At 40.3% G+C, this 52,347-nt stretch carries 42 protein-coding genes; 15 read left to right on the top strand and 27 right to left on the bottom strand.

Going from position 1 to position 52,347, the window contains the following annotated elements; genetic code table 11:
• Positions 1-307: 307 nt before the first annotated feature.
• Positions 308-3,364 (top strand): CheR family methyltransferase, encoded by a 3,057-nt coding sequence (locus tag ADIARSV_RS12365; RefSeq protein WP_316929510.1) that lies wholly within the window; start codon positions 308-310, stop codon positions 3,362-3,364.
• Positions 3,365-3,825: 461 nt separating this feature from the next.
• Here ADIARSV_RS12365 and ADIARSV_RS12360 read toward each other — a convergent pair whose 3' ends face one another.
• The 4 genes from ADIARSV_RS12360 to ADIARSV_RS20670 form a co-directional block, all read right to left on the bottom strand.
• Complete coding sequence (locus ADIARSV_RS12360; protein ID WP_160166663.1) at positions 3,826-5,070, bottom strand: transposase; 1,245 nt, start codon at positions 5,068-5,070, stop codon at positions 3,826-3,828.
• Positions 5,003-5,359 carry a transposase gene (locus ADIARSV_RS21525; protein ID WP_016195873.1) on the bottom strand — a complete coding sequence of 119 codons (357 nt, stop codon included), beginning with the start codon at positions 5,357-5,359 and terminating at the stop codon, positions 5,003-5,005. Before ADIARSV_RS21525 ends, ADIARSV_RS12360 begins: the two co-directional genes overlap by 68 nt.
• 228 nt (positions 5,360-5,587) lie before the next feature.
• A complete protein-coding gene (locus ADIARSV_RS12355) occupies positions 5,588-6,172 on the bottom strand; it encodes a DUF6266 family protein (protein WP_040299961.1) in 585 nt (194 codons plus the stop codon).
• A gap of 47 nt (positions 6,173-6,219) precedes the next feature.
• Positions 6,220-6,861, bottom strand: a complete 642-nt coding sequence (locus tag ADIARSV_RS20670; protein WP_016195870.1) for a DUF6266 family protein — start codon at positions 6,859-6,861, stop codon at positions 6,220-6,222.
• A gap of 472 nt (positions 6,862-7,333) precedes the next feature.
• Between ADIARSV_RS20670 and ADIARSV_RS12345 the strand changes: the two genes are divergently transcribed.
• The 3 genes from ADIARSV_RS12345 to ADIARSV_RS22595 all read left to right on the top strand — a co-directional run bounded on the left by ADIARSV_RS12345 (position 7,334) and on the right by ADIARSV_RS22595 (position 8,433).
• Positions 7,334-7,906, top strand: a complete 573-nt coding sequence (locus tag ADIARSV_RS12345) for a Crp/Fnr family transcriptional regulator (protein WP_016195869.1) — start codon at positions 7,334-7,336, stop codon at positions 7,904-7,906.
• A 71-nt stretch (positions 7,907-7,977) separates the two neighbouring features.
• Positions 7,978-8,244 (top strand): carboxymuconolactone decarboxylase family protein, encoded by a 267-nt coding sequence (locus tag ADIARSV_RS22600; RefSeq protein WP_235048417.1) that lies wholly within the window; start codon positions 7,978-7,980, stop codon positions 8,242-8,244.
• Positions 8,245-8,262: 18 nt separating this feature from the next.
• Positions 8,263-8,433, top strand: coding sequence for a carboxymuconolactone decarboxylase family protein (locus ADIARSV_RS22595; protein WP_016195867.1), 171 nt, complete (start codon positions 8,263-8,265; stop codon positions 8,431-8,433).
• Between the two features lie 44 nt (positions 8,434-8,477).
• On the opposite strand, the gene ADIARSV_RS12335 is transcribed toward ADIARSV_RS22595, so the two are convergent.
• From ADIARSV_RS12335 to ADIARSV_RS12295, 9 genes are all read right to left on the bottom strand, one after another.
• Positions 8,478-9,053 (bottom strand): TetR/AcrR family transcriptional regulator, encoded by a 576-nt coding sequence (locus ADIARSV_RS12335; protein ID WP_016195866.1) that lies wholly within the window; start codon positions 9,051-9,053, stop codon positions 8,478-8,480.
• Positions 9,054-9,078: 25 nt separating this feature from the next.
• Positions 9,079-11,304: a beta-glucosidase gene (locus ADIARSV_RS12330; protein ID WP_016195865.1), complete on the bottom strand. Its 2,226-nt coding sequence runs from the start codon at positions 11,302-11,304 to the stop codon at positions 9,079-9,081.
• 14 nt (positions 11,305-11,318) lie between these two features.
• A complete protein-coding gene (locus tag ADIARSV_RS12325) occupies positions 11,319-13,844 on the bottom strand; it encodes a CehA/McbA family metallohydrolase (RefSeq protein ID WP_016195864.1) in 2,526 nt (841 codons plus the stop codon).
• 1 nt (position 13,845) lies between these two features.
• Entirely contained in the window at positions 13,846-15,327 is a 1,482-nt protein-coding gene (locus tag ADIARSV_RS12320) for an arylsulfatase (protein ID WP_200864750.1), read from the bottom strand.
• Between the two features lie 42 nt (positions 15,328-15,369).
• Positions 15,370-16,308: a glycerophosphodiester phosphodiesterase family protein gene (locus ADIARSV_RS12315; RefSeq protein WP_016195862.1), complete on the bottom strand. Its 939-nt coding sequence runs from the start codon at positions 16,306-16,308 to the stop codon at positions 15,370-15,372.
• Positions 16,309-16,331: 23 nt separating this feature from the next.
• Positions 16,332-17,975 carry a RagB/SusD family nutrient uptake outer membrane protein gene (locus ADIARSV_RS12310; protein ID WP_040299956.1) on the bottom strand — a complete coding sequence of 548 codons (1,644 nt, stop codon included), beginning with the start codon at positions 17,973-17,975 and terminating at the stop codon, positions 16,332-16,334.
• 6 nt (positions 17,976-17,981) lie between these two features.
• On the bottom strand, positions 17,982-21,359 hold the full coding sequence (locus ADIARSV_RS12305) for a SusC/RagA family TonB-linked outer membrane protein (protein WP_160166662.1): 3,378 nt from the start codon (positions 21,357-21,359) through the stop codon (positions 17,982-17,984).
• Positions 21,360-21,483: 124 nt separating this feature from the next.
• Positions 21,484-22,509 carry a FecR family protein gene (locus ADIARSV_RS12300; RefSeq protein ID WP_016195859.1) on the bottom strand — a complete coding sequence of 342 codons (1,026 nt, stop codon included), beginning with the start codon at positions 22,507-22,509 and terminating at the stop codon, positions 21,484-21,486.
• A gap of 274 nt (positions 22,510-22,783) precedes the next feature.
• The gene (locus ADIARSV_RS12295; RefSeq protein ID WP_016195858.1) at positions 22,784-23,356 is read right to left on the bottom strand and encodes an RNA polymerase sigma-70 factor; all 573 of its coding nucleotides are present in this window, start codon (positions 23,354-23,356) and stop codon (positions 22,784-22,786) included.
• A gap of 106 nt (positions 23,357-23,462) precedes the next feature.
• Between ADIARSV_RS12295 and ADIARSV_RS22170 the strand changes: the two genes are divergently transcribed.
• Complete coding sequence (locus ADIARSV_RS22170; RefSeq protein ID WP_200864749.1) at positions 23,463-23,741, top strand: hypothetical protein; 279 nt, start codon at positions 23,463-23,465, stop codon at positions 23,739-23,741.
• Between the two features lie 147 nt (positions 23,742-23,888).
• Here ADIARSV_RS22170 and ADIARSV_RS21185 read toward each other — a convergent pair whose 3' ends face one another.
• Positions 23,889-25,853, bottom strand: coding sequence for an AAA family ATPase (locus ADIARSV_RS21185; protein WP_235048416.1), 1,965 nt, complete (start codon positions 25,851-25,853; stop codon positions 23,889-23,891).
• A gap of 96 nt (positions 25,854-25,949) precedes the next feature.
• Between ADIARSV_RS21185 and ADIARSV_RS12280 the strand changes: the two genes are divergently transcribed.
• The 3 genes from ADIARSV_RS12280 to ADIARSV_RS12270 all read left to right on the top strand — a co-directional run bounded on the left by ADIARSV_RS12280 (position 25,950) and on the right by ADIARSV_RS12270 (position 28,475).
• On the top strand, positions 25,950-26,264 hold the full coding sequence (locus ADIARSV_RS12280) for a hypothetical protein (protein ID WP_040299955.1): 315 nt from the start codon (positions 25,950-25,952) through the stop codon (positions 26,262-26,264).
• A gap of 213 nt (positions 26,265-26,477) precedes the next feature.
• The gene (locus ADIARSV_RS12275) at positions 26,478-27,605 is read left to right on the top strand and encodes a DUF3800 domain-containing protein (RefSeq protein ID WP_016195854.1); all 1,128 of its coding nucleotides are present in this window, start codon (positions 26,478-26,480) and stop codon (positions 27,603-27,605) included.
• A gap of 48 nt (positions 27,606-27,653) precedes the next feature.
• Positions 27,654-28,475, top strand: a complete 822-nt coding sequence (locus tag ADIARSV_RS12270) for a hypothetical protein (RefSeq protein ID WP_016195853.1) — start codon at positions 27,654-27,656, stop codon at positions 28,473-28,475.
• 206 nt (positions 28,476-28,681) lie between these two features.
• On the opposite strand, the gene ADIARSV_RS12265 is transcribed toward ADIARSV_RS12270, so the two are convergent.
• From ADIARSV_RS12265 to ADIARSV_RS12240, 6 genes are all read right to left on the bottom strand, one after another.
• On the bottom strand, positions 28,682-29,068 hold the full coding sequence (locus ADIARSV_RS12265; RefSeq protein ID WP_016195852.1) for a helix-turn-helix domain-containing protein: 387 nt from the start codon (positions 29,066-29,068) through the stop codon (positions 28,682-28,684).
• A gap of 74 nt (positions 29,069-29,142) precedes the next feature.
• Positions 29,143-30,255, bottom strand: coding sequence for a site-specific integrase (locus ADIARSV_RS12260; RefSeq protein WP_016195851.1), 1,113 nt, complete (start codon positions 30,253-30,255; stop codon positions 29,143-29,145).
• 11 nt (positions 30,256-30,266) lie between these two features.
• Positions 30,267-30,827, bottom strand: coding sequence for a helix-turn-helix domain-containing protein (locus ADIARSV_RS21180; protein ID WP_040299954.1), 561 nt, complete (start codon positions 30,825-30,827; stop codon positions 30,267-30,269).
• Positions 30,828-31,062: 235 nt separating this feature from the next.
• Entirely contained in the window at positions 31,063-32,421 is a 1,359-nt protein-coding gene (gene mnmE / locus ADIARSV_RS12250; protein ID WP_016195849.1) for a tRNA uridine-5-carboxymethylaminomethyl(34) synthesis GTPase MnmE, read from the bottom strand.
• 11 nt (positions 32,422-32,432) lie between these two features.
• A complete protein-coding gene (locus tag ADIARSV_RS12245) occupies positions 32,433-33,341 on the bottom strand; it encodes a TIGR02757 family protein (RefSeq protein ID WP_040299965.1) in 909 nt (302 codons plus the stop codon).
• Between the two features lie 44 nt (positions 33,342-33,385).
• On the bottom strand, positions 33,386-34,528 hold the full coding sequence (locus ADIARSV_RS12240; RefSeq protein WP_016195847.1) for a cystathionine gamma-synthase: 1,143 nt from the start codon (positions 34,526-34,528) through the stop codon (positions 33,386-33,388).
• A 75-nt stretch (positions 34,529-34,603) separates the two neighbouring features.
• On the opposite strand from ADIARSV_RS12240, the gene egtB reads away from it, so the two are divergent.
• Positions 34,604-35,764, top strand: a complete 1,161-nt coding sequence (gene egtB, locus ADIARSV_RS12235; RefSeq protein WP_016195846.1) for an ergothioneine biosynthesis protein EgtB — start codon at positions 34,604-34,606, stop codon at positions 35,762-35,764.
• 8 nt (positions 35,765-35,772) lie between these two features.
• A complete protein-coding gene (locus ADIARSV_RS12230; RefSeq protein ID WP_016195845.1) occupies positions 35,773-36,753 on the top strand; it encodes an L-histidine N(alpha)-methyltransferase in 981 nt (326 codons plus the stop codon).
• 97 nt (positions 36,754-36,850) lie between these two features.
• Here the strand turns inward: ADIARSV_RS12230 and proS are convergent, their stop codons facing one another.
• Positions 36,851-38,323 (bottom strand): proline--tRNA ligase, encoded by a 1,473-nt coding sequence (proS, locus tag ADIARSV_RS12225; RefSeq protein ID WP_016195844.1) that lies wholly within the window; start codon positions 38,321-38,323, stop codon positions 36,851-36,853.
• A gap of 160 nt (positions 38,324-38,483) precedes the next feature.
• Here proS and ADIARSV_RS12220 point away from each other — a divergent pair, with 160 nt between their 5' ends.
• A complete protein-coding gene (locus ADIARSV_RS12220; RefSeq protein ID WP_016195843.1) occupies positions 38,484-39,491 on the top strand; it encodes a hypothetical protein in 1,008 nt (335 codons plus the stop codon).
• 22 nt (positions 39,492-39,513) lie between these two features.
• Positions 39,514-41,004, top strand: coding sequence for an OmpP1/FadL family transporter (locus tag ADIARSV_RS12215; protein ID WP_152439863.1), 1,491 nt, complete (start codon positions 39,514-39,516; stop codon positions 41,002-41,004).
• A 380-nt stretch (positions 41,005-41,384) separates the two neighbouring features.
• Here the strand turns inward: ADIARSV_RS12215 and ADIARSV_RS12210 are convergent, their stop codons facing one another.
• The 6 genes from ADIARSV_RS12210 to argS form a co-directional block, all read right to left on the bottom strand.
• The gene (locus tag ADIARSV_RS12210; RefSeq protein WP_016195841.1) at positions 41,385-43,223 is read right to left on the bottom strand and encodes a UbiD family decarboxylase; all 1,839 of its coding nucleotides are present in this window, start codon (positions 43,221-43,223) and stop codon (positions 41,385-41,387) included.
• A 34-nt stretch (positions 43,224-43,257) separates the two neighbouring features.
• The gene (locus tag ADIARSV_RS12205; protein ID WP_016195840.1) at positions 43,258-44,202 is read right to left on the bottom strand and encodes an aldo/keto reductase; all 945 of its coding nucleotides are present in this window, start codon (positions 44,200-44,202) and stop codon (positions 43,258-43,260) included.
• A gap of 61 nt (positions 44,203-44,263) precedes the next feature.
• Complete coding sequence (locus ADIARSV_RS12200) at positions 44,264-44,956, bottom strand: phosphatase PAP2 family protein (protein WP_016195839.1); 693 nt, start codon at positions 44,954-44,956, stop codon at positions 44,264-44,266.
• Complete coding sequence (gene bioA, locus ADIARSV_RS12195; protein WP_016195838.1) at positions 44,922-46,199, bottom strand: adenosylmethionine--8-amino-7-oxononanoate transaminase; 1,278 nt, start codon at positions 46,197-46,199, stop codon at positions 44,922-44,924. Before bioA ends, ADIARSV_RS12200 begins: the two co-directional genes overlap by 35 nt.
• On the bottom strand, positions 46,178-46,633 hold the full coding sequence (locus tag ADIARSV_RS12190; protein ID WP_016195837.1) for an NUDIX domain-containing protein: 456 nt from the start codon (positions 46,631-46,633) through the stop codon (positions 46,178-46,180). Before ADIARSV_RS12190 ends, bioA begins: the two co-directional genes overlap by 22 nt.
• 21 nt (positions 46,634-46,654) lie before the next feature.
• On the bottom strand, positions 46,655-48,421 hold the full coding sequence (gene argS / locus ADIARSV_RS12185) for an arginine--tRNA ligase (protein WP_016195836.1): 1,767 nt from the start codon (positions 48,419-48,421) through the stop codon (positions 46,655-46,657).
• 86 nt (positions 48,422-48,507) lie between these two features.
• Here argS and ADIARSV_RS12180 point away from each other — a divergent pair, with 86 nt between their 5' ends.
• From ADIARSV_RS12180 to ADIARSV_RS12170, 3 genes are all read left to right on the top strand, one after another.
• Complete coding sequence (locus ADIARSV_RS12180; RefSeq protein ID WP_016195835.1) at positions 48,508-49,947, top strand: arginine deiminase family protein; 1,440 nt, start codon at positions 48,508-48,510, stop codon at positions 49,945-49,947.
• Between the two features lie 3 nt (positions 49,948-49,950).
• Positions 49,951-50,874, top strand: coding sequence for a citrulline utilization hydrolase CtlX (ctlX, locus tag ADIARSV_RS12175; protein ID WP_040299950.1), 924 nt, complete (start codon positions 49,951-49,953; stop codon positions 50,872-50,874).
• Between the two features lie 73 nt (positions 50,875-50,947).
• Entirely contained in the window at positions 50,948-52,330 is a 1,383-nt protein-coding gene (locus ADIARSV_RS12170; protein ID WP_016195833.1) for a type III PLP-dependent enzyme domain-containing protein, read from the top strand.
• Positions 52,331-52,347: the final 17 nt, after the last annotated feature.

The following is a 52,347-nucleotide window of genomic DNA, read 5'->3' as shown; positions in this document are numbered from 1 at the left end:
CTAGTGCGAGCTTACTAACTAAGCGCATTCCTACTTACAGATTTGATACTGTTTCCAACGGCTTATCGCAAACAATTGCATTGCATTTACTTCGGATCGAACAGTAGACTTATAAGCAAAATATTGCCCTTTAATTTAGTTAACATTGCATAACCCGATAGAGTTGTTATTTATCGCCATTAATTTTTTATAATGTTCAATGTCGATCCACACCATATTATCGCTATAGGCGCCTCAGCAGGCGGCATGGAAGAGATAAACTCATTTTTTTGACCATACACCTATTGACGGGGTTTCTTATGTTATCGTGCAGCATTTGTCTCCAGATTTTAAAAGCAGAATGGTTGAATTACTGGCCAAACATAGCAAACTGAAAGTTGAACAAGCTGAAAACGGAATGACCGTTCGGAGCAATCAGGTGTATCTTATCCCAAACGATAAGTTCATGACTATCCAGGACCATAAATTATATTTAAGTGCGAAAGAAAAAATTAAAAGTCCTCATCTAACCATCAATACCTTCTTTAATTCACTTGCAAAGGATTGTGGTAAAAAAGCAATTGGTATTATCTTGTCTGGCTTAGGTTCTGATGGTTCAGAAGGAATAGAGACAATTAAGATGGCTGGAGGCATGGTGATTGCCCGGAACCCTGAAACTACAGAGTTTGGCAGCATGCCCTCCAAAGCTATCGCTACCGGGTTTGTGGATCTTGTCCTTGAGCCTATTGCCATGCCTGATGCAATAGAAAACTATGTTAATAACGCAGAAAATGCAACCATTCAACAGGCAGAGGATGAAAAGAATATCGCAACCATCATCGAACTGATCAAAGAAAGATCGCCACTTGACTTTTCAGACTACAAATTACCCACCATATTAAGAAGAACAAAAAGAAGGGCTTCACTTGGGAATCACACAACTCTTGGGAGTTATCTTGATTTTTTGAAAGTTACACCAGAAGAAGTAGACGCGCTGGCAAAAGAGTTCCTGATCAGTGTTACTTCGTTTTTTAGAGACAAGGAAGCGTTCGGTTTTATCCAGAAAAAAGTACTACCAGACATATTGGAGAAACTTTCCCCGGGCGAGGAACTTAAGGTGTGGGTAGCCGGATGTGCAACTGGCGAAGAAGCTTCTTCTATCGCAATTTTAATAGCCGAGCAGTTAACAGGCAAATTCTCAGATATAGTTGTAAAGATTTTTGCAACTGATATAGACAGCGCTGCGCTGGTACGTGCAGGCAAGGGTGTTTACAATAAAAGCATTTCAAAAAACGTACCTGCCAGACTACTTGAAAAGTATTTCTTAAAGGAAGGGGACGATTACAGGTTGAAGCCGGTCATAAGAAAGATGCTGATCTTTGCGGAGCACGACCTGGTGAAAAACCCGCCCTATTGTAATATGCATATGATCAGCTGCCGAAACCTACTTATCTATATGGCACCTGTATTGCAAAAGAAAGTTTTTGCAATGCTGTTATTTGGTCTTAAAAAAGATGGCTATTTATTTTTAGGTTCCAGCGAAAACCCTACGCCCATCATTAAAAATCTGGAGATTGCCCAAAAAAAATGGAAGATCTATAAGAACCTGGTATCAAAACGGGCCGTAAGTTTTGATGCATTTTCCATGCCTGAATTCTTAAATAGCAAACATGAACCTTCACGTTTGTCGCGGCATCAGGCGTCGGAAAATACAAACCATTCATTATCAGAGGCGATGCATGAGCGGCTGGCGGAAAACTTAGATTACTTATCAATTTGTGTTGATGAAAACAATCAGGTGATTAAATCTTATGGTGATACAACAAAGTATTTACTTCCTAAACACTTTAGTTCAAACCTTTCAGAACTATTGCCCAAACCCCTTGCGGTGGCTTTTAATATCCTAAGCAAAAAGGCTTTAAAAACAAAAGAAGATGTTAGTCTAAGCGAAATTAAGATCAAACAGGGCCAGCTTATCGTAAAGATAAGGTTGTCAATAAGCCCTTTGAAATTAAAAGGAGAAGACCATTTGTTACTGGTAACTTTCAGTGAATATAAATCTGCTAAGTCAATACAAGCAGATCCCGTATTTGATGAAAAAGTATACCTCGATCAATATGTAGTTAATCTGGAGGAGGAATTGGAGGAATTAAAAACCAAACTTCAGTTCTCCAACGAAAAGTTAGATACATCTAATGAAAATTTACAGTCATTCAATGAGGAGTTAATTTCTGCAAATGAAGAAATGCAAAGTACAAATGAGGAAATGCAGTCCGTCAATGAAGAACTTCATACAATTAATGGTGAGTACCAAGTAAAAAACAAGGAGCTGATAGAAATTAATGATGACCTCAATAACTATTTCCGGAGCAATATTAACGGGCAATTATTTATTGACAATGAAATGCGGTTGATGAAATTTTCGCCGGGTACCGTAAAGCAGATAAATTTATTAGAAACCGACATTGGCAGACCCCTTGGTAACATATCAACCAACATCAAATTTGAGACTATTGCGGATGATATTAAAAAGGTAATATCGAATGGTGGCATTATTACTAAAGAAATTGAAACCAATAATGGCAAATGGTATCAAATAATGACTATGCCATACCTACAAGAGGCAACCAACAAGAATACCGGAGCTATAATTACCTTTCATGATATAACAGAGCTAAAACAAACGCAAGTTATAATCGCTAAAAAGAATAAGACTTTGGAGAGGATCAATTCTGATTTAGACAACTTTGTTCATGCAACATCACATGATCTCTTAGCTCCGCTTGGTAACATCGAAATGAGTATTGATATGATGAATAAAGTTTCTTTGTCGGATGCAAAGTTGATGAATATGTTAAAGATCATTAATACTTCCATTAAAAAGTTCCGGGTGTTGATCACCAACATTGCCGTCATTGCAAAGGTTGAAAACGATATGATTGTAACCGAAATGGTAGATATGGAAGATATAATTAATAACGTTGAATGGAGCCTTGAAAATAAAATTTCAGAATCTAATACAAACATAATACGAAAATTAGAAGTAACGCAAATTCTGTTTTCAAAAAAGAATTTGCGAAGTATAGTGTATAACTTAATATCAAATGCAATAAAATTTCGGCGTGAGGTAGCACCTGTAATTACTATTCGGACCTGGAGCGAGGCCGAACATTTTGTTTTATCGGTAAACGACAATGGAAAAGGTATCCCCAAGGGAGATATAGAACAAATCTTTAATATATACGGGAGATTAAATCAGGATATTGAAGGACACGGTATTGGTCTTTACTTAGCAAAAAAAATAGTTGATGCGGCTGGTGGTAATATTATCGTTGAAAGTCAGCTGGGTTTGGGATCAACCTTTAAGATCTACCTTAAAATTTAATTGCGATTCCTTTTTAATTCAATCTTACTTCCTTACTACAAATTGGTCACTAAATATTAATGATATACAGGTCACTGTTTAATATCAGATATGCTGTCATAATTCACTGTCTTGTTCAAAGATGATGATAGAGTATCATAATTAAATTCTGGTTATTTTGGGACTTTTAACATAAAACCAGTTATTGAGTTAGTCTTCCAAGCCATCCTTAAGCTTTACCAGAAAACGAGGATAAATGTTATCGAAGGACTTGTTTATACGATTCCTGAATTCGTTTTGGCCAAAGTCATGAAGTCGATTTAACCGTTACACAAATGAAGATTGTTAGCAACGGTTTAGTTTCTAGCAAGGTCTTTTATCAAATACTCATCTCATCATCTATCAAAAAACGGTGGTGGCTGTTGCACAATAGTTTTTTTTCTTAAATATCGACTTAACTTATCAGAAGATTTATTTAGCCACTAAGAGAACTGGTACTGATTAACTGGGTTAGTCAGAAATGCTATTAGGTGCCGATGTAAGGCGTCTATAATGGCTTTAAAAAAGGCACAAGAAGGTTTCTTTCCTCCTCTTTTCAGGTATTTTTTAAGATTAAAGGCAATTGCCGCCATGAGCATGACTTTATGGGCACCGGCTTTGCCCAGTACACCTATTTCCCTTAATCCGTAATAATGTGTCAAACTACCAAATACTGATTCTACTGTGCTTTGCCGTAGTTTTTTCATTTGTCTGCCTCTTTTACTATGTTGTCTGCTGTAAGCCTTGAGGTATTGTTCGTCGTAAATTGTCCTGGTGATTTTTCTACAATGTACATTCGGTGCACAGGTTGGTCTCAACGGACAAGCCTTGCACTCTTTTGGCGCTGCCCAGTAGTTTCTAAATACACTGCCATCCAAGCTTGTATAAAATCCTTTGAAGGGTAAGGGCTTGTCCATTGGACACCTATATTCATCGTTTTCTTTGTTATATGGAAAGCCTTCGATCTCGGGTTTATACATGCCGAATGCGGGTATCCAGCCAGTAATTTTTCTTTGCTCCAGGAAATTGTAATTGAAGCCATTGGAGTAACCTGTATCTGCAAGCAGATCCGTCATTGAAAGTTCGTTTTTCTTTAATCGGTTTTGTACCTGCATGCTAATGCCAGGGAGGTATTGGCTATCTCTGCCATCGGCAAATTCCGCCTGGATATGAGAAATTACCCCTTCGGCTGTATCCACAGCCATACTGCAATGATAGTTTAGTTTTCTAGCCTTGCCAGGCTTTACTGATATGCGGGCATCCGGATCACGTGGATTGTAATGTGTTTTGTTGCTAAGTAATTGTGCTTTTTCGTGTGATGCCCCTGGTGCCCCAACACGATTATCAATCAGGTTTTGCTGGTGCTTTTTTACCCGCCTTAACTGGTGCTCCGGTGCAGTGATATACGCCGGCGAAGAAGCTGGATCATTCTTCTTTTTAACTTCCTGATTCTCTTCCTCGACTTTTTTGAAGTGATTGTCTATGGAATTTGCTGGCACTTTCAGCACGACACTTTCCATAGATGCATTTGCTTTGATTGGTGCTGAATCCACTGCCTGGGTATGACCAGATACCATGCCACCGTTTACGCACAGGGTAAATACTTTGTTGAACAATGTTTCAAACAGAGATGCCCGGATAAAGCTGCCTTGTTCTGCTGATTGTTGAATGCCATGGTAATTCTTCATCAATATCAAAACCAAGAAAATACAAAACATCCATCCGCATAGAGCAATGATCCACCAGTTTACGGTCAGAGGTAATGTTCTCCAGATAACCAGTTAGCAGTAGCTTAAAGAAGACTACTGGGTCAATTGATGGGTTGCCGGTCTTGCCATAAAGTTCTTTTGTGTCTTTATATAAAAAGCTCAGATCAAGCGTTTCGCGGAGTCTGCGATACAGGTTTTCCTTCGGAACCCGGCTTGATAGCTGGAAGCTGGTAAACAGCTTTTCGGTATAGTCCTTTCTGCCTTGCATACCTTTAATTTACGTATTTTTCAACTTTTATAAAAGCAAAAATTTACATTTATTATAGTTGTGCAACAGCCACGGTGGAATAATGATAATGCCTTTAAGTCTGCCCGCAGGATAAACGGCAATATACCGCTAAAGAAAAAAGGCAAAAATATAAATAAAGTTCACAAAGAGTACGAATTAGTACATTATCCTATTTCTTAATCAAATTCAATAGAGACTATACGGTTTCTATTGTACATAATTCCGATATGTAGTTGCCGAAGCATCCTTCCCGTTATGGTTTACAAAAAAGAAGAAGCCATGCAACTCATCCTTCCAAAACTTGGCAGGAAGCGCTAGTCTTAAACTTAAATCACCACGTAAAGCCTTCTGTTCAAATACCATGGTACTCTCTTTTGCGTCGTTTACCAGCACAAAATGAAGGATATCATCCGGAGAAGATGTCCGGCTAATCTGGGGACTGATCTCCCGGGTCAGCACTGCCTCATCTCCCGCCATCTCAAAAGTAAGGTTAAGTGGCCCATCCAACTTTCCTCCGCTTATTTGTACCGCACCATGATTAATCTGCAAATCAGGATATGCACCATCAATGCCCCCACGGATCATCTTGCCTAAAACGTCATCAAAGGGAAGCACACCCCGACTCGTTTGAATACACCAGGATCGATTGATCAGCGCACGGATGGGATTTAAGAATTGCATGGCTATGCTGAATTTCATTCGTGTACCCTTTTGTTTATCACTGGATGTGGCTGAAAGAACAGGTCGTTTTCGGGTACGCTGATTTCCAGCACGATCTGTATAATAAACCAAATCTCCTATTGCTCCGTAAACGCGATTTTTTTTAATATTGCCATGATCTAGTTAGTAAAGAATCCAACAAATACCGAATCTGAATTCTGATCTTCCATAGAAGTCATGAACATATAAACACAGAGGTTTTGATCAGCCCAACTCCCCGGAAGATGGATTTCTGCCATTTGATCCTGACGTAAATATTGATCGCTCAAAATCAGAGACTCTTTCAAAGATGGGGAGTACAGCACAATCGTTGCCTGATCCACTCCTCTCTCCAGGGCCGAATTACTATACATCTCCCAGGTAATCCGCATCACACCTGCTCCTGCTGACGAAAGATTACACCCGGCTGGTTTCCCAACCAACCTCCCTTTGCTTAAAATGACCTTTGCATAATCCGGCAAAGCATCAGCTTGAACGTTCTCAAAAACCTGATAATTCGCCTGAATCGCCAGGTTCAATGCTGTTGCCCTTCGGGTATCCTCATGTTTAAATCCCTGGTCAATCACTGCTCTGAGCGAACCTAAAAATTCTGATAATAAGCCAAAATTCCGCCTTGCCTGGCTCTGCTTTTCTGTTGGCTTTTTAGTTGACCGTTTTGAGAGCCCCCTGATGTAATCGACATCGCGCCAGTTGCTGCCAACTACACTTCCTACTTTTCCTGAAAATGCGCCATTTGCGCCGTTTTTAATTGTTCGCATCATGCAAAAATTAAATATGTTTCAAAAAAGATTATTTATTAATCTTTATGTTATAATAAATTTACAATAGGGAAATATCATTTACGATTATTCGGTTAAATTTTCCGAAATCTTCTCACAGAGGAACGAATTGAACACATTTTTTACAATCTAAAACCTGGGACTTACCAATGAATCCCTCCTAAATAGTAGATGAACCCTGGGAGACAAAAACGCAATTGATTAGGAAGAGCTTGAAAATTGCTTCGGTCTTTCTCCCTTGGTTATCCCTTGGTTGTCCCTTGGTTCTCCCTTGGTCCTCCCTCTCCAGGCGGACAAGCAAGGGAGAAGCAAGGGAGGAGCAGCGGACAATGGGGCTTGCTGATTGCTTAAATAATCGGATAAGGTATCCGTGAGTAGCGGGGATAGTAATTCGGTATCAATTAAGAAATACATCCACCCAAAATAGTTAAATTTCAAACTGTATTTTTGATCTATGTACACAGCGTTACTCAATCATATTAAAAGATATGTACCCTTACAACCCGAAGAAGGGCAATTTCTTTGTGAGAGGCTCAAACCTATAAAGCTCAATAAAAAAGAGTTTCTACTTGAGCCAGGAAAAATTTGTCAGGGAAATTACTTTGTCGTTCAGGGTTGTTTAAGGCAGTACTTCATCAATAAAAAGCTGAATGAACAAATTTTGCACTTCGGTATTGAAAACTGGTGGATAGCGGATCAGGATAGTCTTTTATATCAGAAACCATCATCATGTTACATTCAGGCTATTGAAGAATCAGAATTGCTATTATTAAGTGAAAGCAACCGGATTATACTATTCAATGAGGTACCTAAAATAGAGAGCTATTTCAGGATGATATTGCAAAGAGCTTTAGTAGCATCGCAACATCGGGTTGAGCTTATGTTTACGATGACTGAAGAAGAAATTTACAGACATTTTGCGGCACGATATCCCGATTTCATTCAACGTGTTCCTCAATATATGCTTGCCTCCTACCTTGGTTTTACACCACAATTTATGAGCAGGCTAAGAGCAAAAAAAATATAACATTTCTTAACCTCAGTTCATTTTTGCAGGATGGTTTATTCCTCACTTTTGTTTTAAACAAAAAACAAAACATGGAAAATTCAGTAACAGAATCAAGATTTGACTTAAATAGTGTATTACCCGCAGCTTACAATTCATTGCTTGAAGTGGAGAAGTTTGTTCACAGCGCAGGTATCAATAAAATTCAACTTGAACTACTAAAGATTCGTGCGTCTCAGATAAACGGTTGCGCTTTTTGTCTCAATATGCATATCAAGGACGCCATCAAGTATGGCGAGGATGTGAAAAGAATTTTCGTATTGAGTGCATGGCAGGAAGCACCTAATTGGTTTAATTAGGAAGAGCAGGCGATTTTAATGCTGACAGAAGAGATTACGATGATCTCAAAAAAAGGGCTTAGTGATAAGACCTATAAAAAGGTTATTGAACTTTTTGGAGAAGTGAAGACTGCCCAACTCATTATGGCTGTTGTAGCTATTAATTCATGGAATCGTATAGCCGTATCATTGCACTCACATCCTCATTAGAAGCATTACACCCCATTGGGTGTAGTGTATTGAATGCCAAGAACCTACCCTATAACGAAAAGTGCTTTCTTTGCGATATCATCGAAAAACTGACGTTCGTTTCTGAATTTGGCATATACACGCATTCCGGCAATGGTGTTGCAAAAAAAGCGGGCTAGTGCTAAGGGGGCTTTTGAGGCCTGGATTTCTCCGTTTTGCTGCCCTTTTTTAAACGCTTTATGGAGTGCCTCTTCAATAATCAAATCATCATTGTAAACAAGCTTATTTACGATTTCGTCTTGTGCTGCTACTTCTACTTCCGAATTGACCTTAAAGCAACCTTTTGGGCAAGTAGTATTAAGTATGTCCTTAGCTACTGCATTTAAAAGTGTTTCAAGAGCCATTTTTAGAGATGGGGCATTCTCGACAATATCTTTGATTTTTTCAGTACCTTCAGATTGATACAGTTCAAGCGCTTTTACAAAAAGACTGTGTTTATCTCCGAATGCATGATAGATACTGGAACGACCGATCCCCAGTCCGTCAATAAGGTCATGTATCGAGGTAGCATTATACCCCTTTTCCCAGAAAATCAAGATGGCCTTCCTCAGTATATCATCTTCGTTAAAATCTTTAGTCAAGTACTCCTATTCCTTAATAATTTTCTTACAAGAGTTTAAATTTATGTTTCAGCTTAATATCCTGAGATGAATTACCGATCATGATTTCATAATCTCCTGGTTCGGCATTCCATGCATTTTTATTTTCATCCCAGAAAGCCAAATCTTCTGGATGGATAACAAACTTGATTGTTTGTTGCTCCCCGGACCGTAAATAGATTTTTTGGAACCCTTTTAGTTCTTTCAATGGTCGCTCCACGCTACTTTTCACATCAGATAAATAGAGTTGCACCACTTCAGCTCCACGCGCTTTACCACTGTTTCGTATCTGTAAACTAACTATTAAAGAGTCTTTACTTGGGATGGAGGTTCTGGATATTTTTAGATTTTTAAACTCAAATTGCGTATAGGATAATCCATAACCGAAACAAAATTGTATGGGTTTATTATACTTCTCATACCATCGATAACCCATAAAAACTCCTTCTGTATAGGGTATGTGGACCAACTGATTTGGTTTAACATACTTAGCAAGTTCTATTTTAGCGGTTGTCGTATCCGTCCCTTTCCAATAATCTTTATAGAATCTATTGCTGCCATGCCAATACGGTTTTCCTCCCAGAAAATTGAATTCAGGTGCGGGAGAATCCTGAATATCTTTCTCTAGCGTGAAAGGTAATTTGCCAGAGGGGTTCACTTTTCCAGTAATCACATTAGCCAATGCAGCTCCCCTTTGTTGTCCAAGCATAAAAGTCCATAAAACTCCTTTTACACTTTGAATCCAGGGCATTTCTATACCGTTTCCGGAACTTACCAAAACAATTACATTCTTGTTTAGTCTACACAGTTTTTGGATCGTTGTACTTGAGGAATCAGCACCTATAAATGGGACATCGTATCCTTCACCCGCCTCTTTGCTTAAGCGAAAGATCACAACATCGGCCTTTTGTATTTGCTCATCTGTAGGTTTGGGTTCAGAGATCAGGTTATTACCATATGCACTCCTTAGTCCGGATTCAAAATCAACATGATTAAAGCCCTTTACAAAGCCACTTCCTTTACCACTGTAAATTTCAGGCAGCCCTGTTAACAGGATCTTTTTCCTGACGCTGACCGGTAATATATCTTGTTCGTTTTTTAATAAACAAATAGACTCATCTGCACATTGCTCTGCTAATTTTTCATGGAGTTTCACCTTCTTTGCCATAGCAACATCAACTGCGCCTCTATCATAGATCCCTGCCTCAAAAAAAGTATACAGATTATAGCTGATCATGTCATTCAGCTCGTTTTCAATCTTTTTTAGCTTATCTGGATATTTGGTAAGATAAGACTTGATGTAATTTGCAAATGTTTTATTTTCCGGCATTAACAGCGATATTCCAGAGATAGGTACTAAATATTGCTGAAAAGGATAATAGTTGGTATTCTGCCAATCAGTCATTGCTAAGCCCTTGAAATGGTATTCATCTCTTAAAATATCATTTAGGAGCGGTTTATTCATGGTATTGGGAATGCTGTTCACTAAGTTATTACCCGTCATGATGGCCCGGAGCCCTGCTTGCTCAATCAATGCTTTCCAGGGAGGTAAATAAATTTCCCTTAATGTCCTTTCTGAAACATCACTACTGGCAATATGTCTGACAAACTCCTGGTCATTACAGATGAAGTGCTTTGCAGTTGCAACAATTCCTTTAGCCTGGATACCCTTAACGTAAGCAACAGCAATCTTAGAGGTAAGCAATGGGTCCTCCCCCATATACTCGTAATTCCTCCCTCCTTCTGACGTGCGTTGCATGTTAATTCCGGGGCCTAACAACACATCTACGCCATGTAATTTGCACTGTTCTCCCATGGCAGTTCCAAAGTCTAAAGCGATTTTGGGGTTCCAGGTTGCTGCAAGAGCTTGCATACTTGGAAAAGAAACACTTTCAGTATCACTTTGAATTGAACTAAGTCGTATGCCTTGCGATGCATCAGCCATCACAACTGCACGCAGACCCAGGCGGGGTATTCCGGGAAAACAGAAACCTAAGATACCGGTGGTTAAACTCAGTTTTTCATCAAAACTTAAATAGTTAATCACATTTCTGGCTCTTAACTCTGGTGCTAGATTAACATTTTGATAGATTGAGCCAGAAGGAAAACCCTGAAAATTGGAAAGTGGTTTAAGCTCTTGAGGCTGGATCATCTGACCATGAACCATCACATGGAAAAACGAGATAATAAATAGACATACTACTGTTTTATTTACTCTTGATCGGATCATCATATTATAGCTTTTAATCAATCTTTTATTTCCTTGATCTTTCCCTTTACCGGTAAGACTTGCCCGAGCATGTCATGATTTGTTTTGAACTCCCCACCATCAAAATCAATAAAGAATGGATTTGAAAGTGCAAAAGGCAGTTGATTGCGCTTTCCTGTTACAGGGCCAACATGCTCTTCGGTGTCATAGGCCATTATCAGGACAACTGCATCTTTGGCTAATTTTATTGGAAATTGGTGATTAAACCCATTGTTTTGGAACAGGCTTGGATTTTTCGCTTTGGTAAATGTGTATTCAGGTTTTATCTTTCCATTGATAATAACATTAACCGTATTCACATGGCTCCATTGGGCTTGTGAAATAACTACTGCCATATTTACTGAGTTTCGCATTGCAGTTACAGTACTACCCGGTAATGAATCATTAACTGTTACCGTCATAAATGGGCCGTTACTCATAATAACATGTCCTTTTTTTACTTGCGCTGCAATTTCAAGAGCATTTATTTCTTCGGGTACATCATGTTTGGTATATACATAGTTGAACAGAGCTCCGGTACTGCTGCCAATCACATGGGCATCTGAATTTGCCGTTCCAAAAATGTGATAACCGAGGTTTAATAATTGCAACCATTGGAAAGAACGGGTATTCGTATTTCCTCCGTTTAAAGCATCCGGTAAATCAAACATCGATTCCCTGATTTCCATAACATCGGTAAATTCCTCTGTGCCATACCCTTTGTCCTTTATACCATCCGCATTTTTATCGAAATATAATAAACTGATTTCGGGGTGGTTTTGCTGCATCAACTTAAAGCTTCCATTATCGTAATCATACAGCCTTTTCATCTGTACATAAGGGTCAACGTCGGTTTTTGGTGCTCCATAACCACGTTTACCGGGTTGGATCAATAAAGGAAAAGCAATCTGATGATTGGTACTGCCAGGGCCTGGTCTGCCGCTTAGTTCAATACCGGCTGCTGATTTAATAAATTTACTGAGCTTTAAACTATCAATTACCTCCGCATAGGTACTTATTCGGTTATGTTCGGTTGCCGGAGCAAATTCTATCCCTGCGGCAACCATATTAATTATACGATCAGGCACTCCTGCATTTGAATCACCGCTCCTGGTGGTATGGTTATGTAAATCCGCTATGATGTAATGAGCTGAGGTAAAGGCCCGGCTGATTTCAGCTTCTATAACGTGATTTTTGCCTTTTACTACTTTTACAGTACGTTCTACTATGTCGTATTCAGGGCCATGAGAGATCACGATCGTATAATCTCCAGGTGTAATAGGAACCTCAAATTCTTTACTGTTTGCATAGTAGAGTTCAGCACTTCCATCGTTTCTTGTGGCGGGACCAAAATTGGGGGTTTTCGTTCCATTTATGCCTCTAAAGGAAACCTTAACGGGTAATAGATTTCCTTTTTCATCCGTAATTTTAAATGCTATTTTCGTTTCTTTGTCGAATTTAAGTGTTAGTTTTTGAAGAGTATCACTGAATATAATTTCTTTAATTATACTATCATGTCCTGGTTTATACGCTTCTAATTTGTATTTCCCTTTTAAAGCTTTTAAAGCATATAAGAATGCTTCTCCGTTTTTATGAGATATAGAAGAAGAAACCAACTCCCCTTTATCATTGCGTAAATTCAGAAAAACGTCTGCAAAATCAGTGTTCTCATGGTCCTTAAGCGATACTGTCAATTTGAAAAGCTGATTGTCCGGCTGTGCTAACTGCTGAATTTGAAGACCCGAAACATCAGCGGCGGTTACAAACTTCCTGCTTATTGACAAAGAATCAAATGGATTGAGGGTTACATTTTCAGTTGGATCAGCATCAGACAATTTATAATAAACTTTGTGGCCTAACCGAATTAGATTTTGCTGTGCGGAAGCCTTAGGTATGAAGATCTTGTTTTTCTCAGACAGTACACCATATGCGGAATGGTACCAGTCGTTATTGATATAGGCGAGATTTGAGAGCCCTTGCGGCGTAAAATTACTCAGTTTGTTATCACCTCTGATCATATCGAAAACCGGAAGTTTTATGCTCTTGTTTACTGTATTTTTATAGGTGGTTTTTACGTGAATATAGTCTTCCCCATCTTTCATTGTATACGTAGTTTCAGCTGTATAAGGCTCTTCATCAGTAGCATACTTCAATGCCTTTAACACGATCACAGCACCCATGGCCCTAACTACAATAATCGTATCGGCTGAAGGAACATCTACTCGTGCTCCCTGCGGATAAAATACAGTTAACTGGTCATTATTGGCAGAAAGGGTACTGAAATCAATAATTGCTCCTTGTATGGAAGATACCATCTGATTGGCCTCCCGATCCGGGTAAGCTGCACCAATTACTGCGATTACCTGGTCATTTTTCATAACCCAATCACCGATCATGCCATCAACTTCTTTGCCTTTGGGAAGTAATGTTAAATTGTCTTTAGTCAATATAACAATTTGCGCTGCGTTCACTTTTAAAGCAACAACGCAAAAAAAGATATATATAATTAGAATCGATTTTTTCATACTATTTACTTTTAATTGTCTCTGGATTACTACCGTCATTACCGTAGTTGGGTGTCCTTTTAGTTAAAGGAAATTCAGGATTTTCTGTCCTGTAGCTGATCATCATTTGCTTTATTTTGGCAACTACTCCAGGATTGCTTAGTGCCAGGTTTTTGCTTTCCTTTGGATCAACCTTGAGATTATATAATTCGAATGGTTTTTGGTAAGCGTTGATTCCTTTCCAATCTCCCAATCGGATGGCTTGTATCGGACCCTGAGATTCATTAATCTCCCAATAAAGTAAATCATGCTTTTTTTGGTTTTTCACTTGATTCAAAAGCGTCGGAAGGTAAGAGATTCCATCTGTTTTAACGCTTGGTTTAATGCCAGCTATATCACAAAGGGTAGGTAGTAAATCCCAAAATGCAGCAGGTTGATCAGACGTTGAACCCGGTTTAATTTTATTGGGCCACCTTGCTGCAAAGGGTTCCCGAATCCCTCCTTCATAAAGGGTAAGCTTTCTGCCTCTTAGTCCTCCCGTGCTATTAAAAATACCTTTATCACTACCAGGGCCGTTGTCGCTTGTAAAGATCACTAAGGTGTTATCATCTATTCCTTGCGTCTTAAGCTCTTGCATAAGCTGTCCTATATAACTATCCAGACGGGAGATCATTCCTGCATAGGTGGTATTTCCTTCAGGATCATGATGGTAATGCCCACTTACATCCATTGGTTTCTTCGGCCAGCCGAGATTTTCATAAGGTGCTTTGGATTCGTCAGGAACGGTAAGTTCATTATGGGGAATGGTATAAGGCAGGTAAAGAAAGAAGGGTTTTTTGCTGTTCTTTTGTATAAAAGCGAGTGCTTCCCGGGTGAAAGCATCATTGGAGTACTCCCCTTTTTTACTTGCACTTTCATTATCAGGCAATTGCAGTTTTTCTCTGTTTTTCCATATATATTCCGGGTAATAATGATGGGCTTCTGTATGGGTTTTATAGCCATAGAAGTAATCAAAGCCATGGTCTAAAACATTTCCTGTTCCTGCTCCTTCTTCTAGTCCCCATTTACCAATTATTCCTGTAGAGTAACCTACGCGTTTCAATTCCTGGGCTACTGTAACATCTTCTGCAGCTAAGTCGATGGCTTTTCCACTTGCTGTCCAGGCAGAAAGCTCTCTAACATGCGCATGTGCTACGTTGACACCAGTCATTAAACTTGCCCTTGAAGGAGCGCATACAGAAGAGCCGGCATAATGTTGGGTCATGACCATACCTTCCTGAGCTAACTGATCAATGTGAGGCGTTTTTATTTTCTGTTGACCATTAAACCCAATGTCACCATAACCCAGATCATCAGCCATAATGAAAATAATGTTTGGCAGACTTTTTCGCTTTTTTATTAGCGAATCAATGGTTGGGTTTGCATGGGCAAACCCGAATAGAGGAAGCACACCCAGGCAAGAAAGAAGGGTAATGCCCATAAGTTGTCTAAGAGACGATTTCACTACTATTAAATGGAACATACAAACGAGGTGTGATCGGTTTGATTATTTAAAGAATTTATCTTTTTTTGAGGGTGAAGGTCGCATACTTTGTAATGCGATCCCTGCTTCTATCCCCAAATCAGCTTCTATGATATCCGTTCCATGATCAATCATGTTTCTATACCCTTTTTCCAATTCTTGCTTCGTTATTTTTGAATGGGCATAATCAGCATCAATGTTTCTCGAACTTCCTAATATGGTCATAGCCCCTCTTTTATGAATTTCATCAATGAGCTTTTTATCAATAGGTGTAAGATGTGATACGAAAACGACTACGTTTGTCCAGGGAATACCAGTCGAATCAAATTCTTTCACTTTAGCTTCACTATTCAGCATCACTTCCATCATGATGTTCTTATTCAAAGCATAACATGCTTTGGCATCTTCAAGGGAGTATGCCATCACTATGGTCGAAAACTCAGCATGATTGGCTTCAATCTTTTTTACTCTGGCTTTGATCGGCACATCTTTCATATCCAGAACTAAAATGGTCTTTCCTTTGGCCCATTGGAGCGCTTCATCTAATGTGGGGATGCGCTGATTGGTGATATTGCCTTGTGGATCTTTTAGTTTTAGTTTTTTGATTTCTGCCAGGGTATAATCGGATACTTTTCCTTTTCCTGTGCTGGTTCTATTCAGCGTTCCGTCATGCATCAATACAATTGCACTGTCCTTAGTAAAATGGGGATCAATCTCCATTATGGAATGCACACTTTGTAGGGTATGTTCAAAGGTTTCGATACTATTTTCCGGATAGCCAATTGTTGCTCCACCGCGGTGTGAGCTTACAAAAGGAATCCTATCTGGACTATATGTAAAAAATGTTTTTAAATCATCTGTTGAGGTTAACTCGATTCGATGAAGTTTATCCCTTGTCGAAAAACTGATTAGAAAAAATGGAATCAGTAAGGCAGAAAAAGACAAAAAGGCTCTATTTTTCATGTTTTTACGAAGATTGCAAATGATCAATATCCTGGATTTTGCGTAATTTTTGGATTTTGCGCGATTACTGCCGCAGGAATAGGCATTAAATAATTTTTAGATTTATCAAAGGTTACTTTAGCTCCACCTGCTGGTTGTTTTTGATACACGAGTTTACCAGCGACAACAGTAATCTTCATGGCGGAAAGAGGCTTAGAGAATACATCCTCTGCAATTCGCCATCTCCATAAATCAAATAATCTTTTGCCTTCAAAAAATAATTCTACCCGTCTTTCTCTTCGTATTTTTTCCCTCATTTGGTCCTGTGTCAACCCTGTGGTCAGATTGGGTAATCCGCCTCTGGTCCGAAGCTTATTAATGGCATCATATATAGATTGGTCCGGGCCTGTATTTTCATTTTTTGCTTCTGCATAGTTAAGAAGCACATCTGCATATCTCCAGATAATTGAATTTTGACCCGCACTTACCCGGGGTACGATAGAAGGATCAATTATTTTACCGAGCCAATAACCCGTCCTAGTTCCCCCTCCTGAACCAGATTCGTCCAGTTGGTTTCTATTATTTGCTATGCCCAGGCGTGTGTTTATTACGCCTCCTTTCCAGGTTGCTCCATCATAAATAATAGATGCAGCAAAACGTTTATCCCGGTTTGCATATGGATTTGAAGGATCAAAAAGTGCTGACCCTTCAGCCTCTGTTTTACCATCTAAAAACTCATAGGTATCCACCATATCCTGGGTTGGATTTACTGAACCAAAACTGGTTCCATCTGTAGTTTTAACCGGATTCCAATAACCTTCCTTTACTTCAGGCTTAACATTTGCGGCATATTGAATGTCAAAAATTACTTCTTTATTGTTCTCATTCGCTACATAGAACAAGCCAGCATAGTCTGCGAACAGATCATAACCTGCACCTAAATTGATTATTTTCAGATTTGTAGCTGCTGCGTCTTCCCATTTTGAAGCATACAGCTCTGCCTCTCCTTTTAAAGCGAGTGCGGCACCCTTGGTTACTCTGCCAGCCTCTGCAGCAGTTACCTTCAATGGAAGGTCTGTTGCGGCTTCTTCACATTCGGTCTGCAAAAAGGCAACACACTCTTCATACGAATTCCGGGCTTGAAAGATTGATTCTCCATCCTCAGATTGGTTTAAGGATTTAGTGATAATAGGCACACCACCATACAGATTCATCAATTGTTTATAGAAGTAGGCTCTTAGAAATCTAGCTTGTGCGATATAGGATTTCTTCACGTTAGCATCATAGTCTGCCGGACTAACATTTTCAATAAAGACATTACATTTTCGGATGGCCTTGTACATGCTGTCCCAATGACCGGGAAAAATTGGTGTTGAGGGTCCATAAGAACCAGATGCAAAGTTTACATATGATGGGATGCCCGCAAGTGACCCGCCTATGCTGTTATCTGAAAAATTATCCAGAGGATCATTGCTTATTTCAGAAGGCAGGTTGGTAAAGACGGTTGATTGAGGACCCGGGTTAAGTGAATTATAGATATCATTCAGAAATAACCCTGCATTTGCAGCATTACTCCAAACGGTAGCATCAGTTAATTGATCGGTGGGTTGAATGTCCAGTATTTCATCGTTACAAGCAGATGAAAACAAGGACAAGAACAATATGAATTTTATAACTTGATTTTTCATGTTAAATTAGAAATTAGCGTTAATACCAAATGAAAACACTTTTTGCTGGAAATAGTACCTTGCCCGTTTACTGGCACCACTTGCTCCAATTTCAGGATCAAGGTATTTCTCGCCAGTGAATGTAAGTAGGTTTTGTCCTGATGCATAAATTCGGATTCCTCCAATGCTGAGTTTTTGCATGAGCAGTTTTGGCAGATTATACCCCAGTTCAATATTTTTTAACCGCAGGTATTTGCCATCTCTTTGCCAGAATGATGACACCACCTGACTGTTACTGCTTGGGGAAGGAAGAATGATGGGGTACGCAGCATTCCGGTTTTCTGGCGTCCAGTAATCCAATTGTTCTCTAAATATTTTAGCACCATTGAAAAAAGGATTTGATGCTTCATTAGTTAATTGAAAGCTACTTTGTGCTGCTCCTTGCCATAACATTCCCAGATCAAAACCTTTAAAGGATGCATTAAAGGTTAATCCGTAAATTATTTGAGGAAAAGCGGGATTACCAATCACCGTTTGATCATCTTCATTTATTACACCATCATTGTTAAGATCTGCATATCTTATATCACCAGGTTTCAGAGCTGAGAAATTTTGCTTTGGGGCTGCATCTATTTCTTCCTGCGTTTGAAAGTACCCAGTAGATTGATAGCCATATTGTGTTCCTAAAGGCCTTCCGGTAATTCTTCTGTTCACATTGTCAAAAGTGGATCCATTTTCATAGATCTGGACCAGCTTGTTCTTCGCATAAGAAAAATTCACACCAGCGTTTAGTGTTAATTTGTTTTCAAATGTATGATTCGTATTGACACTGAAATCAAAGCCTTGATTATCCATTACGCCACCATTTACCTGAGATACGCCAATACCATATTCTACTGGTAATAGAGCAGTTGGTGCTACTAACATATCAGATCTTCTTTCTTTGAACCAGTCTGCCTCGATGTTTAAGGTTCGATTGAATAAGCTGGCTTCAAAACCTATATCCAGCTTCTTAGCAGTTTCCCAGGTGATGTTTATATTAGGTTCGGATCTTTCAAAGATTCCTGATACTTGTGTTGGGTTTGATCCACCAAAAACGTAACTGCTGTTTAAACCATACGAGTTCAAATACTGAAAGGGAGAACCAGCAAGATTACCTGATTTACCAAATGATGTGCGCAGTTTTAAATTATTAATCCAGCTGATGTTATCTTTAATAAAGGACTCTTCTGATAATCTCCATCCGAAAGAAGCAGCAGGAAAGAATGCAAATCGTTTTCCGGGTGCAAAGAAGTAGTGCCCATCATATCTTCCTGAAAATTCTGCCAGGTATTTTTGATTGAATGCATAGCTCAGCCGATATACAAAACCAAGTTGTTTAGATTTACTTGAGGTTCCCTCATTACCGAAGTCATTTTTATTCGAGCTCCCTTGACTGATCTCATCAAGAGGAACTTGATAGTTTATCCTTGATGCACTAAAGGAAGTTGAGTCTCCATTACGCTGCTCTGCAACCACAAGCGCACTTACATCATGTTTGCCAAATGTTCTTTTATAATCCAGATAGGCTTGTAAGGTTATGTTAACATTTTCGTTAAATCCTTGTGTGAGTCTGGTTGAAGCTACTCCTGCGGTGGTAGCAATAAATTCGTCAGCTGCATTTAGTGAATAAAAACTGTAGGGTATCTGCCATTGTTTATTCTTTCTGTAATTTTTATCGTAAGCGGCTACTCCTTTTAACGATAATCCCTGAATAAACTTCAAATCCTGTTTAATCGAAAGTTGGGTAAATAAAATATTGGTGTTATTCCTGTTGTATCCGCTTTCGTTTATGGATGGCAATAAGGAGTTACCAGGGAGACCATTAGAGAATTTTAAAGGGGTATTAAGCAGTGGTGCATTCTTTGTTACCGAGGTGTAAATTTGAGTTCCAGTTGTAGAGCCTGGGTTTTTAGTAACTTCTAAACTACCTTTAATATCAAATGAAATAATGGTGGAGTTGGTTGCATTGACATCAACATTTGTTGCAAAATTATAACGTGAATAATTGATAGCATCTACAGAACCTTGTTGGTAAAGATTACCTAAAGAACTGAAAAACCTAACTTTTTCTGATCCTCCGGTAAACGTTAAGTGTTGAGAGGTCATGGGTGCAGCGAAATCAATGACCTCACGTAACCAATCATGATCAGGGTAATGATCGGGATCAGAGTGGTCTTTGTATTTCTGTAAAACCTCATCTGAGTAAGGGGCGGGTAAGCCTGCGTTTGCACTAGCAATGTTTAGTGTACTGGCATAATCGTATGAATTGAGATAGTCAGGAAACCGTGTGGGTTGCTGCACGCCATACCAGGTATCAAAATTCAGAGATACCTTACCGGCCTTACCTCTTTTTGTCGTGACCAAAACCACACCGTTTGCACCAGCTAAACCATAGGGAGCAATAGCAGCTGCATCTTTTAAAATGGTAATCGTTTCAATTTCTTCAGGATTGAGCTGCGAAAAAGGTCTTTGGATCCCGTCAACGATTGTTAATGCATCGTTGCTTGATCCATTTGTTCCAACACCTCTGACCCGTATTGAAGAGGCATCGGCTCCCGGCTCTCCACTAGATTGAAAAGTCAATACGCCTGATACTCTCCCAGCTATTGAATTATTGATATTTCCTACCGGAGACCTTACAATATCATTTCCATTCAAGGTCGATATGGAGGAAGTAGTAAGTGCTTTAGCTTGTTTGCCATATCCTACTACCACAACCTCCTTAAGTGCGTTGCTACTTTCTTTGAGAATAATGTTTAATTCGACCTCCTGGTTTACTTTAACCTCTAAGTTCTCAAATCCCAAATAACTAAATACTAAGGTAGAATACTCAGGTGCATTGATCTTGAATTCGCCATTACTGTTTGTAAGCGTTCCAATAGTACTGCCTTTTACTTTAATAGTTACGCCTGGTATGGTTTCGCCCTTTTCGTCTTTAACAATTCCAGTTATTGGTGCTAATTTATTGTTGCCAATTAGGTTATCACGGGTAGAAAGCGCTATGACATTTCCGGATAGTTCTTCAAAAGTAACATCTAAAGGGTCCAGCAATTTGGTGAGAATGGCACCAATTGCCGTATGGGCTGGAGCTTGTAAGGAAACCCAGCTTTCGGTAGGGATCTTGTCGGAATTATAAAAAAATTTAAATTCACTAACAGACTCAATTTTTATTAATGCTTCTTTAAATTTTATCCTTTTGAAATTAAGCTCCTTTTTAATCTCTTTTTGTGAATAGGCTTTTGCAGATAGCGATAGGTGTAAACACAGTACAAAAATGGCTAATAAAGTAAATTTAAGATTTGATACGAACTCCTTACCAATCTTAGGTAGAATACCAAGAGTGGGCAGTAATATTTTTTTCATACTTTTGTATTTTATGGTTTTTTTGAAGGTCATTTCCAGTGTCTCTTCAATAAAATAAATAAACTTGGGGGGAGTGTTAGAGCATTCCCCTTTTTACGATGCTTGGTTTCTCTAACCGGACTTATTATTCAATAATGATTTCATCTTCGTTGATTGTATAATTTATGTTTGCTATTACTTTTAAAAGACTCATCGCCTCATTGATGTTCTCATTTGTAAAAACACCAGTCAGGCGATATTCTTTGATGGCATTTCTCTTGAAATATATTTTTACATTAAATCTGCGTTCCAATTCTTTTGAAAGATCTTCAAACCGTTTATCTCTAAAAATCAGCTTATCATTGATCCATGCGGTTTCTACTATTTCCTTAGTTTGGACATCGGGTACCACTACACTGATCTCAGGGCCTTTATCAAACCATGCTGTTGTTATGACTACTTTTTCCAAAGGCATCATGCGTATTTTTTTCTGTCCCATTTTTTTGGGATAAATTTCTACAACACCTTCAACAAGTATGGTTTCTAACAGCTCATCAAAGGCTTTCACATTAAAAATGGTTCCCAAATCTTTTATATCTGCTTGCGAAGTATGCACGATAAAGGGACGTTTTGCATCATGCTTAACTTCAAAGTAAGCCTCGCCAGTCAAATAAACCTCCCGTTCGCTTTTACCGTAGTGTTTCGAGTATTGAAGCTTACTTCCAGCGTTCAAAATAATTTTTGTTCCATCAGGTAGCTGTAATTGTGACTTCGTACCCCTTGGCGTAATTATTTCATTCATTGATAAAGTATAAACTTTCAGGCTATCATAATTAAAGAAGCCAATTAATGAAATGACTACTGCAAAAGCGATCGCCATTACCATTTTGATTGAAGCAAATGTGGTGGTAGATTTGGCACTTTTGTCTGAAACCGTAGCGATTACATCCTCTTTAAATGAGGCATTTGCACTTTGTAAAAGAGCCCTGGGTTCAGTCATAAATTTCTCGAGAGCAGCTTCCAATTCGTTTGAAGCTTCCAGCATCTCGAAGGAGTACCATAACTCAGGATTATTAGCTAAAATCTCTTCAAGTTCTTTTAATTCTGAGTGTTCTATTGATTGCGTCATCTTTTTAGCCATCAATAGCCACACTCTTTCATTTTCACTCATTTTAATTAACCTCTTTTACCATAAGACTAATCAAAAGCCTGATTCTACTAAGCGTGCCGTTAATTTTTTTTAATTAATTTTTTACGGTGATACTCTTCGGGGAAAGATTGAGTGAAGACGGAATTGCTTCTGAGTGATAAAATATGGCCTTTTTAGATAGAGGACCCGAAGGAAGGCTGGATTTATAATGCTTATGAGGGGAATCAATCTAATTAATCTTAGATTGAACGGTGAGCCGGGATCTTAATTTCTACCGGTCTTTTCAGTAGAAAAACTACTTTATCCTTTTATAGATTCCAGTTTCTTTGAAAATTTCAACAGTACTTAGCAGTCTTTTCAAGGCAATCGCAAGCTGGGCATCAATCGTATTAATAGAAATACCAAGTAGTTCTGCCACATCTTTATTCCTTTTACCATCAATCTTTATCAATTCATAAATCTGTTTACATCTTGGAGGAAGATCATTGATGGTCTCCTTGATCTTAATACCCAATTCAGAGGATATAAAAATGCTTTCAGGGTCATCCAAACTGCATTCATTAAATTTGAGATTGATGTTGAAATTTTTCTCCCTTTGATGTTTCGCAAGTTGTGTTAAACATTCATTTCTGACGGAAGAAAAAAGGTAAAGACGCAAATTGTCTATTTCACTCACCTTCCCCTTTTTTGACCAAACTTTAAAAAGCACGTCATTAACAATCTCTTCAGAGGGCTCTTTATACCGCAAATATCCTTTTGCAAATGTTGTGAGGAGGTGATGATATTGTGAATGAAGAAATACATAAGCTTCGTCATCCTTTCTAAGGATTATTAAATCTAAAAAAGTTTGAGAACAGGTAGTTGACATATCTTGAGTTTAAACTTCTGCAAGTTCAAACTCAAATGTTAGCTGAATATATTGTGTATGTTTTATAATTATTAACCGATGCGCGAATTCTTGACCTGTAATAGGGATGTTTCTACAGGACCTTATTATTAAATTAAACATAATTGAGCATGCCTTTTCGGTAACGCAAAAGGGCAATGGTCCCGCAAAGCTTTCCCTCAACACTAGCACCCCAAAAATTCCCTCCGTTAAGAATATAGAAATCTTCGATGTCAAGCAGATCCGGTTGGCCTTCACATCAGAAAATTATCTAACAAAGGTCTATCCCGATGAGCCTACATTTTTCGATACTTCAAACTATATTGCAATGGCAACCAATGAAACAATCATCAAAGCTGGTGCATAATTAATAACCTTATTTACTACGGCCACTAGATCTGTGAATACTCCGTAGGCTGAAGAAATGTAGACGTAATCTTAGATACAAGCTTTGAGTTTGCATATTCCGGAATTACACTTATTTTCTTCCATTCGGGATCAGCACCAAAAGATTTCAGTGCTGGCCGTGCGCGGCCATATCATCGAAGGTGACCATGTAAATTAGGTTCGGGCGGGCCTCTCCTATGATCGTTTCTCCAAAGAAAACTGGCTTAAAACCTAGCCGTTTGAAAATATCAATCTCCCCACCTTCATTAAACATCTCACGTTTCTTTATTCCTGCTGCCTCATTCGCATGCTCATATCTACGCAGCTCGAAAATACGTTTATCCTTTTGTGGGAGCTCCAGGCCAGGCATGTTTTTAAAGGCTTTAAGTAAGGAACTTTTTATACGCTCATAAGCCGGTTCTGTTGCTGGCGCATTCAGATATGCAGCACCTTCAACTACACAGTTCCCCTCAGCGTCACGATCCAAAAAATTGATCATAGTCTTTGGAAGGTCAGAGACTAAGAAAGGAGAATGCGAAGTTACAATCAGCTGGATGGTCTTACTGGGAAGGTTTTGTGAAAAAAACATTAGTAGGTCATTCAGCAGTTTGCTTTGCGAAGCAGGGTGAAGGCTGGATTCAGGTTCATCCAGCATGATCACTACATGGCGGCTTTTGGTCACCACATTGTTCTGGAAGGCGTAGTGAAACCTAGAATAAATATTGAAGACCGCCTGCTCTCCAGAACTCAAACCTTCCCAGTGGAAGGCTAGGAAAGAGAAAATACCGATCAGCTTATTGTAGCTCCTAAAAAACTCCAGCACTAGGGGGAGGGTTGCCTCGTTCAATGGAGTATCAATGACATCATAATACTCAAACTGAGAGTCATACTTGCCCAAGCGCTTTCTTGCTAAAGATACCTTCAAAAGAAGGTCAAAGGTTTTGAGAAAACTCTTCAGCTGTTCCGCGAACTCTTCCGGCATCAGCATGGCAAAGCGCTCGTAGCTATCATTAAAAATAAAATCACTGAAATCATCTTCTCTTACTAAGAGAAACAGATCCGGCCTTCTCAGCTGGAGCATAATAGTCAGTTTGTACACAAACATCCTACGGTAAATAAGCTTAAGGCTCTCCTCATCATCAGAACCCATATCGCCCCAGGGTTTGTAAATTATTTTATCAAAAGCAGTCAGGCCGTTTTCCTCCAGTATACTTGAATACCCTTTGAAGTATTTATTGTGTTTATTGTCCACCTGGATGATAACTGAACTGGGAAGTTTAAAAGGAAGGCTATGTCCCCTATCAGCTAGAAAATCGAGCTGCCTTTCTGTCTCCATGATCCGAAATGCAGTCAAGCTGTCGATCTCCGATTTCGGAAACAAGGTATCATAGTTATTGTACCGATGGTTCAGCAGGTCCGAAGACACCAAATGATTTGTTGAAATGTCCATCAATTCAAAAAGGTGGTACTCTTCACGGTGATCAAAGATATTCGAGTAAAAAATATATGAATTTTCATAAAGTGGATGACCATCTCTCAGGAAATCAGGAGTATCAACTTCTGTACCTTCTAATAGATTTGGTAGCGAATCCTTAAACCGCAGTATCTCATAACCCTGTTGTGCCAACTCGTTCTCATTCTCCAACGGGATGTTTAATTGTATGCAAATACATTTGTCGAATACAACAATAGCGCTCAGATCATCAAACACCGTACTACCACCTGGGCTGAAAGAGGCAAGCATATACTTAATAAACTCAAACAAGTTAGATTTTCCAGCTCCGTTTGCACCTATTACCCCGGTAACCGAATTCACATTTCCAGGAAAGAAATTGGAAATATCTAGGGGGTTATCTATAATCTCTAGCACCTTCTCATCAGGATCATAACTGACCTTAAAACGGTCGGAGAAAGAAAATCCTTGAGCCTTTATGTTCTTAAAATCCTTTACCCATATATAATGGAGCTGCATAGCGAAATTTTTTTTGTTTAAGTAAGTATCTATTCTAACAATACCCCTTTTTGCAAAATTAGCCAAAGCGGCATCAACCCGTTTAAAAAATTCAGCTAGGTCCAGCCTTGAATTCTTCAAATATAACACAAACTACATTCAGACAATGACAATCATTACTATATCTGGACAAATAGCTTTATTTACTGACATTGAACAGTTCTCGTATTTTAAAAGATGAGTGAGCATAGGGAGAAAATAGAACAAGAAGATATCTTTTTAACCCAAAAAAGATTCATTAAAAGGTCTGTTGAGACATCAACTATTGGAAAAGTTCTCACCTATATTCTTTACATTCGTCAACAAGGCAAAATAGGGATGAGCACCAAAAACGCAATCAAACAATGGGTGGAAGAGACAGTAACCGGGGCTGTGATTATCAGCCACAATACGACTGGTGTAAAGAGGGATTGGGCGTCGCCTTTATTACTGGCAAAGACGTTCCAAAACCCACAAATTTTAATCCTCAGTCATGAAGGCACTGGTAGATAGCAAAGGCAATCCACTTTTCCACAAAGGGCTTCGGCGAAGCATCGTAAATTTTTTACCGTTACATGGACATGACTAATGAAATTGAAGTAAAACTTAGTATTGAAAGAGGAATTCAAAATTGATGTTGTTTTAAACAGTGCAGGATATTTCTCAGTTACCTCTTTTAATTACTGTAATTATTTTTAACAGCATAAATTTAAAATAAGTAATAAAATGCCAATCTATTGTGATGAATCAGGTTACACAGGTTCTAATTTGCTCGTAACAGCCCAGCCGTATTTTGTATATGCTGCTTTAAATGCTGAAGAAAAGGAAATTGAAGATTTCTATAATTATTTGAGAGCAAAATATAGACTTCAGGGGGAACTTAAAGGGGCTAATCTTGTTCACACCGCAGGAGGCAAACGTGCTATTTCTGAATTATTCAATCATTTTGGGGAAAAGGTCAAAATCATCTTCCATCATAAAAAATATGCGCTGGCGTGTAAATTTTTTGAATATTCCTACGAACCCGTTATAGCAAATAAAAATACATTCTTTTATCAAATGCGCTTTAACAGGTTCGTAGCACACCTTTTTTATATCTCTTTCGAAAAAAGCGAAAATAGTGCAGAGAAAGTATTCGAGCTTTTTCAGGAACTTTTACTAGGTAATAACGTGGACGGAATATTTAAAATTTTCAGACATATTCCGGCTCCAAATGAAATTTTAAAGCTAATAACCACTTTTACAATCATCCATAAAGATGCTATTCTTGACGAAATTTATACAGACGGTAAAATCGATGCATGGATACTCGACTTGACTCATTCAGCTCTTTATGATATGCTTTGTTGCTGGGGTATAGAGATAGATGAAATGGAAGTAATCTGTGATAATTCTAAACCCCTTGAAGCTGCCGTTAATCGTTACCCTTACTTTTATAGTGTCGGACTAGAAAAGAAATTTTGGGCGCCATTTGGAGAAACACTACCCTTAAACTTCACTCTCGCCAAACCAATTGTTTTTGAAACATCAAAGAAAAGCAAAGGGCTTCAACTGGCAGATCTATTTGCATCAGCTGCGTTTTATTCATTAAAAAATCCTATCAATTCGCTTTCATTAACTATCAATAACCAGCTTGAAAAAATATATTTATCTACAGAATCCTATTGCATTATGCCTCAGCCTGAAACTTATCTTAATCCAGCAACGGAAGAATTCAGATTTGGTATTTGGGCGATCTCCGCATTAACAAAAGCCTCTGTCGAAGATTCGGAAAATGTCTTAGGCTGCTTCGAAAAAGAGTTTTACCGCAAATTTACAAAGACTGGTACAAAAATCAAAAGTAAAAAGGCATAATTTAGTTATGACTTTCTATACCGGTTTAAAGAAATAATAAATACCTAAATGGAAATCACAAAAAATATTGATGCTGTTTTCGGCATCCTCGGGTTAAGTGGAGATGAAAAGCGCAGGACTATCGGAACCGGTTTTTTTATTAACGAATCAGGTGGCTTCGTTACAGCGGCCCACACTTTTAAGAGAGCAAATGAGGGCTGGGCCTATTTTGCAATCATTGAAGGAAAAAAAATTGAATTAAATAAACTTTACCAAGAGTACCTTGACATGGAAAGCCAGGTTGCTCCGATTCATTTAGATCTCTATATAGGAGATTTTGCCTTAGATAAGAAAACAAACCACCTTTTTTTTCATCCATCTTCATATTTAAAAAATGGGGATATACTAGAATTTTCTGGATACGCAGGTCGTTATTATCTGGATAAAGAAGCAACCAAAAATGAGGTGCAAAAGACACCCGGAACAATCGGCATTAATATTGATGATCTCTGGGCTAATACAGAAAACGATGAAGAGGAAAACGAGCTTCAAGAAAAAAATACAGAATCCAATATTTTGCATTTAGCCCCAGTTGACCAATTAAACTGGGGAAGCCAGATTGATAATTTAAAATACTCTTCAATTACCGGTGTATTTAAAAACCATTGCTTTGAAAAAATATTTGAATACATACCGGTAGCCGGTGTTTTTACAAACGGCTTTACCTTTCAATTAACTAATGCAAAAATGGAGCCTGCTGGATTAAGCGGCGGTCCAATTATAAAAAATAAAATTGTTTTTGGAATGCTAATTACTAAAAATGCCGCAATAACTTCCGAATATATCGTACATCAATTGGAACTTCAGGATGTAAAATTTTATTTGAAATAAACTACCTAAATCAGTTCGCAGGACATTAAGATTATCTTTGGCTATTGCGTTAGAAAATTAATAAAACAGATAATATGATCGAACACCAAAGAAGTATTGGTCTAAATCAATTTGGTGATCGGCTTTCTGGGATTTGCCCTTTAAACAAAGCATTTACTACGACGTACTCAATATAAATCAACATATATATTACAGATATGTTGATTTCATCCCCTGTTTTTATACTTAGATAATCTATTTTCAGCTTCCCTTCGAATATCAACAGTAGTCCTCAATCTTCCTGATTTAATCCATTCCCTCAGTTCAGATCTGTAAAAATATAACCGTTTGCCTTGTTTACATACAGGAATCTGTTTTCGGCTAACCTTGCTATAAATAGTAGGCACAGAAAGCTTCAAAAATTCAGCCGCCTTGCTAATCGACATCATTTCGTTTGGCTCCTCATGTTGTCCTTGAAATTCTAGCAGTAGTTTTTCAATTACACTTAATTTTTTAAGCAGTACCCCTATCGCAAAAGGAACTTGCTCAAGACTTAGTGGTTCATGTAATACACTGTCTTGTGTATCTATGTTTGTGAATTCGTATTCGTTCATTACCGTAAAGATTGATAACCCGAAATTCAAAAAATCAAACCGAATCATCACTTAGGATCAACTAAGTCTAAGTATTAAAAGATCAACTTTATGCGGTTTGCGGCTTCAATCTTTTTATCATCAACAATTTTAACATAGATTTCGGTGGTTTTAACGTTCCGATGTCCAAGCATCTTTGAGATGGTATAGATATCAGTTCCTGAAGCCAACTGAAGTGTAGCATAGGTATGCCGGAAACTATGAAAAGTTATATTCTTTTCGATTCCGGCTTTCTTCATCCATTTATTCAAATACGCTTTAACCTGAGAATATCTTAGCCCCCTGAACACTTTAAAATCACCAGCCTCACGCTTACCTAGTAAGGAAATCGCTTGGTCAGAAACCGGTAAATGTTCAGCTCCTTGTGTTTTATCCTGCTTGAACTGCAGGTAATGCTTTCCCTCAGTTCCCCTGACTTCTGCCCAACTCAATGATTTAACATCTGAAAATCTTAATCCGGTTAGACCAGAAAACATTGCAGCTCTCTTTATAAGCATATCAGAACAAGGGGTATCTGCCAGCTTTTGGAATTCCTCCAGACTTAAAAAGTCCCTATGCGTCTCCTGCTCTTTAATACCTTCTGTTAAATTATATAAGTTAACGCTTAGCAGATTCGCCTTAAATGCAGTCTTTAGAACCGTCCTAAATTTAGAGTAATAACTAAGTGCGGTGTTGTTGGAAATTCCTTTTTCCCTTCTTCCAATACCAGGAGTATCCAGTAAGTAATCTCTATAGTCTTCACAAAATATATCAGTAAGATCAGAAAACCTCAAATCTTTCCCAGCAAAACTAATCAGATAACGATGAGCCATTGACCAATTATCGGAGTTGGACCCTGCTTTCTTGTTTACTATCTTTTTGAAATAATCGATAAAATTACCCTGTCTTTTGCTGTCTGACATAAAATCAAAGCGCTTATTCTGAATTTCAATTTGCCTTAAAGCCCTTACATTTTCCGCAAGAGCTAGTGTATCCCTGTTGTGCATTTTTTCCAGTTCATTACGTGGTTTATCAAACACGTAAACTTTCAAAAATTCGCGCCTGGTCAGCTTGCCCAAATCGGGATGCCTGATTGCCGGATAATAATCGAGGAACAGCGAAGACCTTCCTTTGCTTATTCCTTTTCTCCTCAAGGTAACTTTTGCCATAGTAGGATAATTTAATAGTTCAAGACCTGATGAATTAACTTCTTGGATATATAGACATACCTTCCATTTCTATACTTAGGAATATTGTTTCGTTTGATGATATCAAACAAGGCCTTTTCTGATAACCCAAATAGGGTCTGTATTTCAGCCATATAATAACAATCCTTCTCTTTGGGCCTGACAACACTTTTTTTGACAGGAGTCACGTGAATTTCAGGTATTTCAAACAACCTATCAATATCTGATCTTCTTACAAGTGTTTTTTTCTTTTTGATATTCACTCCAAGTAATGTTCCCGATTTAATTAGGGTGTAGACAGTTTGTTTTGAGCTGTTCAGAAGACTGGCTACCTCCCTTACCGTCAAGAACTCCTTACCCAATAAATCCAGAATAGGCTTGTTAATGATCTCATTGGTTTCTACATTACTTTTACTGATCTTTTCAATCCTTATCCTGGATTTATATGCACGTTTTGAACACTGACTGCTGCAATAATTGGTCACAGTCGTCCTGGCTTCAAATTCCTTCCCGCAATGCAGACATACCCGTCGTATTCGTATATTAGAACTCATAGTAAAGTGATCTCTTCTGTACGTTTTTGTTAAAAAGTGTTTAAAAGTGTCCAGTAATTTCCCCCATCTCAACACAGTTTTAAACTTATTCGATTTGAGGTACAAATTCGGTACAATAATAAGCAAAACATTAATAAATTTCCAAATTTCAGTGCACAAAAAAATCCGCTATATAATTTATATACAGCAGATTACTATGTTTTAGCCTAGGTTTATTTTGTATTGTTTTGCCCTTTTATTTGCCAATACAAAACTTAGAGAAAATATTTTCCAACAAATCATCCGTAGTAACCGCCCCCGTTATCTCCCCCAAATAATACAACGCCTGCTTAATATCCATCGCCAAAAAATCAGAAGTAACCGGATTATCCAACCCATACAACACCCGATCCAACGCCTCTTCCGTCTTCTTCAGCGCTTCCACATGCCTGATATTGCTCACAATCACATCATCATTATTAATCCGATGTAAGTTTACTTTACGAAGCACCTCAACCTTCAACTCTTCAATTCCAACCTTATCCCTTGCCGATATAAAGATCAGTTCCAACCCCTTCAACACCTCCATTACAGCAGGAGCCAACAAGTCACTCTTATTCACAATCCCTACAATAGGAATTCCCAATAAAGCCAGTTCAGCCAGCTGCTCTTCAATTTCTTCAATCCCTTGTTCCGAATCAAAAAGATACAATATCAACCGAGCCTGCTTCATCTTTTCCCTGGTACGCAGCACCCCCTGAGCCTCAATCACGTCCGCAGTTTCCCTAATCCCTGCCGTATCAATAAACCGAAACACTACCCCATTAATAGACATCTCATCCTCTATCGTATCCCTGGTAGTCCCTGCAAATTCAGAAACAATAGCCCTTTCCTCATTCAACAAGGCATTCAACAAAGTAGATTTCCCCACATTAGGCTTTCCGGCAATAACCACCGGAACCCCATTTTTCATCACATTCCCCTGCTCAAAAGAACTAATCAACCGATACAACACCGCATGAATTGCTAAAGTCAAACTCCTTAACTGATCCCGGTTAGCAAACTCCACATCCTCTTCCCCAAAGTCAAGCTCCAGCTCAATCATCGAAGCAAAATGAATCAGCTGCTCTCTCAAACCCTTCAGCTCAGAAGAAAACCCTCCCCTCATCTGCTGCATAGCAACCAGATGCGAAGAAGCCGAATTCGAAGCAATTAAATCTGCCACTGCTTCTGCCTGCGACAAATCCATGCCTCCATTTAAAAAGGCCCTTAACGTAAATTCACCCGGCTTCGCAGCCCGTGCTCCTGTACGGATAAACAACTTAATGATACTCTCAATGATATAAGCGGATCCATGGGTAGAGATCTCCACCACATTCTCCTTGGTATAGGAATGCGGTGCAATAAATAAAGAAACCAATACCTCATCCAGGATCACTTCCCCATCCCGGATTGTTCCAAAATGAATCGTATGAGAGGCTTGCACACTTAAGTCGCGACCTTTAAAAACAGTATTGCATATCGTTAGCGCATCAGGCCCTGATAACCGGATCACTCCAATGGCACCAATTCCTGAAGGTGTAGCTAATGCCACAATTGTATCGTTGTTTGTCATGTTATGTTCTTTTAAAACTTCTCTTCTATCCCCAATCCAAAAAGAGCAAAATCATACTTTACCGGATCCAAAGCATCAAACGACCGAAGACGATCAGTCAATTCCACCGCTGTAAGCCAATCTGTTTGTTTCCTATTGATCAGCTTTAATTTGCGAGCTACCCGGTCCACATGTAAGTCACAAGGACAAATCAATTGCGATGGGGAAATCCTATTCCAGATTCCAAAATCAACCCCTTTATCATCCTGACGAACCATCCAGCGTAAAAACATATTCAATCGCTTACAGGTCGACTTCTGCATCGGAGAGCTCACATGTTTAATCGTCCTCCTCGGAAAATCAGGCAAACTAAAAAAGTATGTCCTGAAATGATTCAACATCTCTTCTGCTGAAAAAACAAAGGAAGAAACCTCGTCAAGATCTTCAACAAACGAATCGTTAGGAGCTTGACCATCTTCAACACGCGAAGCTTTATCCCATATCCATTCTTCAAAAGAAGTAGCAATACCAGAATTACTTAAACCTAAACTTAACCGAGAAGATGGCAAAAAAGCATCCTCTAAAGAATCATACACCCTATAATGCTCCCTAAAGAAACTCACAAAGTACAACAGATCCGTATCATTAAACGTCCGATGTTTAAAACCCAATAGAGATTTCAAATCCCCATCCTGATGCCCCATGATAAACTCATAAGGCGATCCGGACATCCTTTCAATCAAATCCCCACACTTATTAATAATCGTCTTCCGTTGTCCCCAAGCCAGTATAGCAGCAAAGAAACCCATTATCTCCACATCTTCTTTCCGAGAGAACTGATGTGGAATCACAATCGGATCAAACTCAATAAACGAGGGTCGGTTATACAACTCCACCTTCTCATCCAAAAACGCTTTCAAATCAAACGAATCTAAACCCAATCCCTGCGCTGCCAAACCCGAAATAACCGACGAAATACTCAAAACTAAGCCTCTATTGCCTGCTGCAAATCTTCCAGCAAATCGTCAATATCCTCAATCCCAACACTCAAACGCAACAAATTATCCGTTACCCCAGCAGCTAAACGAAGCTCCAAAGGAATAGACGCATGTGTCATACTCGCCGGATGATTAATCAACGACTCCACTCCGCCCAATGATTCCGCCAATGAAAAAACCTTAAATGACGAAGCCAACTTAAATGTCCTTTCTATATCAGCACCTACAAGACTAAAAGATATCATCCCCCCAAAATCCCGCATCTGCCTAACAGCAACATCATGATTCGGATGATCTTCAAATCCCGGCCAATAAACCTTATCTACTAACGGATGCGCCCGAAGAAACTCAGCTACCAAACGTCCATTTTCACAATGCGCTTTCATCCGCAAATGCAACGTCTTAATTCCTCTCAAAACCAAGAAACTATCCTGCGGACCTGGTGTTGCCCCGCAAGCATTATATATAAACCACAATTTCTTATACAACTCCTCATCATTCAACATCAAAGCTCCCATCACCACATCCGAATGTCCTCCAAGATACTTAGTAGCCGAATGCATCACAATATCTGCCCCCAGATCCATTGGATTCTGCAAATAAGGAGAAGCAAAAGTATTATCCACCGCTAACAGCACCTTAGCCTCCCGCGCAATCACAGATACCGCCTCAATATCCACAATCTTCATCGTCGGATTAGTAGGTGTCTCTATCCAAATCAACTTCGTAGAAGCATTCAAATAATCCCGAATCACCGACGGATCCGCTAAATCAATAAAATGAAACTTAATCCCATAATTCGCAAAGATCTTCGTAAAAATCCGATAAGACCCTCCATACAAATCATTCCCCGTGATCACTTCATCTCCCGGCAGCAACAACTTCAATACCGCATCAATCGCCGCCATCCCACTTGAAAATGCCAATCCAAACCTTGCATTCTCCAATGCAGCCAGACAATCTTCCAAAGCCTTCCTCGTCGGATTAGTCCCCCTCGAGTACTCAAACCCTTTATGGTCTCCCGGCGATTTCTGCCAGTAAGTAGATGTTTGATAGATTGGTGTCATCACCGCCCCTGTTGTTGGGTCGGGATGCTGACCTGCATGTATAGCCTTTGTTCCGAATTTCATAATCTTCTCGTGTAAATGCCAAAATTAAAACAATTTCATGTTTAAGCTCTTAATAGATGAATTAATAACCTGATTATGTTATTTGCTCGATATCTTGCGGTGAGAAAACGTACGGAATGGATTTGTGCTCCACTAAAAACGGAGGATTATGTAGTTCAGCCTGTCGACTTTGTAAGTCCCCCCAAATGGCACCTTGGTCATACGACATGGTTCTTTGAAACCTTTGTTTGTAAGCCCTATATCCCCGATTACAAGGAATTTGACCCGAATTACAGTTTTGTATTTAACAGCTATTATGAAACCTTAGGCGCCCGCGTAATCCGTACCGACCGTGGAAACCTGAGCCGCCCTTCTGTGGAAGACATCTATATCTACCGTAAATACGTGGATGAAGCAATGGCTGTATTTTTAAACCAGGGTGTAATTACTGACCCCGGTTTAAGAGACACGATTATATTAGGTCTTAACCATGAAGAGCAGCACCAGGAGTTATTGTTCACCGATCTCAAGTATATTTTAGGTCATAACCCTTTGTTTCCTGCCTATTATCAGGATCGAAACATCGTGGAGATTCAACAACCGGCTATCCCACTCGATCCTTTTCTGACCATTGGAGAGGGTATTTATAAAATCGGGTACAAGGACAAAGGGTTCAGCTTCGATAATGAGCTTGGCGTGCACAAAGTCTTTCTGGGCGAATATTCCATCAGCAGGAACCTGGTGACCAATGGAGAATACTTGGAATTCATTAAAGATGGTGGTTACCAGGACTTCAGACATTGGCATGCAGAAGGTTGGGATTGGGTGAATACCCATAAAACCAAGGCACCCTTATACTGGCATTTCATCGATGAAAAATGGTTTAACTATACCTTGGATGGTCTTCAGGAAGTAAATGAATACGAGCCTGTTAACCATGTTAATTATTACGAAGCACACGCCTATGCGGAATGGAAAGGTCAACGCCTCCCTACTGAGTTCGAATGGGAAGTAGCAGCCCCTAGTTTATCCTACGGAAAACGCTGGGAATGGACCGAAAGCGCCTACCTTCCTTACCCCGGTTTCCAACGTGCCGAAGGTGCTATAGGCGAATACAATGGCAAATTCATGATCAATCAGATGGTTTTACGGGGTTCTTCTGAAGTGACATCTCCTGAACATAGCCGGATCACCTATCGCAACTTTTTTAACGCACATTTAAACTGGCAATATACCGGAATTCGTTTGACAATCTAAATCTACCTATGAACACTGAAACTGAATCTTCACCGGAAACATACGTCCTCGCTGAGCAAATAAAGGTTGATGTCCTAACTGGTCTCTCCGCATCCCCCAAGTACATGCATTCCAAATATTTCTACGATACGAAAGGGGATGAACTGTTCAGGCAGATCATGCAGATTCCTGAATATTACCTCACTGATTGTGAAATGGAGATCTTCAAGGATCGTTGTATGGATATGTTGAATACCCTCTCTGCTTTCCCGAATGGATTCGACCTGATCGAACTGGGTGCTGGTGATGCGATAAAATCTTCGGAGTTACTCAAATGCCTGGTGCATAACGATATCAACTTCACCTATTACCCCATAGACATTTCGGGAAACGTCATCCAGTTGCTGCATGATGAACTCCCTAAACGGATTCCCGGAATTGATCTGCAAGGAATTCAGGCCGAATACTTTGAAGGTCTTAAAGAGGTGGTTTCCCGCTCCGATCGTCCCAAAATAATCCTCCTTCTGGGTGCAAATATTGGTAATATGCCTCCTGATGAAGCCCTGGAATTTTGCACACTGTTAAGAGAACAGTTGTTGGAAGGCGATCTTTTACTCATTGGCTTCGACCTGAAGAAAGACCCTTGGGTGATCTTCAACGCCTATAATGATCAACAAGGAGTCACAGAACAGTTTAACCTGAATTTACTTACACGAATCAACAGGGAATTGGCCGCGGACTTTAACCTGCAAAATTTCCGTCATTACGAAAGCTACGATCCTACTAATGGCGCCGGTAAAAGTTACCTCTTCAGCAAAACCAATCAAACCGTAACGGTTGCCGGTGAAGAGATCCTTTTTGAGGAAAATGAATGCATCTTCATGGAAACCTCGCACAAATATTCACTCAAAGAGGTGGATCATTTTGCATTGAAATCAGGTTTCGAACCTGTAATGCATTTAATGGATTCAAAAAAATGGTTTACCGATGTCATCTGGAAAGCGGTTTAAAAAAAAGAATGGATCACAACAGGCATCATCGCCTTGTTTGTGATCCATTCTTTATTAGCTAATAAATTAAGCCCTATAGAGTGGTAACAACCCTTCTTTAATACGCCCTTGCAAATAAAACCCTTTGTTTGGACGGTTTACCGGAATAGATGCAAATCCCATCTTCCAGTTCATTATCTAATGGAATACAACGGATTGTCGCTTTCGTTTCTTCTTTAATCTTTTGTTCCGATTCTGGTGTTCCATCCCAATGTGCAGATAGGAATCCCGGTTTTTCATCTAAAAGCCTTTTAAACTCGTCATACGTGTCTACTTTCACGATGCTCTCTGCTCTGAACTTGTAGGCCTTCGAATAGATATTGGTCTGAATATCGTCCAATAGCGTTTCAATATATCCGGCTAATCCATCACGAGTGATTGTCTGTTTTTCTCTTGTATCTCTCCGCGCAATTTCTGCCGTTCCGTTTTCTATATCTCGTCCACCCATGGCAACGCGTACGGGTACGCCTTTTAACTCATATTCGGCAAACTTGAATCCCGGACGTTGTGTATCCCGATCGTCATATTTTACTGAAATATTTTTGGCTTTCAATTCCGCAACCAATGCTTTAGCCACTTCAGAGATCTGAGCCAAATCTTCGTCATTCCGGTAAATAGGAACAATTACCACCTGGATAGGTGCCAATTTAGGAGGCAATACTAAACCCTGGTCATCGGAATGTGCCATGATCAATGCGCCCATTAAACGGGTGGAAACTCCCCATGAGGTAGCCCATACATGATCCAGCTTTCCTTCTTTACTGGTAAATTTTACATCAAATGCTTTTGCGAAATTCTGTCCCAGGAAATGAGATGTTCCTGCTTGCAGCGCTTTTCCGTCCTGCATTAATGCTTCAATACAATAGGTTTCTACCGCACCTGCAAAGCGTTCGTTCGCTGTTTTAATCCCCTTAATTACCGGCATAGCCATCCAATTTTCTGCAAAATCGGCGTATACATCCAGCATCCGTTCTGCTTCTTCTACTGCTTCTGCTGATGTCGCATGCGCGGTATGTCCTTCCTGCCATAAAAACTCAGTGGTCCGTAAAAACAGACGGGTACGCATTTCCCAGCGCACTACATTTGCCCATTGATTGATCAATAAGGGCAAATCGCGGTAGGATTGAATCCAGCCTCTGTACGTATTCCAAATGATGGTTTCGGATGTTGGACGAACGATTAATTCTTCCTCTAATTTTGCATCCGGATCCACAATAATATTACCGTTGCCATCGTTTTTTAATCTATAATGAGTAACCACCGCACATTCAGTAGCGAATCCTTCTACGTGAGCTGCTTCTTTAGAGAAAAAAGACTTGGGTATAAAAAGAGGGAAGTAAGCATTGCTATGACCGGTGTCCTTGAACATTTTATCCAAAGCGGCCTGCATTTTTTCCCAGATCGAATAACCGTACGGCTTGATAACCATACATCCTTTCACCGCGGAATGCTCTGCCAGATCTGCTTTTGTAACAAGTTCATTGTACCACTGGGAATAATCGTCGTTTTTGCTTGTAATGCCCTTACTCATAGTAATTTTTTATAGTTTTTTTCGTAATTTTAACACAATATTAGTGTCCGTAAAGTTATAAAACAAACCGGGCTATTTTAAACTAATCGACGTAACGTTTTCCCCGGATCTTACGTCATAGTATAGAGACAGGGAAATTGGAGATCTAACACACACGACAATGAAAAAATTAATACTTCCCATGATTGCAGCAGTCGCTGTATTATTGGGGTCCTGTTCGACCATGCAGATGGTACAGCAGTCCACAGATAACGATGATGTTTATAATGCTCAGGGTAAAGCCAGAGTAGTTGATTATCCGGTTGCTCCGGAAAAAAACCAGCGTACCGAAGAGCAGGTGTATGGCAATAACGATTATGCGACAGGTGACACCGATTATGCCGCCAATTCGTATAACAGCGAGGAAAATAACGATTACGACTATGATTACGGTTATGCTTCCCGCATAAACCGCTTTCAGTATGCCTCTCCATACAGGAGTTATTACAACGATTGGTATACCTACAGCTACAACCCTTGGTATGGTTACGGATACGATCCATTTTACTATAATGCAGGTTTATTCCGTCCGGGTTATTCCATGTGGTTTGGTACCGGCCTCTTTGGTGGTGGCTTCGGTATGGGATTCGGATACAACTCATGGGGTTATGGAAATCCTTACTACGGCGGCTACTGGGGTCCTACTTCCTACTACGGTGGCGGATACGGCGGTTATGGATATGGATACGGCAATGGCGGATATGGTTACGGTGGCGGAGTAGTCAACCGGAATAACAATAAACCCCGCCCTTATGTAGGTTCAGGAAATCCTGCTACCAGACAAGGTGCGGACCGGAATACCCGTCCAAATGTAAGTTACGGAAACGATGGAAGAGTATCCGGCGTGTATAGAAGACCAACACGGGATGTAAGTCAGGGTACTACAACTACCGGAAAAAATTCTGATGGTACAAGTTCCGCTGCCCCAACCCGTACAGTACGTAGTCCGGCAACAACAGAACAAACTCAACCCACACGTGTAGAAAGGACTGAAAGAGCCCCTGCTCAACGTGCTGAACCTACTTACACACCAAGCACTCGGTCATCTTCTCCATCTAGTGGTGGTGGTTACAATGGTGGTGGCGGAGGTGGCGGTGGTTCATCCAGACCAACACGAGGCGGCAGATAATTCATTCAACCTAAAGAAACACATGAAATTTAAACACATAAGTCTAGTGATTGCCTTATTGGCAATCACTTATTCATCATATGCTCAATATAGCCAGGACGCTTTACGCTTCTCCAGGTTTGGTCCGGGTTCTACTTCCCGTATTAAAGCAATAGGTAATGCATCTACTGCGGTAGGTGGCGACATGAGCTCGATTGGCGGTAACCCCGCTGGTTTAGGTTTTTTCAATAAATCTGAATTCAGCTTTACTCCCGAATATAATGGTTCCGAAATTACCTCTACTTATTTCGGCCAGACAGATCTCGAAACCCGCGATCAGTTTAATTTGAACAATGCGTCTATCGTATTCCATTCCCCACAGGTTAGAGGAAGAGGAACTGATCCTACTACAGGATTGTTATCCGTCAACTTCGGTGTAGGATATAACCGGACCAATAACTTTTATGATAAAACATTTTATGGAGAAATTAACCCGAACAGTTCCATCGCTGATTTCTATGCGGATATAGCCAATACACAAGGCTTCGTTAATCTCGGACAATCCGGAGGAAATGTACTTGCCGGATGGGCTGCCGACCAGGGATTGATAGACAGTGTAACTAGTGATGCGATCGGAACTTTATACGGTGCTACAACTTCGCTGAACAACCGTCAGAACTTTACTCAGGTTACTTCCGGAGGTCAGAATGAATTTAATCTGGCTCTGGGTGCTAATTACAGCAATAAGTTATACCTGGGATTTAGCTTAGGCCTGACTAGTTTACGTTATGAATCTAGTTCTACTTTTCAAGAAACAGATGGCTCAGACAATGATTACCGTACCTTTTACGATATGGATCAGACTACAACAGGTAGCGGTTTCAACTTCAAGTTGGGTATGATCTACAAACCAGTTGAAGCGGTACGATTAGGTGCTTCATTTACCAGTCCAACCTGGTATACTATTGAAGATAACACTTCATTGAACATGGAGACCTTTTATACTCAAGGAAATTCTCCTGCCGCAAATTACGATAACTTTCCTACCAACTACAATTTGAGAACTCCTTTAAAGGTGAGTGGTGGTATTGCCGTATTCATGAATCAATTTGGATTTATATCTGCTGATGTGGAATATGTAGATTACTCTACAATCAACGTATCAGGTTATGATAATGATTCAGGAGATAATGAAAATATCGATAACCAATATCAAGCCGCAGTGAATGCCCGTGTAGGTGCGGAAGCCAAATTAGACAAGATTTATTTGCGTGGTGGATTCAACTACCAGGGGAATCCTGAGAAGAATATTGGTGGTGCAACGAATACCGTAAGTGGTGGTATCGGATACCGGATCAATAACGTTTATATTGATGCTACATATGCACATGTATCATCAAAACAAACCGTTTTTGGTTACGAATTTGATCCAGGCTCTACAACCAACATTTATGGAGATGAAATATATAGTCCGGAAGCCAATCAAAAAAGAATTTACAATAACGCTTACTTAACTGTAGGGTTCCGTTTCTAAAACTTTTGCTTCGTTATTTAATAAGAAAGGCTACCCGTATAAGAAAATGGGTAGCCTTTTCATTATATAGAAGTGTGAGAGCATTCAATCCCTCTTTTTAAGATATACGGTTTTCAAAAAAGAATAGATTTGTGGATTTAATTAAATTTTAAAACTAATTGGATATTATTAGATAGGTCCAGATGGATAGCTGCCGTACCACGTATAGAATTAATACGCGCCCCTCGTTCGTTTCAGCTGGCTTCTAGCTTCGCCTCGAGAGGGTGCTACAAGCCAGATGCAGCGAACAAGGAACGAACAAAGGACGACTTTGGGATACAGCTTTCTCCAAACTGACTCTTGCCTGTCCTCTTAAAGATTAGATTCCTTTATTAAAAATATTAGATTACGCCAAATAACGAACCGCCTGGAGTAGCCAATTGGTCAATCTTGTTTTCTACTGCCGGGTCTTTGATTAATTCCGGTGCATGATGTGGTTTTTTACGTGCATCTATGATCACGGGACCAATACATCCCCAATGTTTATGTTCGATAAAACTGTTGATGCCGTAGATATCATGCGAAGGATTACTTCGCGTGAAGGTGACCCATACCAGGTTATTGATATGAGCGGCCGTAAACTCTGCATCATCGCAAAGAATCAGTAAAGCCAAACCATTGAGTTCTGCTGATTTTAAATGTTCGTTTAATAGGCCCATTTCATTCTGAGCGGATTGGGTAGAAGTATACGGCAATCCTTCCAGTGTAACTACACCCGGAATCGCCAGTGTGGCTTTTCCAAAAGAAACTGGTACATCAAAATAGGATGGAATCGTTTTCCATAAATCCCGCTTTTTCTCTCCTGCGGCAGCAAATACCACTTTCGATCCGGAATTTAATCCGTCACCACTGTAGTCCAGCGTATCAATCGTGGTATTGGTATGAAAATGAAGGTCTCTTTGAAAATCGATCCGTTCCAGGACATGAACCAGAAAATCGGCAATGTTATGCGTATGTAAAGCAGGGTCATCTTCCTTTGCTGCGATAAACAGGTATTTAGCCAGACTCAGCTGACTTTTTCCTAAGATATGATTGGCAATGGTTAAAATTTCCTGTGGCCGGCGTTCTTTTAAGTATGGAGTATATCGTTCGCTGCCTATAGCAAACAATAAAGGGTGTACGCCAGCAGCATCCACAGCATTCACTTCATGTAGTCCGGGGATTTCCTTAGGCATAGCTGAACCTGTTATTTCGTGGATCAGTGCGCCAAAACTGGTATCTTCCTGTGGAGGTCGCCCAACGACAGTAAAGGACCAGATCGGGTTCTTTTTATGATACACCTTATGGATCTTCATGACCGGGAAAGGGTGCACCAGACTATAATACCCCAGATGGTCGCCAAAAGGTCCCTCAGGTTTATTTTCCTGCGGATAGATCGTTCCCGTGATCACAAAGTCTGCATCTGCAGAGATACAAAATCCATCCGCATCGTAGAAGTACCGGAATCGTCTGTTTCCCAATGCTCCTGCAAAGGTCATCTCCGACAAGCCTTCGGGTAAAGGCATTACCGCGGCAAGTGGATGAGATGGTGGACCGCCAACAAAAATGCTCACTTTCAAAGGTTGCCCTTTGGCGTTCGCTTTACTTTGATGCACCCCTATTCCCCGATGAAGCTGATAATGCAGACCCACTTCCCTATCTTGCAGATAGTCGTTGCCCCCCAATTGGATGCGATACATGCCTAAATTGGCATTCATGATGCCGGGATGATCACTATCTTCGGTATATACCTGGGGCATGGTGACAAAAGGACCACCGTCCATAGGCCAGTTTACTATTTGAGGGATGGCACTGATCTTCGTTTCACCGTAAAGTATCGGCGCATTTTTACCCACTTTCATGGGCAATGCAGAAAAAGCAGTTAAAGCCACATTCATGTATTTGAATGGGTGTTTAATTGCTTTAATGGGATCATTCTTCAGTTCCACCAGGGTTTTAATCTTCTCCAGTGAATCCCTGAACATAAATTTAGAACGATCCAGTGTACCAAACAGGTTAGAAACTGCGGGAAAGGAACTGCCCTTGATATTTTCAAAGAAAAGAGCAGGCCCCTGTTGTTCGTACACGCGCAAATGAATGGCGGCCATTTCCAGGTAAGGGTCCACTTCTTCTTTAATCCGAATTAAATGACCGTTTCTTTCGAGGTCGTTTACACAAGCTTCTAAACTCTGATATCCCATTGGGGGCTAAGTTAAAAATTAGGACGCAGAATTGTTAGGCACTCGCTTCATTCAGTTCAGCTATTTCTTCTGCGGATAAGTGTAAAGATGCCGCTTTGGCGATATCATTCAACTGATAGAGGCTGGTGGCACTCACTACTGGTGCAGTGATTCCGGGTTGGGCGATTAACCAGGCTAGTGCAACTTGTGCCGGTGTGGCGTTATGTCGGGTCGAAACATTATCCAGGGAAGTCAGCACATCGATCCCCTTTTCATTTAAATATTTCTTTATGCCTTCGCCACGCGTACTCTTGGAAAGATCTTTTTCTGAGCGATATTTCCCGGTTAGGAAGCCACTTGCTAGTGAAAAATAAGTCGTAACCCCTACATGGTATTGCTCAGTGATGGATGCATATTGTTTTTCATAGGCTTCACGTTCCACGAGGTTATATTGCATTTGATAATTTTCGTATTTGGGCAGCCCTTTTTCACTGGCCTGCAAGGCTTCTTTTAAACGCTCCGGACTAAAGTTTGACGCTCCTATGACCCTGATCTTGCCTGCACTGATGAGTTTAGCATACGCTTCCAGCGTTTCTTCTACTGGAGTTGTGGTATCATCAAAATGAGAAAGGTATAGGTCGATGTAATCGGTTTGTAATCTGCTGAGGGATGCTTCAACTGCTTTTGTGATATATGCACTAGAGAGGCCTTTTTGTCCGGGGCCCATTTCTGATCCGCCTTTGGTAGTCAGCACGATTTGACTTCTCTTATTGTTTTGCTTAAGCCATTGTCCGATAATGGTTTCAGAATCACCACCTTTATTTCCGGGTGCCCATTTGGAATACACATCCGCTGTATCGATAAAATTAAATCCAAGATCTATAAATTCATCCAGAATCCTGAAGGAAGTTAGCTGATCTGCTGTCCAGCCAAATACGTTTCCTCCTAAACACAGAGATGACACTTTAAGTGCGGAATTTCCTAAATTACGTTGTTCCATTTTGATACTATTTTATGCTGTAAAAAACGTAAAAAATCGAGGGAAGTTCAACAGATAAGTGTCATTTACGCCTTTCCATCCGGTTGAGGAATTTTAGGGATAGGATTAACCAAATAGTGCCCATACAATAGCCTGCCAGCACATCACTGGGGTAATGCACGCGCAGATAAATGCGACTGATTCCTATGAGCAAGATCAGGATCACCAACAGACAAATCAATAAAATCCGAGCTGTTTTATTGGTGGTATGTCCGTTAACAAAGTAAATCAGCAGACCGAAAAAGGTGACACTGGTTAGGGCATGTCCGCTTGGAAAGCTTAAACCTATAGCTGGTTCAAGCAAGGGAATCAAGGGTCTTGACCTGTTGAAGATGAGTTTAAGCAGGTGCATCACCAGGACGCTGCTTAAGGCAATGGCCCCGATCTTAATGGAGTACCATCGGTGTTTACGGATAAAAAGAAAGTAGAGGATCAGCAGAATATTGGCCGGCAGCATAAAACGAGCACTTCCGAGTACCGTGATGGATGACATGAACCTCGTGGTTGTGGCATTGGTATAAGGTGCAAAAAACTGATTTATGGTCTGGTCAAAGGCCTGATTCTGATCAATTAGAACCAGTTTTGCCAGAATAAAAAAGGTAATCAGACAAATGAATAGGGTTATGGCAACGATCAGCTCTGCGGAAAACAGTCCCACCTTAGCCGCCGTTTTATCGGATTCAGAAGATGTCGAGGGCCTGTTCAATTTTCGCATAGATGTAATCCAGTTGGGCATCAGAGATGCAATAAGGTGGAAGGATATAGATGATGTTTCCCAAGGGCCGTAATATAATCCCCTCTTTTAGAAAGAATTGGTATAAGTTGTCCCTGAGTGAACTGAAATAAGAGGTATCATCCCCTGTTTCCCATTCGAAAGCTATAATAGTTCCTGTCTGCCGAACAGCTTTAAGTTTCGGATTGTTTTGAATACGAAGGGCAAAAGCAGCATGTTTGGCGCAAATCCGCTGGATGTTATCCTGCGTTTCTTGAGAGAGCGTCAGATCCATACTGGCCAAAGCAGCCGCACAGGCTATTGGATTGGCAGTAAAGGAATGTCCGTGGAATAGCGTCTTGAGTTTGTCGTCGGATAAAAAGGCGTCAAAGATCTCTTGTGTGGCAGAGGTTACGCCCAAAGCCATCGTACCACCTGTAAGGCCTTTGGACAGGCACACGATATCGGGTTTATGCTCCATATAATCGGAAGCAAAAAGTTTACCGGTACGTCCGAAGCCGGTCATCACTTCATCTGCGATTGTTAGGATGCCGAGCTCCCGACAAGTGCCAATCAATTGGTTCAGTCCTTTGGCTTCGTACATCAGCATGCCTCCGGAACCCTGAATTAAGGGTTCATAGATAAAGGAAGAGATTTCCGCTGCGTTTTCCCTCAGGTATTTGATTAATTTATCAATGTTGCCGGCATTTGGGGTTTCGATATATTCTACATCAAAAAGCAGACTTTCAAAAGCGGCGGTAAAGGCACTTCGCGCACTTACTGCCATGGCACCAAAGGTATCTCCGTGGTAGGAATGCTGAAATGCAAGCACTTTATCGCGTTGTTGATTTTTATTGGAGCGATATTGATGGCACATTTTCAGGGCCACTTCCACGGCGGTAGAGCCGTTATCGGAATAAAAGATCTTTGCCTGGTTAGGAGGTAAGATTTTCAGTAACCCTTCTGCGAGTTCTACTGCGGGAGGGTGTGTAAATCCCGCAAAGATGGCATGCTCTAAGGTACCGGCCTGTTCCGCTACCTTTTTAGCAATATGGGGATGGGCATGTCCGTGCAGGTTGACCCACCAGGAAGAAACAGCATCGAGATACTTTTTACCGTTTTCATCTATGAGATAGACACCTTCGCCCCTTACAATGGGGATCGGCAAACCTGCTGTTTTCATTTGTGTATAAGGATGCCAGATGATCGCCTGGTCGCGTTCGCTCAGGCTTCTTTTTTCTTCCATGCAGCTTGTAATTTTTGTATAGCGATCTTATCTGTTAAAAAGGTAACATCCGCCTCTGTGAGATCCTGAATAGGGATCCAGCGGAAGGATTGTTTCACTAACGCATCCGAAGTAAAATCGCATATGGACGTTGAAATATGACATTTTAATGTCTGTAACGGCTTAACCAGATAGTAGATGCTGATGATCTGGCTCTCGTTGAAGGATGATTTTTCGAAAAAGTCTGTGGTATAAATATGATCCAACACCTCAATTTCGGTCTCACATTCCTCCATAAACTCGCGCTTTAAGGCATCAATAAGTCCTTCGCCATACTCCAGTCCCCCGCCGGGAAACTTGCTGAACTGAACCGTCTGATGTTCTTCATCACTAATGAGAATTTGGTTCTGCTCATTAATTAAAAGGCCATAAACGCGAACATTAAATAAAAACATAAGAAAACAGTTAAATTATTTTTACATCCTTTGCGGAACATCAATACCTAATAGGTCCATGCTTCTTTGGATTACGGAAGCAGTAACCGCTGAAAGAGCCAGACGAAGATGACGAAGCTCCAGGTCCTCCTCCTTCAGAATGGGCTCCTCGTGGTAAAACTTATTGTACACCTTGGCCAGTTCGTATACGTAATTGGCAATCAATGCGGGACTATATTCTTTTGCAGCCGTCAGGATGACCTCCGTATACCGGCTTATCGTCAGGATCAACTCCCTTTGTACGGGGGAAAGGTCATGAATGCCATCAAAAGAAGGGACAGGTACATCGGCGCGACTGAGTACAGAACAGATCCGGGCATGTGTGTATTGGATAAACGGTCCGGTATTTCCCTGAAAATCGATTGATTCATTCGGGTCAAACAGTAAACGTTTTTTAGGCTCTACTTTCAGCAGGAAATATTTTAATGCCCCCAGACCGATCATACGGTAGAGTTCTTTTTTCTCCTCCTCAGAGAAGTCCTCCACTTTACCGAGTTCTTCGGTGCGCTGACAGGCAGTATCGATCATTTCCTGGATCAGATCATCGGCATCCACTACAGTGCCTTCTCTGGACTTCATTTTACCTGATGGCAGGTCAACCATGCCATACGAAAGATGGTAAAGTCCCTGAGCCCAGGTTTTACCCAGTTTATTCAGGATCAGGAATAAGACCTTGAAGTGATAGTCCTGCTCATTTCCCACTACATAGATGGATTCATTCATCTGGTAGTTATCGTATTTCAATTGGGCAGTACCCAGATCCTGCGTAATGTAAACGGAAGTTCCATCACCACGCAATACCAGTTTCTCATCCAGACCATCTGCAGTGAGGTCAATCCACACCGAGTTATCCTCTTTTTTAAAGAATACGCCTTTTTCTAATCCTTCTTCTATGATATCCTTCCCAAGCAGATAGGTATTCGATTCGTAATAAAACTGATCAAATTCTACCCCTAGACTCTTGTAGGTGACGTCGAAGCCATTATATACCCAGGTATTCATGGTTTTCCAGAGCGAGGTGACTGCCTCATCCCCTGCTTCCCATTGCTGGAGCATGGTTTGTGCTTCCTTAATTAAAGGTGCATTCTTTTTTGCTTCATCTTCTGTTTGTCCGGCTTCCTTAAGCGTTTCAATTTCTTTTTTATATTCCTGGTCGAACTTCACATAGTAGTTTCCAACCAGCTTATCCCCTTTTAGTCCGGTACTTTCAGGAGTTTCCCCATTACCGAATTTCTGCCAGGCAAGCATGGATTTACAGATATGGATGCCTCTGTCGTTTACCAGATTTGCTTTAATTACTTCATATCCGGATGCCGCAAGGATTTTAGCAACAGAATAACCGAGTAAGTTATTGCGTACATGTCCCAGGTGCAAAGGTTTGTTGGTATTGGGCGAAGAGTATTCAATCATGATGCGTTTGCCATTTGCAGGCAACACGGCAAAGTCAGGTTGAAAGATTTCTTTTTTGAATAGATCAAGCAGATAAGCGCTGGTTAAAGATAGATTCAGGAATCCTTTAATTACGTTATAACCCGAGATTTCAGGTACGTTTTGCTGCAAATATTCACCAATTTCAATACCCGTTTGTTCGGGAGACTTCTTGGAAACGCGCGTTAAAGGAAAGGTAACAACGGTTATTTCCCCATCAAATTCCTTGCGGGTTTCCTGGAGATTTATATTATTTTCGGGTAAATCAATATTATACAGGGCCTTAACAGCCTTAAGGGTTCCTTTGACAATAAAATCCATGGGTCAAAATTAATCATTAGACCGCTAATCGCCCCTTAATAATGCTGATAATTTGAACTAGATTTGTTTTAAGCATCAAAATCAGCATGACACCTGCAAAGTTAGATATTAGTGTAAATTCGGAAATTGGTACCCTTAGGGCAGTAATGATCCATAGTCCGGACAGTGGAATTGGCCGTGTTGCCCCTTCAAAAGCACAGGATTGGCTCTTTGAAGACATTATCCATCTCGATACGGTGCGGGCAGATGAATATGACCATTATGTGAAGCTGCTATTGTATTTTTTAGATCCTGCAAAGATCAAAGGAAAGCTAAATAATCCGGTTGATACCTTGACAGATAAACGTGAGTTTTATAAACCAGGCAAACCCGGTTATTTCAATTCAGATAAGGTGGTGGAGGTAGAAAAGCTGTTGGCGGACATACTGGAAATTACGGAGATCCGAAAGAAACTTTGTGCTGCTATTTGCGCGATAGAAGAATGCAGTTATGCGCTACAACTTGAGCTGTCTGCTACTCCTGCAGGTTTATTATCGCGCATCCTGATTTCAGGCTCTATGCCTGATGGAGAGATGCTGTTCCCTCCTATCCCTAATCTGATCTTTACACGGGACATTGGCATCACGATCAATAACTTTATCCTGCTGAGTAAACCGGCTAAAAAAGCGAGAGGCAGAGAGGCGCTATTATCGCGGTATATCTTTTACAATCACCCTTTGTTTAGTGCCTCTACACACAAGATCCTGGAGTTTCCGCATGAGGTGAAATATTTTCTGCGTCCTGGTGACGGACAGGAGGAGAAAGCAACCCTGGAGGGAGGTGATGTCATGGTGATCAGTCCGGAGCATGTCCTGATTGGTTGTTCCGAGCGCACATCCCCCAGTGGGGCCAATGAAGCCATCCGCCTACTGTTTGAGCATGATGTGGTTAAAAAGGTTACGGTGATCCGGATTCCGCATAAGCGCGATTATATGCATATTGATACGCTCTTTACACAGGTTAACCGGCATACCTGGGTGGTGTTGGGCTCTGTATGTGCTACTCCTGATAAAATAAAGAGGCAGCCGCAGGATTACCTGTCCGAGAAAAAAGTAAAGGACCATGTGCAGATCTTCCAGTTCACAAAGGGAAAAGACCGGCCTAAGAAGTTTAAAAGTATAGAAAGTCTGCTGACCTCCATCAGTGAAAAGGATTTGGGCAGTACCGGAAAAACCAACTTTATTTATTCCGGGAATAATGAGTTCCCCTATGATGAACGGGAACAGTGGACGGATTCCTGTAATTTACTGGCTTTGAGAGAGGGCATTGTGCTGGGTTATGACCGGAACGACCGGACGATCCAGTCCTTTAAGACCAATGGGTTTTCTGTTGTTCATGTAAAAGACCTGATCACCCAGCTTGAAAATGAGGAAATCAAAGTTGGAGAGTTAAAAGATACCTTAATCCTCATGCCATCAGGCGAGCTTTCCCGGGCAAGGGGAGGTTTCCATTGTATGAGTTTACCTTTAATCCGTGATTCCATTTAGACGATGCAGACAACCTCACGCATATTGATGATCCGGCCGTCGATGTTTGGCTTCAATGAACAAACAGCGATCAGTAATTTATTCCAGCATGTCAATCATGGTGGCGAAAATCTACAATCGCATGCACTGGAGGAATTCAATCAGTTTGTATCCCTCTTGCGCTCGAATGGAGTGCTGGTTCTGGCGGTCGATGATGATCCTGAATTTCATACACCTGATGCGATCTTTCCGAATAACTGGATTTCCACACATGAAGATGGCAGCTTGTACATCTATCCCATGGAAGCAGAAAACCGGCGGCAGGAACGAAACATCAAAATTATTAAGGCGATCCAGAGCGGGTATGGCTACAAACATTTTGTGGACCTTAGCTTTTTTGAACAAACGGGTAAGTACCTGGAAGGGACAGGAAGTATGGTGCTGGATCGGGTGAATCATATCGCATATGCCTGTATATCGAGTCGCACGAATGAAGAAGTACTCGCTTATTTTGCACAATTATCCGGCTATCGTACAGAAACGTTTCAAGCTATAGATGCTTCGGGAAAAGCAATTTACCATACTAACGTGATGATGAGCGTAGGAGATCGTTTTGCGGTGATTTGCCTGGAGTCCATTGCACATCCCGAAGATCGTGATGCTCTGATCCGTTCGGTTACGGCGACTCAGAAAGAGATCATTCCAATTAGTTTGGCGCAGATGAACGCCTTTGCAGGAAATTTAATTCAAATCAGCAATAAACAGGGAGAAAATTTAATTGTAATGTCCACACAAGCCTATGAATCCCTGGATGAGGGGCAAAAAAGCGCTCTATGGCAGTATGGCAACCTGATTCACTCCCCATTGTGGAACATTGAACGCTTCGGCGGAGGCAGTGCCAGGTGTATGATTGCCGAAATTCATGTACCTTACAACACTAATTTGTAAACAATTACAATTATTCCTGCTTAATAGAAATATTATTCGTTAAAAAATTACATTTTTGCGTAAATTTTAATAAATGCAGAGTTACGAAGAGTTCCTTGACCTGAGTGTAGAATTTCCGCAGGAAGGTTTTGAGGTAATAGATGATGAACTATACTTTCATGACCTAAACCTGATGGAGATGATTGAAACGTATGGTACACCGTTACGTTTTACGTATTTGCCTTTGATCACTAAAAAGATTCAGAAGGCTAAGCTCCTTTTTCAGCAAGCTATCAATAATAATAATTACCGTGGGAGCTATATGTACTGTTATTGTACAAAGAGTTCACACTTTAAACATATTGTCGAAGAAGCGCTTAAAAATGATATCCATTTGGAGACCTCTTCCGCATTTGATCTTCCTATGATCGATGCTTTGGAAAAAAAGGGTTCTGTGACTAAGGATATCACTGTGATTTGCAATGGGTTTAAGACCTATCAATATAAGCAGTATATCGTGGATATGTTCCATGATGGATTTAAAAACATTATTCCGGTGCTGGATAATAAGGAAGAGTTCAACATGTATGATGATGAGCTCGATCTGCCTATTAATCTGGGGATCCGTATTGCGGCGGAAGAGCAACCGGATTCGCAATTCTATACCTCGCGCTTAGGGATCAGAATAGAGGATATCATTGATTTTTGGCATAGTAAAATTGAAGATAACCCTAATTTTGAGGTGAAGTTGCTGCATTTCTTTATCAATTCAGGTATTTCGGATACGCCGTATTACTGGAACGAGCTGGAGAAATATGTGACTTTATATTGCAAGTTCAAAAAGATCAATCCTGCGCTTTCAATATTGGATATCGGTGGAGGCATGCCTTTTAAAGATTCGCTGGTATTCGATTTCGATTATGAATATATGGTAAATGAGATCGTGAAGCGGATTAAAGAGATTTGTTCGGTTAACGATGTGGAAGAGCCGGATATCATTACGGAGTTTGGTAAATATACAGTTGCGGAAGCATCGGGGATCTTGTATAAGGTTTTAGGTCGTAAACAACAGAATGATCGTGAAAAATGGCTGATGCTGGATGGATCGTTCATCACGAACCTGCCTGATGTGTGGGCTTTGAATCAGAAATATATCCTGGTACCGATTAATAACTGGGATTCGGAGTATGAGCGGGTCAACCTGGGCGGGATTACCTGCGACGGGCAGGACTACTACAATCAGGAAGCGCATATGAACAGTGTGTTTATGCCGAAGACCAGGAAAGTGCAATATTTAGGCTTTTTCCATACGGGGGCGTATCAGGAGGTGTTAAGTGGCTATGGTGGAATTCATCATTGTTTGCTGCCTTCGCCTAAGCATGTTTTGATCAGGAGGAATAGAGATGAGACGTTCAACTTTGAGGTTTTTGGAGAAGAGCAGAATAGTAAACAGGTGTTGAAGATACTGGGTTACTAGGTATCTTGTTTATTGAT

It is taken from the genome of Arcticibacter svalbardensis MN12-7 (genome assembly GCF_000403135.1).
Taxonomy (GTDB): Bacteria; Bacteroidota; Bacteroidia; order Sphingobacteriales; family Sphingobacteriaceae; genus Arcticibacter; species Arcticibacter svalbardensis.
This window is presented reverse-complemented; position numbering and strand designations above follow the sequence as displayed.

Coding starts and splice junctions, on each gene's coding strand:
- ADIARSV_RS12360 (WP_160166663.1), bottom strand. CDS start 5,070: ATGAAGAATTACCATGGCATTCAACAATCAGCAGAACAAGGCAGCTTT.
- ADIARSV_RS21525 (WP_016195873.1), bottom strand. CDS start 5,359: ATGCAAGGCAGAAAGGACTATACCGAAAAGCTGTTTACCAGCTTCCAG.
- ADIARSV_RS20670 (WP_016195870.1), bottom strand. CDS start 6,861: ATGATGCGAACAATTAAAAACGGCGCAAATGGCGCATTTTCAGGAAAA.
- ADIARSV_RS12345 (WP_016195869.1), top strand. CDS start 7,334: ATGTACACAGCGTTACTCAATCATATTAAAAGATATGTACCCTTACAA.
- ADIARSV_RS22600 (WP_235048417.1), top strand. CDS start 7,978: ATGGAAAATTCAGTAACAGAATCAAGATTTGACTTAAATAGTGTATTA.
- ADIARSV_RS22595 (WP_016195867.1), top strand. CDS start 8,263: ATGCTGACAGAAGAGATTACGATGATCTCAAAAAAAGGGCTTAGTGAT.
- ADIARSV_RS12330 (WP_016195865.1), bottom strand. CDS start 11,304: ATGATGATCCGATCAAGAGTAAATAAAACAGTAGTATGTCTATTTATT.
- ADIARSV_RS12325 (WP_016195864.1), bottom strand. CDS start 13,844: ATGAAAAAATCGATTCTAATTATATATATCTTTTTTTGCGTTGTTGCT.
- ADIARSV_RS12315 (WP_016195862.1), bottom strand. CDS start 16,308: ATGAAAAATAGAGCCTTTTTGTCTTTTTCTGCCTTACTGATTCCATTT.
- ADIARSV_RS12310 (WP_040299956.1), bottom strand. CDS start 17,975: ATGAAAAATCAAGTTATAAAATTCATATTGTTCTTGTCCTTGTTTTCA.
- ADIARSV_RS12305 (WP_160166662.1), bottom strand. CDS start 21,359: ATGAAAAAAATATTACTGCCCACTCTTGGTATTCTACCTAAGATTGGT.
- ADIARSV_RS12300 (WP_016195859.1), bottom strand. CDS start 22,509: ATGAGTGAAAATGAAAGAGTGTGGCTATTGATGGCTAAAAAGATGACG.
- ADIARSV_RS12295 (WP_016195858.1), bottom strand. CDS start 23,356: ATGTCAACTACCTGTTCTCAAACTTTTTTAGATTTAATAATCCTTAGA.
- ADIARSV_RS22170 (WP_200864749.1), top strand. CDS start 23,463: ATGTTTCTACAGGACCTTATTATTAAATTAAACATAATTGAGCATGCC.
- ADIARSV_RS12280 (WP_040299955.1), top strand. CDS start 25,950: ATGAGTGAGCATAGGGAGAAAATAGAACAAGAAGATATCTTTTTAACC.
- ADIARSV_RS12275 (WP_016195854.1), top strand. CDS start 26,478: ATGCCAATCTATTGTGATGAATCAGGTTACACAGGTTCTAATTTGCTC.
- ADIARSV_RS12270 (WP_016195853.1), top strand. CDS start 27,654: ATGGAAATCACAAAAAATATTGATGCTGTTTTCGGCATCCTCGGGTTA.
- ADIARSV_RS12265 (WP_016195852.1), bottom strand. CDS start 29,068: ATGAACGAATACGAATTCACAAACATAGATACACAAGACAGTGTATTA.
- ADIARSV_RS12260 (WP_016195851.1), bottom strand. CDS start 30,255: ATGGCAAAAGTTACCTTGAGGAGAAAAGGAATAAGCAAAGGAAGGTCT.
- ADIARSV_RS21180 (WP_040299954.1), bottom strand. CDS start 30,827: ATGAGTTCTAATATACGAATACGACGGGTATGTCTGCATTGCGGGAAG.
- mnmE (WP_016195849.1), bottom strand. CDS start 32,421: ATGACAAACAACGATACAATTGTGGCATTAGCTACACCTTCAGGAATT.
- ADIARSV_RS12240 (WP_016195847.1), bottom strand. CDS start 34,528: ATGAAATTCGGAACAAAGGCTATACATGCAGGTCAGCATCCCGACCCA.
- egtB (WP_016195846.1), top strand. CDS start 34,604: ATGTTATTTGCTCGATATCTTGCGGTGAGAAAACGTACGGAATGGATT.
- ADIARSV_RS12230 (WP_016195845.1), top strand. CDS start 35,773: ATGAACACTGAAACTGAATCTTCACCGGAAACATACGTCCTCGCTGAG.
- proS (WP_016195844.1), bottom strand. CDS start 38,323: ATGAGTAAGGGCATTACAAGCAAAAACGACGATTATTCCCAGTGGTAC.
- ADIARSV_RS12220 (WP_016195843.1), top strand. CDS start 38,484: ATGAAAAAATTAATACTTCCCATGATTGCAGCAGTCGCTGTATTATTG.
- ADIARSV_RS12215 (WP_152439863.1), top strand. CDS start 39,514: ATGAAATTTAAACACATAAGTCTAGTGATTGCCTTATTGGCAATCACT.
- ADIARSV_RS12210 (WP_016195841.1), bottom strand. CDS start 43,223: ATGGGATATCAGAGTTTAGAAGCTTGTGTAAACGACCTCGAAAGAAAC.
- ADIARSV_RS12205 (WP_016195840.1), bottom strand. CDS start 44,202: ATGGAACAACGTAATTTAGGAAATTCCGCACTTAAAGTGTCATCTCTG.
- ADIARSV_RS12200 (WP_016195839.1), bottom strand. CDS start 44,956: ATGCGAAAATTGAACAGGCCCTCGACATCTTCTGAATCCGATAAAACG.
- bioA (WP_016195838.1), bottom strand. CDS start 46,199: ATGGAAGAAAAAAGAAGCCTGAGCGAACGCGACCAGGCGATCATCTGG.
- ADIARSV_RS12190 (WP_016195837.1), bottom strand. CDS start 46,633: ATGTTTTTATTTAATGTTCGCGTTTATGGCCTTTTAATTAATGAGCAG.
- argS (WP_016195836.1), bottom strand. CDS start 48,421: ATGGATTTTATTGTCAAAGGAACCCTTAAGGCTGTTAAGGCCCTGTAT.
- ADIARSV_RS12180 (WP_016195835.1), top strand. CDS start 48,508: ATGACACCTGCAAAGTTAGATATTAGTGTAAATTCGGAAATTGGTACC.
- ctlX (WP_040299950.1), top strand. CDS start 49,951: ATGCAGACAACCTCACGCATATTGATGATCCGGCCGTCGATGTTTGGC.
- ADIARSV_RS12170 (WP_016195833.1), top strand. CDS start 50,948: ATGCAGAGTTACGAAGAGTTCCTTGACCTGAGTGTAGAATTTCCGCAG.